This is a genomic window from Variovorax sp. PBL-E5, from assembly GCF_901827185.1.
GTDB lineage: Bacteria > Pseudomonadota > Gammaproteobacteria > Burkholderiales > Burkholderiaceae_C > Variovorax.
The window spans coordinates 4,941,635-4,997,926 of sequence record NZ_LR594671.1 but is presented as its reverse complement, the minus strand read 5'-3'; the positions used below and the strand labels follow the sequence as shown (position 1 = coordinate 4,997,926).

Below are 56,292 nucleotides of genomic sequence, written 5' to 3'. Positions count from 1 at the left end.
GGATATGCACCGCGCATCATCGAGGCCATGTCATTGCCGCACGCATAGAGCCCGGGCACGGGGGTGCCCGCACTGTCGAGCACACGCGCATCTGCATCGGTCGACAGGCCCAAACTCGTCCCCAGATCTGCGACGTGAATGCGCACCGCATACAGCGCGGTTGTATCCAGCGGGCGCAGGCATGGATTGGGCGTATGGAGGGGATCGCCGTTGTGCCGGTTCAGGGCCGACTCGCCACGATTGAAATCAAGATCCACCGCGCTGGCTGCGCTCGTGTTGTACCTGGCCAATGTGCCTTGCAGTACGCCGGGATCGAGGCCCAGTTGCGCGGCCAGGCCTGCAGGGGATGTGGCGTGCGTGAGATAGCCCGATGCAACGAACTTTGAAAGCGACTTCAGCCCCGGCCTGACCATGCCGATACCGTAGCTCTTGATAAATGCTGCGTCTGCGATCAGGTAGAACTGCGCGCTGCCGGTTTGCCGTGCGTTGTCCAGCATCGCTTCGCACAAGTGATGGTAAGAGTCGGCTTCGTTGGCAAACCTCAGTGCCGCGGAGTTCACCGCCAGCAGGCCGGGCTTGGCTCGGTCCAGCATGATGTGCGGGAAGGTCGCAACACTGCCGTCCGCACGCTTCATGGTGGACACGGGCATCCAGAACGCGGGGGACTTGTGCTTGTCTTCCACTGCGCCGCCTAGCGCCATGCCCAGGTCGATGCCGCCGCCGGAATTGCCACCGTGCGCAACGCTGTGCGCAATTGCAGGCGCGGGCAGCCAGCGCTCGCGCATTTGCGCGTTGCCCGAAAACCCGCCGGTTGCCAGCACGAGTGCCTTGCCGATACGAACCGCCCGCTCGCCCTGGGCATGCCCGACGACACACGAGAACCCCGTGCCGTCGCGCTGGACGCGCGTGACTGTGCTCTCAAACGCAATCTCGATGCGTTTGTCCAGGACTGTCGCGAAAAGCTGGGCGACCAGGGCATTGCCCATGACCAACCGCGTGCCCCGCTTGCGGGTCAGTCGGTCCATGGCATGCCGCAACACCAGGCGTGCTGCGCGCAAGAACGAGCGTGGCTCGCGCGTCGCATTGAGCAGGTCGGGGATGTCCGCTTTCGACACCATCATTCCGCCCAGAACCATGAACTCGGCCAAGGGCGGGCGAATGCGCGCGAACGCAGGCCCGAGCAGCCTGCCGTCAAACTCGGCAGGCGCGAACGCGCGGCCGCCCAGAGTCGCACCGGGCAGCGACTGCAGATAATCCGGATGTGCGGCAACGGCCGACAGGCGCACCCGCGTCGCGCTATGGAGAAAGCGCAGGAGTTGCGGACCCGAGTCGAGCAGGGCATCGATCTTGGCGGCCTCGGCGCCCCGGCCGATGCTCGCTTCGAGATACGCGCGAGCCTGGTCGCGGCATGTGCCTTTGGCGTCGTCCTGCGCTGCGCAAGGCAGCCAGAGTGTCCCTGCGGAGGTGGAGCTTGTTCCGCCGACCTGGTTGCTCGACTCCACAAGCAACACCTTCAGGCCGCGTGCATGTGCGGCCAGCGCGGCCGTCATACCGGCTGCGCCGGCGCCAAGCACAAGCACATCGACGTTCTGGCCCTCGCCCATCACGCCTCGCTCTCAAGCAATGCGCCTTGCGCAATCAGCCGCTCCTGCAGCGCGGGGATCGGAGCCGAGCGGACATCACCGGTCCAGCCTGGGTCGCCCGCGCACATCGCAGCCGCCGTTCCCGCTGCCTGGCCCATCGCCATGCAGGTGCCCATCACGCGTGCCGAACTCTGCGCCTCGCGCGTCGCCGACAGGCAGCGCCCGACGACGAAAAGATTGCGCACGTTCTGTGCAATGGCCACGGAGAGCGGAATGTCGTAGGAGCCACCGTCCTTGATGGTCTGGCGGCGGTGCGACGACACCGCAAACAGGTCGATCTCGTGGCCGCCCTTGGCTACCACGTCGGCCCGCTTGCGTGCCTGGAGAACGTCGTCCTCGGTGAGCACATAGTCGCCGACAATGCGGCGCGTCTCGCGCACGCCGATCTTGCCCGCGACGCCGGAGAAGTGCGCGCTTTCAAAGCCAGGCACGCGCGCCTTCAGGAAGCGCATGGAGGTTTGTATCTGCGAAAAGAAAGTCGGGATGGCGGCACTGAGTTGCTTCGTCTCGGTCGCGTCCACATTGCCGATCTGCGTGCAGTTGATGCTGACCTCGCTGCGGGCCACGGACACCGGGATGACCGCGACGATGGAGGTGGGGAACATCTCCTTGTCTTCGATGGCGCGCTTGAGCAGGCCCCGGTCACCCAGCAACACGATCTTGGGTTGGCCCTGCTTGACCAGCGCCTGCGCGCATTGCTCGCGTGTCATTCCCAGTCCCGGAAACTCCGCCAGCCCATAGTCCTCTGGATGTGCCAGCACATTGCCCAGCAGGCGCGGTGTGTCCACGCCGATCATGCGGAAGATGAGCGAGGGCGGCTGGAAGAAGCGGCCGTCCTTGCCCAGTTCGGTCTTGCCGCCCGCCGCGTCCACCAGGTCGGCGTCGCCGCTGGCATCAATCACCACTTTCGCGCGCACCAGGTGGCGACCGGACTTGTTCTGCACAAAGACGCCGCGAACCTGTCCATCGACTGACAGCACGCCAGTGGCCAGCGTGTAGAGCATGAGCTCGACACCGGCTTTGTCGAGCAGGCCGACCACGGCGAACTTCATGAGTTCCGGGTCGTAACACACGAGGTGCAGGGAGCGGTAGTCAAACACCGGACCGATGTAGCCATCCAGTGCTTCTACTTCGCGAAGCAGGTCGCGTGCGATGCCGCCCACGATCCACTCGCCGCGGGTGGACACCATCCCCAGCATGGAGATGCCGCTGACCAGTTCTCCGCCCACCATCGGCGACGCCTCAACGAGGATGGTTTTGGCGCCGTTGCGCGCCGCGCAGGTTGCGGCGGCCACACCTGCGGCGCCGCCGCCAATGACCAGCACGTCGCATTCGATCTCACGCGTGATATCGAGCATGTTGTTTCCTCAGGCAGTAATGTTTCTTGCCGTGACGATGTCGCCCCAGCGTTTGACCTCGGAGCGCAGCAGCGCCATGAAGGCATCGCGCGTGCCGCCGATCGGCGTTGACCCCAGCCCGATGATTCGGGCAATCACCGCCGGATTGCCGAGCGACCTGTTCAGTGCCGCATTGAGCTTGTCGAGAACTGCGGGAGGTGTGCCCGCCGGAGCAAGCAGTCCATACCAGCCTTGCGCGTCAAGCCCGCGCATGGCTCCTTCGGCCAGCGTGGGCACGTCGGGCAACTGCATCGAGCGCTGGCGGCTGCTCACCGCGAGTGCACGCAGCTTGCCGCCCTGGACCTGAGGCAGGGCGGTTTGCACCAGGTCCATCACGAACTCCACCTGGCCGCCCATCAGGTCGATGATGGCGGGGCCAGTGCCGCGGTAGGGGATATGCGTGAAGTTCGCGCCCGTGGTGGATGCGACCAGCTCAGGCAAGAGATGCGTGAGAGTACCGGCGCCGCCAGACCCATAAGGCATGGGCTTGGCCTTGGCCGCGGCGATCAGGTCCGCGATGGTCTTGTAAGGCGAGTCCGCCCTGACCACGACGACCAGCGGGCTTGCGGCAACGCCGCCGACTGCGGCGAAATCCTTGACGGCGTCGAAGGGCAGTTGCTTCATCATCGTGGCGTTGACGGCATGTCCGTTGGACGCCATGAGCAGGGTGTAGCCATCCTTGGGCGCCTTTGCAACCGCCGCCGCGGCGATGGTGCCACCGGCCCCGGCGCGGTTCTCAACGATCACGCTCTGCTTGAGCTGCTCGCTCAGGAGCGTTGCGGCCAGGCGCGCTAGCGAGTCTGCGATACCGCCTGCAGCAAAGCCAACAATGATCGTGATGGGACGCGCGGGGTAAGCAGACTGTGCGCCGGCAAGACCTGTCACGCTCGCCAGTCCGGCCGCGGCCAGGAGCTGCCGCCTGTTTGGCAGCCATTCGGACGCATGCGCAGCCTCGGGGTTCAGATGCTTGTGTGATTTCACGTGATATCTCCAAAGTGTTCAGCGAAAAAATTCGACGAGCTTTTCAAGCTGGCCGGCCAGTACCTGTTTGCCGGGATGCACTTCGCAGCCCAGTCGTTTTGCGGCCAGGAGGAGCGGAGTGAACTCCGGGGTCATGACCACTTCGGCAACGACGTGCGAAGGTTTCAGCAATGCGGGATCGATGGGTGTGCGCGTGTCGCCTGCCATGCCCACGGGACTGGCGTTCACGATCAGGTCAAAACCCTCGGCTGACGAGACGCTGCCGACTTCAAAGCGCGTGCCCGCTGGTCCGTGCTGGGACAGGCGCGCTGCCAGCTGGACTGCGCGCGAGCGGTCAATGTCGAAGAGGGCGACGCTCGCCGCGCCTGCTTCGGCCAGTGCGAGGGCAATGGCAGAGCCAACCCCGCCCGCGCCCATGACAAGCGCTTGGCGCCCCGCAGTGTTGAATCCGCGCGCGGCCAGGCTTGCGGTAAAGCCGTAGCCGTCGAACAGGTCTCCATATGTCTTGCCGTGGCGAAAGCGGATGGCGTTGACCGCGCCGGCAATGCGCGCCGCCAGCGAAAGCTCATCGACCCACTGCGCGAGCGCGATCTTGTGCGGCACCGTGACGATCCAGCCGCGCAAGTTGCCAACCTTGCGTGCGCCGTCGAATGCGCAGCGCAGATCGTCGGGGTGTACCGGCGCGGGCAGGACAAACAGGTTGTCGCCGGCCGCCATGTAGAGCGGGTTCATCACCTGCGGCGCTTTCACCTGCCCGATGGGATGGCCGACGATCCAGACGAACTGGGTCGCGGCGTCAATGGGTGAGACCGGCCCGGCCGATTCGGGATTTGAGATCATTAATCGATGGTAGCATAATCATCGATGATTTAACAATCCATCGGTGAAGCTATGAAAACCATCCTGATCACACTTGCCCGTGTCGAAGACGCCGTGCGCTATGCGCGCTATGCCGGGTTGGCGACCCACGCAGCGGCCGCGCATGGCGCGCGCTTTCTCACCCGCGGCGCGCCGCTGGAAACCCTGGAGGGCCAGATGGGCGTGAACCGCGCCGTGGTGTCCCTCTTTGACTCGCCGGATGCCGCGCGCACCTACTACCGGTCCCAGCAATACCAGGCAGCGCGGCTGGAGCGGCTCGGCGCGGCCCAGTTTGAAATGGTGATGGCTCAGTACACGGAGCCGGAGGCATGAAGACATTCGTGATTACCGGTGGGACAAGCGGCATCGGCCTGGAAACGGCAAATCTGCTACTCGACGAAAACCCGGACTGCGAAGTCTTTTGCATCTCGCGTTCGCAGGACGAGTTCCGCTCGCTGGCCCCCAAGGCGCTGGCCCGCGCGGCCAGGCACAGGTTCATCCAGTGCGACGTTGGCGATGCCGCGCAGTGCGCCCGCGCGGCGGGCGAGGTCTTGGCTTCACGCAAAGGCATCGACGGCCTGGTCAATGCGGCAGGCGTCATCCGCGCAGGAGATATCCAGTCCACCACGCAGCCCGACTGGGACGAAGTCATGCGTGTCAACCTGACAGGCCCATTCAACGTCGCGCGCGCATTTCTGCCTTTGTTGAAGGCTGGAAGCGGCCGCGCGATCGTCAACGTTTCATCAGTGTGTTCCCTGCGTCCCTGCGACACGCTGGCCTATTCGGTCAGCAAGGCGGGCGTCGACATGCTGTCGCGCAGCATGGCGTCCACTCTGGCGCGCGAGGGCATCCGGGTCAACACGGTGAACCCCGGCGTGGTGCGAACCAACCTCCAGCTTGCGGCGGGAATCGTCGTGGACTACGAAGAGTTTCTGCGCTCACGCGCTGCCATGCATCCGCTGGGCCGGGTGGGAGAGCCCATCGACGTGGCGCGCGCCATCCAGTTTCTGCTCGACGGCAAAGCGGGCTGGATTACGGGTGCGCACCTGAGCGTCGATGGCGGGCGTGGCGGCTGCTAGATCAACCAAAGGAGATAGACGATGCAAAGAAGAAGCTTCCTCGGCGCCGGCGCGGTCGGCATCCTTACAGACTGTGCCGGCGGCGCCATCGATGCGCAGTCCAGGCCAGTGATCATCCTTGTTCACGGCGCCTGGCACGGCGCGTGGTGCTGGGAGCGGGTGACGCCATTGCTTGGGCGGGCGGGTTACCGCAGTGTCGCGGTGTCGCTGCCCGGCATGGGTGAACGCAAGAGCGAACTCTCGCTCTCCATCAACCTGGACAGCCACATCGACACAGTGGTGGAAGCTGCACTGGCGCCGGGACAGCCTGCGGCATTGGTCGGCCACAGCTACGCCGGTTTTGTGATCACCGGTGCGGCCGCGCGCCTCGCAAGTTCCGGGCGGCTGCGCTCGCTGGTTTACCTGGACGCATTTGTTCCTGCCGACGGCGAGCAGGTCTCTGACTACATGCCAGCGGATGCCCGCGCGAAGCTGGCCGCGACGCTTGCCGCGGGCAATCCTGCTTATGGTGCGGTACCTGCCAGGTTCTTCGGCATTGAGAAGCCGGAAGATATCGACTGGGCACAGGCACGGCTGACTGCTCAACCAGCTGCGACATACTTTCAGCCGCTGCATCTCGCGGCCGCGCTGCCACCTGCGACACGGCGAAGCTACATTGCGTGCCAGTCACCAAGGTTGCCAGTGTTCGACGCGACAAAGGCGCGCATACGCGGCACTGCATCGTGGACGTACCGCGAGCTTCAAACAGGTCATGACGCAATGGTCACCGCGCCGCAGGACCTGAGCCTTCTAATTGCAGAACTCGCATAAAAAACGCCACGTCCCCCACTCATAGGTCGCCGGCTCAACGGCGGCAGTCAGAACTAAGCCATCAGATCACACATTTCTATGACATCGATCAATTCGTGCAGGGAGTCAGCGAAGGTGACGCTGCCATCATTCCCATTCGATAACGTAGGCGCAGTCTTCGGGATTCTGCGGGCTTGGCCGACTCAAAGTAAATCCGGCAGGCAATGTTTTCAAAAGATCAGCGAGCCAGGCAATCAATGCGGGCTCGGGCGCAGCCGCACTGCAGCGTTGTGGTCCGCTCCGGCTAGGTCGTAGACCGGGGACGTAGATGAGTCGTTGTTCCGTCCGAGCCGCCGTCGACGGCCAATACAGTGCCAGCGACCGCATAAGGAACGTTTCTGTCCGTGCGCACCTTGAGCTCTGCCAAAGAGCCCATAAACACCAGGTCCCCCTTCAAGTGTGTGGAAGTCGGGTGCCAACGGCTAATGGGGCGAACAGACCGAAGAATGTCGACGTCAAGCTTCGCTGGATCTCTTCTCGCAACGTTCCGCTTGCGGCACTGGACTAGACCCTGAGGAGCTCGAATCTGTTCGTAATGCGGTCCACGACATCACGCCCGCCTATGCGTAGAGGTGGTCAGCAAATGGGGATTCAGCAGCAGCGGAGCCCAACGTCTCCGCGACTCACCGAACAAAAGCACGCTAGATGCTCCAGTAACGTTGGAAGGAAGCAATAAGCACTAAGGAGGAAAAAATGAGCCTTATCAAAGCCGCCGACACGACTCACCCTGGCAACTGCCGACATTTTCACCCCGAGTCTCACCAAGCACTGGTCCACAGTTCTTTGGCGAGGATCGAATGATTGAGCTGCGACACCTCCGCCAGTTCATCGCCGTCGCCGAGGAACTCAATTTCCGACAAGCTGCCGATCGCATCCACATTGATCAGACTCCACTGTCGCGGACTGTTCGCGACCTAGAGGATCAACTTGGCGTGCAGTTATTCGTACGAGGGCCGCGAAAACTGAGTCTTACGCCTGCAGGTGCGCGAATGCTGCAGGAGGCACGAAAAGTCTTGATCCGAATAGAACGCGCTCAGCGGGCGGTGCGCGAGACAGATGCCCGGTTCCGCGCACCATTGCGTGTTGGCGTCGCTGACGGATTGGCTCAGCCCAAGCTGTCCGATTGCTTGGTTGGCTGGCGCAGCGTGGCTCCAGAAATCCATCTGGAGCTAACCGAGATGCGTGCACCAGAACTCGCGCAAGCCTTGCGACGCGAGGAGATCGACGCAGGATTCTCCTTTGGCATTGCAGAGTGCGAAACTCTCGCACAGCACCCGGCCTGGAGCTATACGGCGATGGCGCTTGTGCCACTCGGTCACGAACTGGCTTCTCGGCCAGTACTGGATCTAGCCGAGTTGTTTGCCTACCCAGTGCTGACGTATCACTCTGAGAGACAGCCCGGGGCATCGCGGCAGTTAAGAACGATCCTCCAGCGTCATGCGGAAGTGCCCACGATTGCAGGCGAAGCTTGCACTCTGAATGGATACGTCACGCGTGTGGCCGCCGGTATGGGGGTCGGACTGATTGATGCGGGGCACGTTTCGACGTTGCGGCGTTCGGACCTGCTGGCAGTGCCGCTCCGCGAGCAGGAGCAAATCACGACGTTCGTGATTCACAAGCATCACCGGTGCGGCCTGTCCGATGCGGTTCAGCGTTTCGTGACCCACTCCAAAGTTTTGTAGCACTCGTTACAACTGTCGCGCTCGTCGCCCAAGCAAGCAGCGTCATCGGCTTTGGACACGGTCGCAAGGCTTCGCCATGCTAGCGGTCCGCAGATGAGGTCGCGGGCCCGCCTTTCGCCTTGTCCGAGCCGGCGATTCCGTAGGCGTACTCCTCACCGCGCTCCATCACGCCCTGATGGGTGTGTGTTTTGGCGACTCGATTCCAGACTCGGGCAAGCGGTGCCGTTGCGGCACGTGCGCGCTGGAATTGAGACGCAAAGGAGTAGTAGCTCATGTCGAGCCGGGGTGCGACAGGCATTTTGTTCGGACAGATTGTTGTGGTGCTGGGTGTCGCCCTCGGCGGCCTATGGGCCGCCACGCAGTGGACAGCGCATGCGCTGCGCCATCAAGCGCGGCTCGGCCCACCGTGGTTTGACGTTTCGGGCTTGTCGGTCTACGAGCCGTGGAAGCTTTTCGAGTGGTGGTACTTCTATGGTGCCTACGCACCCAAGATATTTGAGCGCGGTGGGATCATCGCCGCTTCGAGTGGGATGCTCGCCACCGGCGCAGCCGTCGGCATGGCGGTGTGGCGTTCGCGGTTGGCCAAGCAGGTCACGACCTACGGTTCCGCTCGATGGGCCGAGCGTGAGGAGATCACCGAGGCCGGCCTGACTCGGCCTGCCGGCGTGTTCCTTGGCAAGACCGCGTGCAAGGACGCCGACTACTTGCGCCACGAAGGTCCGGAGCATGTGATGGCCTTTGCCCCCACGCGCTCCGGCAAGGGCGTGGGCCTGGTTGTGCCGTCGCTGCTGTCCTGGCCGGGCTCGGCGGTGATCCACGACATCAAAGGCGAGAACTGGAACCTCACCGCAGGATGGCGCGCGCGGTTCTCGCATTGCCTGCTGTTCAACCCCACCGACGCGAAGTCAGCCGCGTACAACCCACTGCTCGAAGTGCGACGCGGCATGCACGAAGTGCGGGACGTGCAGAACATCGCCGACATCCTGGTTGATCCCGAAGGGGCGCTGGAGCGGCGCAACCACTGGGAGAAGACCAGCCATGCCCTGCTGGTCGGTGCCATCCTGCACGTGCTCTACGCCGGCGAGGACAAGACGCTGCGCGGCGTTGCTAATTTCCTGTCAGATCCGGCGTGCCCGTTCGAGGTGACGCTGCACCGGATGATGACCACCGGGCATCTCGGCGAAGAGGTCCATCCGGTCGTCGCATCGGCCGCACGCGAAGTGCTCAACAAGAGCGACAACGAACGCTCGGGCGTGCTGTCCACCGCCATGAGCTTCTTGGGCCTGTACCGCGATCCCACGGTAGCCGAAGTCACGTCGCGCTGTGACTGGCGGATCGCCGATCTGATCTCGGCCGCGCACCCGGTGTCGCTCTACCTGGTCGTGCCGCCGTCCGACATCAGCCGCACCAAGCCACTGATCCGCTTGATTCTCAACCAGGTCGGCCGGCGCCTAACCGAATCGCTGGACGGATCGGACGGCATCGCGCGCAAGCACAAGTTGCTGCTGATGCTCGACGAGTTCCCGGCACTCGGCCGACTGGACTTCTTCGAAAGCGCTCTTGCCTTCATGGCGGGCTACGGCCTGCGCGCATTCCTCATCGCCCAGTCGCTCAACCAGATCGACAAGGCCTACGGCCAGAACCATTCCATCCTGGACAACTGCCACGTGCGCATCGCGTTCGCAACAAACGACGAGCGCACAGCCAAGCGGATCTCCGAGGCGCTCGGGACGGCGACGGAGCTGCGCGCCCAGCGCAACTACGCCGGCCACCGGCTTGCGCCGTGGCTCGGTCACGTGATGGTGTCGCGCCAAGAGACGGCCCGCCCGCTGTTGACACCGGGCGAAGTGATGCAGTTGCCGCCCGATGATGCCGTGGTGATGGTCTCGGGCCATCCGCCCATCAAGGCGAAGAAGCTGCGGTACTACCAGGACCGGAACTTCACGTCGCGTGTCCTGCCTGCGCCGGCGCTGGTAGCCGGCGTTTACGCCGACCGTCCTGCAGCGCGCCTCGACGACTGGAGCGGATTGCCACCCCTGGAAGCTCTGCCGCCTTCGTCTGTCGTTGATGGAGGCGGCATGGCCGACGAGGGGGGCCACCAGCTCAAGCCCGAGTTGGACGTCGCCGCCGATGTGCATTCGCTTGCGAACAGCGATGGCCCGCTGGTGCTCGATGACGAAGATGACGTGCCGCTGCGGCCGCAAGACGTGGACCGGCAGCTGACGCGCGCCGCGCGTCTGGCCGCGTTGGACCCTGACGACGGGATCGCACTATGACCCGCGCCCGACTGAACATCTTCATCGAGCCAGAGCACGCGAAGCGGCTGGACCAGGTTGCGGCGCACAAAGGTGTGTCGAAATCGGCCGTGATCGCCGCCGCGCTTGCGTCTTTCCTTTCGCCCGACGGCGAGGACCAGCGCGAGGCAGCTATTGCCAAGCGCCTGGACCGGCTCTCTCGGCAGTTCGACCGCCTGGAGCGTGACCAGAACGTGCTGATCGAGACGACGGCCCTATACATCCGCTACTTCCTGACCGTCTCGCTGCCGGTGCCCGAGGGTCAGCAGGAGGCGGCGCGCGCACAGGGTCGCGCCCGCTATGCGCAGTTCATCGAGCAGCTCGCGCGCCACATCCAGCGCGGGCGCAGCCTGGTGCGCGAGGTCCATGAAGACGTCGCACCAACCGAAGCTGAACCAATGCAGCCAGACGTCCAGGCGGGTCCAGGCTCCCAACCCCAAGAGGTTCATCGTGAATCTGTCTGAGCCGAACGCCATGGACGCCTCGTTGGAGCGGCGCATCCGCATGTTGCGCACGGCCATGGGGCCGGAGATCGCGGCAGCGTTGGAGGACCCCGAAGTCGTCGAAGTCCTTTTGAATCCGGACGGCTCGCTTTGGGTGGATCGGCTGGGTACCGGCCGCGAGGCCACTGACACGGCCCTGCCGCCGGCCGTCGCCGAGCGAATCATCCGGCTGGTGGCAGCGCACGTACGCACCGAGGTGCATGCAGGCGCACCGATCCTGTCGGCCGAACTGCCTGAGACCGGCGAACGCTTCCTGGGCGTGCTGCCGCCCGTCGTGCGAGCGCCATCCTTTGCGATCCGCAAGCGGGCTCTGCGCATCATGACGCTCGCCCAGTACGTGGCTGATGGCGTGATGACCGAGGATCAGGCGGCGTTCCTGCGGCGTGCGGTACGCGAGCGCCTGAACATCGTCATTGCCGGCGGCACCAGCACGGGCAAGACGACGCTGGCCAATGCTTTGCTCGACGATATCGCCGAGACGCGCGACCGGGTGCTGATACTCGAAGACACGGTGGAGCTGCAGTGCCGCAGTGACGACCACGTGAGCATGCGCACCGAGCCGGGCGTGAGCACCATGGCCGACTTGGTGCGCGCCACGCTACGGCTACGACCCGACCGCATTGTGGTCGGCGAGGTGCGCGGTTCGGAAGCACTCGACTTGCTGAAAGCCTGGGGTACCGGACATCCCGGCGGCATCGCAACCGTCCACGCCGGCTCGGCGCACGGCGCGCTCACCCGCCTGGAGCAACTGGTGCAGGAGGTGAGCGTCACCGTCCCGCGCGCCCTGATCGCCGAGGCGGTCAACGTCATCGTCTTCATCGCCGGCCGTGGCCGTGCGCGCCGCGTGCGTGAGATCGTGCGCGTCATCGGCCACGACAGCCACGGCTACCAGCTGGATGCCGAGCTGTCTTCCTTCCCGCCTCTTCCTCCGCCCAACCCTACCTCCATAGGAGATCCTTCATGACGACTTCACGCCTTTCCGTAAAACCGCTTCTGCACGTCGCCGCCGTAGCGGCGCTGCTACTCGCCGTCGCGCTGCCCGCGCATGCAGCAGGCTCGAACATGCCCTGGGAGGCACCGCTGCAGTCGGTGCTCGAGTCGATTCAGGGGCCGGTGGCACGGATCATCGCGGTAATCGTCATCATCGCCACGGGCCTAGCGCTGGCCTTCGGCGACACCAGCGGTGGCTTTCGCAAGCTGATCCAGATCGTGTTCGGCCTGTCGATCGCTTTTGCGGCGTCCAGCTTCTTCCTGACCTTCTTCAGTTTCACGGGCGGGGCGGTGCTGGCATGAACACGGCGCCCGGAACCATCGCGGGCTTCGAGGTGCCGCTGCACCGGTCGCTGACCGAACCAATCCTGCTGGGCGGTGCCCCGCGCACGGTGGCGATTGCCAACGGCACGCTTGCCGCTGCCGTGGGTTTGGGCCTGCAGCTCTGGTTGCCGGGCCTCGTGTTGTGGATCGTCGGGCACTCGCTGGCTGCCTGGGGTGCGCGTCTGGACCCGCAGTTCATGCAGGTCTTCTCGCGACACATCAAGCACCGGCAGCTGCTGGACGTGTGAGGTCGCGATGTTGAACCTCACCGAATACCGCAAGCGCCCGGCGTTGCTGGCCGACTGGCTGCCATGGGCCGGGCTGGTGGCGCCGGGCGTCGTGCTCAACAAGGACGGCTCGTTCCAGCGCACGGCGCGGTTCCGCGGGCCGGACCTGGACAGCGCGACGCAGGGCGAACTGGTCGCCACGTCGGCGCGCCTCAACAACGCGCTGCGGCGTCTTGGCTCAGGCTGGGCCTTGTTCGTCGACGCCGAGCGGCGTGAAGCGGCCGACTATCCGGAGTCCAACTTCCCGGAGCCGCTGTCCTGGCTCATCGACGAAGAACGCCGCGCCGCTTTCGAGGAGGACGCCAGCCACTTCGAAAGCAGCTACCACCTGACGCTGCTGTACCTACCGCCCGAGGAATCGGCGGCCCGTGCAGCCCGGTTGCTGTACGAGAACAATCGCGCGGAAGGGGTGGATTGGCGTGAGCGGCTGGAAGGCTTCGTGTCCGAGACCGAACGCCTCTTCGGCTTGCTCGAAGGCGTGCTACCAGAGATCGACTGGCTCGATGACGCGCAGACGCTCACCTATCTGCATGGCTGCGTCTCCACGCGCCGGCATGCAGTGGCGGTGCCCGAGGTGGCGATGCATCTTGACGCGCTGCTGGCGGACGAACCGTTGGTCGGCGGCCTGGCGCCGATGCTCGGAAATCGGCACTTGCGGGTGCTGTCGGTGCGCGGGTTTCCGACCTCGACGTGGCCGGGCCTGCTCGATGACTTGAACCGCCTAGGCTTCGCCTATCGCTGGAGCACGCGCTTCATGTGCCTGGACAAGGCCGAGGCGGAGAAGGAACTGCGGCGTCTGCGCCGTCAGTGGTTTGCCAAGCGCAAGAACATCGTCGCTCTACTGCGCGAGACGATCTTCCAGCAGGAGAGCCCGCTGGTGGATTCCGATGCCTCGAACAAGGCATCGGACGCCGATGCGGCGCTGCAAGAGCTTGGAAGCGACCAGGTGGCCTTCGGCTACGTCACGGCCACAGTGACCGTACTCGACGCCGAAGCCGCAGTGGCCGACGAGAAGCTGCGTACTGTGGAGCGAGCCATCCAGGGTCGCGGCTTCGTCACCATTCCTGAGACTTTGAATGCGGTTGACGCATGGTTGTCGTCGGTGTCAGGCCATGCTTACGCCAACGTCCGGCAGCCAATCGTCTCGACGCTGAACCTCGCGCACATGATGCCAGTGTCGGCCGTGTGGGCCGGTCCGGAGCGCAATGCGCATCTTGATGGTCCGCCCTTGATCGTTACCCGCACTGATGGTGCGACGCCGTTCCGGCTGGTCACGCACATCGGCGATGTGGGGCACACGTTGATCGTCGGACCGACCGGCATGGGCAAGTCGGTGCTGCTCGCCACGCTCGCGATGCAGTTCCGCCGCTATCCGGGGTCGCGCATTCTCGCCTTCGACATGGGCCGCTCGATGCGAGCGACCATTCTCGGGCTCGGTGGCGAACATTACGACCTCGGCACTGACGGCGCCATTGCGTTCCAGCCGCTGGCACGAATCGACCAGGACGGCTATCGCACCTGGGCGGCCGAGTGGGTCGAGGGGCGCTTACTGCAGGAAGGCATCGCAGTTGGGCCTCCGGAGAAGGACGCCGTCTGGTCCGCGCTCAATAGCCTGGCCAGCGCACCCCTTGAACAACGAACCATGACAGGCCTGTCGGTGCTGCTGCAGTCCAACGCACTCCGGCAAGCCCTCAAGCCTTACGTGCTCGGCGGCGCCCACGGAAAGCTGCTCGATGCCGATAGGGACCGGCTCGGCGTTGCCACTGTGCAGGGTTTCGAGATGGAAGAGCTGATGCACAGCAAGGCCGCCGTGTTGGCGGTGCTGGGCTATCTGTTCGCTCGCTTCGACGAACGATTCGATGGTGCGCCGACTTTGCTGATCCTCGATGAGGCCTGGCTCTTCCTGGACGAGCCAGTGTTCGCATCGCGAATTCGCCAGTGGCTTAAAGCATTGCGCAAGAAGAACGTCTCCGTGATCTTCGCTACGCAGTCGCTTGCGGATATTAAGGATTCGACCATCGCGCCAGCCATCGTGGAGAGCTGCGCGAGCCGCATCTTCCTGCCGAACCCGCAGGCGGCCGAACCGCAGATACGTGTGATCTACGAAGGCTTCGGGCTCAACAGTCGGCAGATTGAGATCGTCGCGACCGCACAGCCTAAGCGCGACTACTACTACCAGTCTCGGCTGGGCAACCGCGTCTTCGACCTCGGGCTCGGGTCGGTGGCGCTGGCCTTCTCCGGTGCGTCCACGCCGGAGGACCAGCGGGCCATCGACAAGGTGTTCGCCGCCGCTACCTCCTCGGACTTCGCAGCAGCTTGGCTGCGCCACTGCAGCCTCGGTTGGGCTGCAGACCTCATCCCATCGTTCCCGTCCTCCCCTTCATCACCTTTGGAGAACTCGTCATGAAGAAGCACTTTCTCGCCGCCGCCGCGGCATCGCTGATCGCCCTTGGGCCTGCCGCGCATGCGCAGTGGATCGTCTTCGATCCCTCGAACTATTCACAGAACATCCTCACCGCTGCGCGCACGCTGGAACAGATCAACAACCAGATCCGGCAACTGCAGAACGAGGCGCAGATGCTGACGAACCAGGCGCGCAACCTCACGAGTCTGGATTTCAATGCGCTGAGCGAGCTGCGCGCCGCCTTGTCGGCGACCAACCAGCTGATCCAGCAGGGCCAGGGTCTAGCCTTCAACGTCGCCCAAATGGAGACGGATTTTCGTCGGCTGTACCCCGATTCGTACTCGGCAGCAATCTCGGGCACGCAGATGGGAGCCGATGCGCGCACGCGGTGGACCCATTCGCTTGAAGCACTACGCACCGCGACCAAGGTGCAGTCACAGGCGGTGCAGAACTTCACGTCGGACGAGCGGACCTTGACCGACCTGGTGAATCGCAGCCAGTCGGCAACAGGCGCATTGCAAGCCATGCAGGCGACAAACCAGTTGCTCGCCTTGCAGTCGCGCCAGGCGATGCAGGCCCAGCAACTGCAGATCGCGCAGGACCGTGCGGCCGCGCTGGAGCAGGCGCGCCAAGTGGCGGTGCAAGAGCGTGCGCGTGAAGTGCGCCGTCGCTTCCAGGGTGATGGCACGCCGTACTCGCCCTATGCCGTGGACTTCTACGGACGGTGAGGTTCACATGCGCAAACCCCTTATCTTGATCCTCGCCGTCATGCAGGCTGGGTGCGGTAAACCCATACCTTTTGAGTCCGCGGAGTCGCTGGCCGCCAATCCCGAGCGCTTGAAGGAGATGCGGGTGAGGTGCAAGGTGGAGCGACACCTGATCGGCGAGGCGCAGTGCCACGAGGTCGCCGAAGCGACGCGCCTGCGCTTCTTCTCCGGCGGTGGCCCCAAGCACACGCCGGTGCCTGCCGCATCACAGCCTTCTGCCTCACAGCCAGGGCAAGGAAGCGGTCGATGAACGACCTGTCGGTCATCGACCGCTTCCTCGACGTCTTCTCGCGCTACATAGACTCTGGCTTCGGCCTGCTGGGCGGCGAGGTTGGCTTCCTGACTGCCACGTTGGTCGTGATCGACATAACGCTGGCTGGCCTCTTCTGGGCGATGAGCAATGCCAGCGGCGGCGGTGGCGACGATGTGATCGGCAAGCTGATCAAGAAGGTGCTGTACGTCGGCGCTTTCGCCTTCATCCTGAACAACTTCAACAGCCTGTCGGGCATCGTGTTCCGGTCCTTCGCCGGGCTTGGACTGATGGCGTCCGGCTCGTCGATGACCCAAGGCCAGTTGCTGCAGCCGGGCCGGCTGGCGCGCGTGGGCGTGGAGGCCGGCGCGCCGATCATGAAACAGATCAGCGACCTGACTGGCTTTCCGGAGGTATTCGCCAACCTCGATGTCATCACCGTGCTGTTTCTGGCATGGCTGGTATTGATCGTGAGTTTCTTCGTGCTCGCGGTGCAGCTTTTCGTCACCCTGATCGAGTTCAAGCTGACCACGCTCGCCGGCTTCGTGCTGGTGCCGTTCGCGCTGTGGAACAAGACGGCGTTCCTGGCCGAACGGGTGCTGGGCAACGTGGTTTCCTCGGGGATCAAGGTGCTGGTGCTGGCCGTGATCGTCGGTATCGGCACAGGCCTGTTCGCCGAGTTCACGGTGCCGCCGGGCACCGAGCCGTCCATCGACCACGCGCTGGTCATCATGTTGGCCGCTCTGGCGATGCTGGGATTGGGCATCTTCGGGCCGGGCATTGCTACAGGGCTGGTGTCTGGTGCGCCGCAGCTTGGCGCAGGGGCGGCGGCGGGGACAGCACTTGGTGCTGCGGGTCTGGCCGTCGCTGGCGGCGCGGCCGTGGCGGGCGCCGGTTCCGCGGTGGCTGCTGGAGCGCGCATGGCGCCTGGTGCCGCGCGTGCTGCCATCGGTGGGGGTGCCGCCGCGGCTCGGTCTGCCAGTTCAATGGCCAACGGCGCGAAGTCGGCTTATCAGGCCGGCGCCGCCGCATCGGGCAGTGGTGGCGTGCGCGCGGCCGGTGCCGGCCTGGCCAACGTTGCGCGCAGCGGTGTCGGTGCCGTGGGCCAGCGTGTGGCGTCCAGCGCCAAAGCGGTCAAGGACGGCGTGGTGAGCTTCGTCGCCGAGGCAGCGGCGCCTGCTGCGGCCAAGGTGGCGGACGCAAGCGAAGCCGGCGCACCAGCGGCTGAACCCGCATGGGCGAAGCAGATGCGCCGCAAGCAGCAGATGACACATGCAGCCACGACGGCCGCGCACGCGTTGCGCTCGGGTGATGCCGGCGGCGGTGGCGCCAGCCCGAGCCTGCGCGATGACTCAAATTCTTAGGAGATCCTGATGCTATTTAAACGTCCCCAGGTGCGGTACTCGGCGACGCCGGAGCCCGTCACCCCCTATCAGGCGGCCGGGCAGGTTTGGGACCAGCGCATCGGCAGTGCGCGCGTCCAGGCCAAGAATTGGCGGCTGATGGCCTTCGGCTGTCTCTCCCTCGCGCTGCTGATGGCCGGCGGCCTCGTGTGGCGCTCGGCTCAGTCCATCGTGACGCCCTTCGTCGTCGAGGTGGACAACGCCGGCCAGGTCCGTGCGGTCGGCGAAGCCGCCTCACCCTACAAGCCCAACGACGCGCAGATCGCGCATCATCTGGCGCGCTTTATCGTCGACGTGCGCTCGCTCTCCATTGACCCGATCGTGGTTCGGCAGAACTGGCTTGAAGCCTATGAATACACAACGGACCGCGGCGCCGCGACGCTGAACGACTACGCCCGGGTGAACGATCCCTTCTCGCGCATCGGGCAGATCTCGGTGGCTGTCGAGGTCACGAGTGTGGTGCGGGCGAGCGACACATCTTTCCAGGTGCGCTGGATCGAACGCAGTTACGCCAATGGCGCGCCCTCCGGGACGGAGCGCTGGACGGCCGTGCTGTCGGTGGTGCTGCAGCCGCCGCGCACCGAGCAGCGCCTGCGCAAGAACCCGCTCGGCATCTACGTCAACGGGCTGTCCTGGAGCCGTGAACTTGAAGCCACCGACGCAATGAAAGGAACAAAGCCATGAATACATTTCTCCGTAAATCCGTACTGCCGTCTATCCTGCTGGCCCTCGCCGGCTGCGCCACGCAGGGCAAGCCCCCGCCGGCGATCTCACTGGACGAGCCCGTTGCCGTTGCCGTTGCCGCGCAGCCGTTGCCTCAACCGCCGAAGCCCATCGAAGTAGTTGAAGTGCCAACGCCTTTGCCGTTGCCCGAACAGATGAAGGCGCTGCCGAACGAGTCTGACGCGAAGCTGGCACCTGAGCCCGCGGACGAGAAGTTGCGCGTGTTTCGCGCCAACGCTGAGGCCCGCATCGCACCGACACGAGAGGGATATGTCAACGCGATTCAGGTCTGGCCCTACGCCGATGGCGCGCTGTATCAGGTCTACACCAGCCCCGGGCGCGTCACTGTGATTGCCCTGCAGCAGGGCGAAGAGTTGGTGACCGTCTCGGCCGGCGACACGGTGCGCTGGATCGTCGGCGATACGGCCAGCGGTGCGGGAGCGACGCTGCGGGTGAACATCCTGGTCAAGCCCACGCGCATCGGCTTGAAGACCAACCTGGTGGTGACGACAAACCGGCGCACCTACCTGCTCGAACTCTCTTCCACGCCGCAGGCCTGGATGGCATCCGTGTCCTGGGACTACCCGAAGGACCGCATGTTGGCCCTGCAGAAGCAGGCGCTGCAGGCTCAGGCCAGCGCGCCGGTGGAAACCGGCATGACGCTGGAGCAGATCAAGTTCCGATATGCCGTCAGCGGTGACAATCCGCCCTGGAAGCCGCTACGCGCCTTCGACGACGGCGAGCGCGTCTATATCCAGTTCCCCGGCGGTATCGCGCAGGGCGAGTTGCCTCCGTTATTCGTGATCGGCGCGCGGGGCGATGGGCAACTGGTGAACTACCGCTTCCGATCACCGTACTACGTGGTGGACCGGCTTTTCGGTGCGGCCGAACTGCGGCTGGGCGGCGACAAGGCGCAGGTGGTGCGCATTGAACGCACCGATGGTGTCAGTGCGGGCGCTACGCGGAGGAACTGAGCATGAGCACGTCCCCCGAGGCAACACCCGCTGCGGCGCCGAAGGTCGAGCCCGAATCCGTGGCCTTGCGCGCTTCGCCGCGTCCGGTCACCCGCCTGAACCGCCGCATGCTGATGGTTGGTGCCGGCGCCCTGGCCGCTGCCGTACTTGGCGGCACCTTGTGGTCGTTGCAGTCAATCAAGCGCCAGCGCAATCCAGCCACCGAGCTGTACAACGTCGATCGCGTCGCGCGCGCTGAAAACCTGGACCAGCTGCCGAAGGACTATGCCGGTCTCGCTCCGGTCCCGAAGCACGCACCACCCGTGCTGGGCGAGCCGTTGCCCGGAGACCTGGGGCCGGCGATAGTCAAGTCGCAGCAGCCGATGGAGGCGCGCTCGCCGAGCGGCGGCGTCGATCCGGCGCAGGCTGAGCGCCTTGCTGCTGAAGAGGCGGCGCGGTCTTCAGTGTTTTTCCGAAGCGGTCCAAGCAGCGGCGGAGCAAAGCCGAGCGCCGCGCCGGCCGCTGTTGACTCTTCGGCATCGACTTCGGGCAATCAGTCATTCAATCCGATGGGAACCGCTGCCGCCGCAGCTCAGCCCTCCGATCCGACGGCCGCGCAAAATCGGCAGGATCAGAAGGAGGCGTTCATCGCGAAGGCAGGCGACACCTCGACGCGCAATCTCGGTAGCTTGCAGTTGCCGGCGTCGCCGTATCAGGTGATGGCAGGCACTATCATCCCTGCGGCGCTGGTGACGGGGATTAACTCCGACCTGCCTGGGCAAGTGATCGCCAACGTGTCCGAAGCGGTCTACGACACCGCCACGGGCCGCCATCTGCTGATTCCGCAGGGCACACGATTGATTGGGCGGTATGACAGCCAAGTGGCGTTTGGTCAGAGGCGAATTCTGCTGGTCTGGACGCGCTTGATCCTGCCGGACGCTTCTTCGATAGCCCTTGACAAACTGCCTGGTGTGGATCCCGCAGGCTATGCGGGGCTGGAGGACGGTGTGGATTGGCACTGGGGCCGAATCCTTGCAGGTGCGGCGCTCTCCACGCTGCTTGGCGTGGGCGCTGAGCTGGCCGCACCGCAGACCCGGACAGACGGAAATCAAGTGATCATTGCTGCGCGCGAAAGCGCGCAAGACACGGTGAACCAGATCGGCCAGGAGCTCACGAAGCGGAACCTGAACGTCCAGCCGACGCTGACGGCGCGCCCCGGGTTTCCGGTCCGGGTCATGGTGAGCAAGGACCTAATCCTGCGTCCCTATCAGCCACTTTTCTTCGTGCGGGGGTCGAGTCAATGAGTAGCAGTCCACACAGGCTGAGGCTGGGGCCGCTGCCTCGCAACGAGAGCATCAAGCTGACCGTCAGCCTGCCTTCGGAACTTAAGACCTGCCTTGATGACTATGCGGCCGCGCACAGTCGCGTGCATGGCGAAGCGGTGGACGCTGCGACTCTGATTCCTCACATGTTGCAGTCGTTCATGGCCCGTGATCGCGGCTTCAAGGCCCTCCGTTCCCGGAAGGCTCCCAAACCCGCAGCGCCTGTCGCGGTCGTCCCCTAGCGGTGTTCGTCGCGGATCAGGCTCCGGCGAGCCGAGCGTGTGCTTCACGGGCTCCCAGCTTGCGGACCTCTGCGATCGCGGGAAGTTGTGCCGCCCGCGGGCGGGTGCTGCCGCTCTCCCATTTATAGATGCTCAATGCACTGACTCCCACCAAGGTGGCGTAGTCCTTTGCCGAGAGGTCAAGCTTGGCCCTGTGTGCAGCCAGACGTTGCGGGCTGAAGCGAATCTGCCTTTTTGATTCCCCGACTGGCGACGCGTTCTGGGTGCGTTGGGCTCGCGAGGACTGCTTCAGTCGCTTCTCAAGTTCAACGACCTGGCGTTTCAGTGCGGCGATCGCAGACCGATGCTGCGCTGTCGCCTTGCGGAGGGAATCCAGCTCGCTACGCGATTCCCTGCGGGAGATGCGAGCAATTTCAGTCTTGAGAACGGATGCAATATTCGGCATGCCGCGATTGTGCCCGGACGCGCGGCGAAGGGGCAGGTCCGCCGAGCGCTTCCAGGCCGCAGGAGCTTAGGTTCCGGGGAGGATGTCGAACTGTCCGTCCGGCAAAGCCTTGAAGTGCTTCACCTTGGACGAGGAGGTCAGCGCCAATCCTTCGCTGTGTCGCCGCATTTGCGCGCGAACGATGGAGGCTGGATTGTCAGTGTGAAATTCGTACAGACGCGCGCTTGCGATTGCCGCATAGGCCTCAGGAGCGGTCATAGGCGCGCCCTTGGCGCGCATTACTGTCTTTATCGCTTCAACGATCGTCATCTTGAGCTCCAGTGGGGCGTCTAGCCGCACTTGCAGAGAATGTAGCGCAACTCACGAAACCCCAATACCAGGCAGCGCGTTTGCGCGACCCGCAGGCCTTCAAGAACCTGCGGTCCGGTGACTGATGCTATGGGCGTCTGTACTGCAAGGTCACTTCCACCCTCGAGAACTGGAAGTTATAATTTAACTTCCATAATGGGGCAAAAATGGACGATCAAGGGTACTTCCACAGCTTCCCGGCCGTGCAGGGCTTTCAGGGGAAGCGCCCCTTTTTCATCGCCATGTGCCCGCTTCGCATGATCCCGAAGCTATTCATGTTCGATGAGGAGGAGGTGCCAGCGGAGCTGCGCGCCCAACGCTCGCTCAACAAGAATCGCATCCCCGCGATCGCCCAATACCTGGTTGCGAACCCTGAAACGTATATTCTTTCAGCGTTGACCGCCTCGGTAGACGGGCAAGTGAGATTCGCTCCACTCGACGCCGGCCGAAATCTTTCGATCGGTGTCCTGGAGATTCCGATGGACGCGCGAATCCTGATCAACGATGGACAACATCGGCGCGCGGCCATCGAGGAAGCGCTCAAGGAGAGTCCGGCACTAGGCCAGGACAACGTCCCCGTCTTGTTCTTTGGCGATGATGGGTTGCTCCGCAGTCAGCAGATGTTCGCGGATCTCAACAAATACGCCGTTCGTCCGAGCTATTCGTTATCAACTCTGTATGACCATCGCGATCCCAGTTCGGAGCTTGCTCGATACCTCGCGTCCGAATGCAGGGCATTCAGAGGCTTGACGGAGATGGAGAAATCGACGATTTCCAACCGCTCCGTCAAGCTATTCACCCTGAGCAGCATCAAGCACGCGAGCCGGGCACTGCTCCGAAAGCATCCGAGGGACGAGTTCAGCTCGACGGACCGCATGGTCGCGAAAGAGTATTGGGATGAGGTCAGCGATCAAATACCGGACTGGCAGCGGGCTCGCACAAAAGACGTTGCCACGGCGGAACTTCGCCAAGAGTATGTTCACGCGCATGGTGTCGCCTTGCAGGCTCTCGCATATGCCGGCGCAGAACTCCTATCAAGGCGACCGAAGCAATGGAAAACTGACCTGCGTTATCTGCGCAAGATCGACTGGTCGCGATCCAATATCGGGATTTGGGAGGGGCGCGCCATGGTGCACGGAAGGATTAGCAAAGCTGCGACCAACGTCCATCTGGCGGCAAACTACGTGAAGTCCGTTCTGGGGCTACCACTGTCGCCAGAAGATCTCGAGCTCGAAGCCCTCTTGCCTGCAAAGAAGCGGCTCACATCTAAAAGGTAATCGATGGAATGCGTGATAACAAGTAAGGAAGATATCCTTACCATCTACAAGGCGGACAACCGCCCATGGGTGATCGGCTTCAGTGGTGGAAAGGACTCCACAGCTGTCTGTCGACTGGTGTTCGAGGCGTTGCTGGAGCTCCCACTTTTGGAGAGAACCAAGCCGGTATTTATTGTCTCTTCAGACACATTGGTCGAAACGCCGCTGGTGGTCAACTTGATCCATGATGCATTGGACAAGATGCGACTCGCGGCGAGTGAATTGGCGCTTCCGATCGAAGTTGCCAGTCCGGTGACACCCCAAATCGACGAGACATTCTGGGTCAACTTGATTGGCAAGGGCTATCCCGCTCCGACCCGCCAATTCCGTTGGTGCACCGAACGGATGAAAATTGATCCGACTAGCGAGTTCATTCGGGAGAAGGTTGCAGCGTTTGGTGAGGTGGTCGTAGTTCTCGGGTCCCGCCTCCAGGAGAGCTCGTCACGTGCCCAGGTGATGCGTAAGCATCGAATCGACGGCTCGCGGCTTGGCAAACACACGAGTCTGCCCCACGCCTTGGTGTTCACCCCTATCGATGAGTGGAGCGCTGACGACGTGTGGGAATATCTCTTCTCCGGGCCGGCACCCTGGGGCGGTGATCACCAAGCCCTGTTTGATTTGTATAAGGGGTCGAACGGGGGGGAGTGCCCATTGGTTCTCGACACGTCCACGCCATCCTGCGGAAACTCAAGGTTCGGATGCTGGGTATGCACGGTCGTGACCAAGGACCGCGCAATGGACGGATTGATCGAAACTGGCAATACCTGGTTGACGCCATTGCGTGATTTCCGGAACGAGCTCTACCGAACGACCGATCCCGCTCGAAAGCACGAATTCCGCAGCGCAAGGCGACGCGATGGTTCGGTGACGATTTCCATCAAGAAGGACGAGCAAGGCAAGACGGTGCAGGAAAAGCACGTACTGGGGCCCTATCGAATGGAGTATCGCAAGCATCTGCTGAAAGAGCTGCTGGCCACTCAGAAAGCCATTTACGACTTGAATCCCGAGGATGCTGAACAGCTCATTAGCCTGGCGGAACTTGAGCAGATTCGCAAGGAATGGCGACTCGACCCGAACGAGCCGGACTGGGAAGACTCGGTGCCGGCCATCTATCGGCAGGTGTTTTCGAATGACGTTGCATGGAAAACCGACGACGACTTTGTCTTTGACGGGAACGACGCGAATGTAGTGGCTGAACTCTGCTCGGAAAGGCGACTGCCCAAGGAGCTGCTGATGAAGCTGCTTGAGCTTGAGGTCTCCTACCAAGGGCACGCACGAAGGTCGGGCTTGCAGAAGGAGCTGCAGGACCTGCTCTCACGAGACTGGGCGGACGACAAGCAAGCCATCGCCTCACAAACGGATTGGATCAATCGGGTCAGCAGCTACGATGACCAGGAGAGAGACTTACAGAAGCGTTACGCCGACATTGGGAAGGTGATCGGCGATGCTAATTGAGCGGCTCATCCTCAACGACTTCGGCACTTATAGAGGTAGTCATTCCTTCGACCTTGCCCCGCGCACGAAGTACGGTTCCAAACGGACCATCGTACTCTTTGGTGGGTTGAATGGCGCGGGGAAAACAACGATTCTGAAGGCTGTCCGCCTAGCCTTGTATGGCCGACAAGGTTTCGACCTGCCCCTGACAGAGAAGGAGTACGCGGCCATCCTGGCGCAGTTGATTCATGCGTCGCCAACGCAGCTGGTCGCCGCGGATCGCGCGTCGGTCGAGCTTGTTTTCAGCTACGCACGATTGGGCGAGACTCTTCGATACAGGGTTCAGCGCGTTTGGGTGGGCAAGGGAAGTTCGGTTCAAGAGTCCTTGCGCCTATTCAAGAACGAAGTCGATGAGCCTTGGTTGGTAGACGACCAAGCTCAAGGCTTTCTCTCGCAACTGATTCCATCCGGCATTTCGCAATTCTTCTTCTTTGACGGCGAGCAGATTGCCGATCTAGCTCGAGACGATGCTGACGAAGTGCTCAGCGACGCCATTCGGCGCCTGCTCGGACTTGACATAGCGGACCGACTGGCAGCCGACTTGACCTCGTTCGTCCGGGCCCGACGAGCGGCCAGTACCCCCGACGATGTGCGGACAAAGTTGCGTTCACTTCACGAGGCCTACGACCAACTGATATCCGAGATCGACAAGGCCCAAGCGGAAATGCAGCAGGCCTTGCAGCCTCAGCTCGACCAGGCAATTGCCGCCAAGGAGCGGATGCGGTCAAAGCTGTCCGATCGGGGAGGCGCTTGGGCTATCAATCGAACTCAGGTGGAGGCGAGGCTCAAAGGCATTCAGGAAGACCGCGCCAGCCGGGACGAGCAAATCCGCGAACTCCTTTCGGGTCCGGGCGTTTTCATGTTTGCCGGGGAGCTGCGGCAACATTTGGTCAGCACCGTCCTGTCAGAGCGGAAGGCGCTGGAAGCCAAGGCTATTTCCGGCTCCATCAAGTCGTCGGTGGACCAGTTGAAGAAGCGGTTGGTCGCGGTCAAAGGATCAAGTGGATGGCGCCCAGTGGTGAACCGATCAATCGACGAATGGGTGCGAGAAGTGTGTGCGCCACCAGAAGCGCCTTCGAAGATCATTCACGGGCTCACTGGAAGCGAAGCGGACAAATTGCTGAACACGCTTACGGCGACTGTTCCCATGGTGGAGCACCAGCTCGCCGAGTTGCAGAAGGGCCTCAAACAGTTGTCAGAGCAGGAGGCCCAAGAACAGGACAGGTTGGCGCATGCGCCGTCTGATGAATCCATTCAGGAAGCGTTCCGAGCGTTGGAAGAATCCATGGAGGTCGTCAATCGGCTGGAAGCCAGAAAGCAGGAGGTGTTGCAGGAGATCCGGCGTAAGCTCTGGCAAGCGATTGATATCACGAGGAAGAAGAGGAAGCTTGAAAAGGATTCGCAGGTGGACGGGATCACACTGCGGGCGGACTACTTGGCTGAGAGTGTTCAGGAAGTCCTCGGCGAATTCAAGCAGCGAGCTGGACATCGTAAGTGCCAGGAGCTTCGTCGGCATTTCCTGGCCGCCTTTCAAAGGCTCTCCCGCAAGGACGACATGATCGCGGACGCAGCGATCGACGAGTCGACGTTTGTGGTGAGGTTGCTTGATCAGCAGGGCAATGAGATTCCCAAAGCGCGCCTCTCGGCCGGGGAAAAGCAAATCTTCGCGATTTCAATGCTGGAGGCTTTGGGAAAGGCGTCGGGACGAAGCCTGCCGATCATCATCGACACACCGCTCGGCCGGCTCGATAGCAAGCATCGGGAGAAGCTTGTGGAGGCCTATTTCCCTCGGGCGAGTCACCAGGTCATCGTGCTTTCGACGGACACTGAAGTGGACCAGCGGTTCTATGACGGCCTCAAGTCAAGCGTTTCACACGCATTCCATTTGAACTTTGACTCCGTCGAGAGGAGCACGACGATGGAAGAGGGCTACTTCTGGAAGAGCAAGGAGGTCGCGAATGTTGCCTAAGCGCATGCATATCTCGCAGGCCGCGACTGACAAGCTAAAGATCTTGAAGGGGCGCACCGGGCTGACGCCCAACATCGTTTGTCGCATCGCGCTGATTCGCTCCCTTCGGGAGGGTCCCCGCGCAGGCAAGAAGAAGGTGGAACAGAATGGAAGCGAGTTCATTGGCACCACCCTGTTCGGAGAGCACGCCAACGTTTTCGAAGCGCTACTTGTTCAAGTTCACGGCCCACTAGACGGAAAGACTTTGAGTCAAGTGATCGCGAGCCACATTGACGACGGTCTAACAGGGCTCATGAAGGCCAAATCCGTTGTGGAGCTGGTGGATCACGCGGTGTAGCTCAGGCGGCCGCATTTCACATGCTAGATCGCTTCGGGCATAAGCAATGCGCGTCGACAGGTGGAAATTGCGGGGAGTCCGCCTATGACACGCCTTTGATCTCCCTGGCATACCACTGCAAGAAGTCGGCTGCTACCCAAGGCGCTTCCGGATACGAAGCGACGATCGCATTAAATCCGCCATTTGCGTAGTCATTCATCCGATCGAAGCCTTGGGGAGTCAGCGCCACCGAGGCTTCGGGGCTCAGGTACAAGGTCAATAGCTTCTTGATCGCCGCCCGGTTGCTTAGATCAATTCCCTGCACCTCTGCCTCTGCAACAACCAGCAGACCCAAGATCAGGTTTTGGACGGGTTTGTAGTCGGCGATGAAGTAAGGAATGAACTCAATCCCTCCCGAGAGGCTTGCCGCCTTTCGCTTGGTAAGTCCGAACATCAGGCACAGATAGTAGTAGTCAAACTTGTTGGGCAAAGGCGTATCTTTGACCTTGTGGATCTTCGCGAACCACTCGTCGACCTCGGAACGCATTTTGAAAGCCATCAGCTGCCCCCCGCTTCGTCATTCTCGTTTTCGAGGGCGAATCGCACGAAGTAATCGCGCCCGCCGACGACGAATGACTGCCCATTGTCCGTATGGTCCGCGGGCAGGTCGTTGACTAGCGATGCATTGCCTGGTGTATTCCGGAAGACGGTGATGTACTTGACGTCACCGCCCGCGCTTGCTTCGAGCGGCTCAAGAAATGCCTCTCGCTCGGTCGAGATGGTGAATGCGACGAACTGGGTACACAGAGCAGGGACCATCGTCGCAATCTGGCGCCGCACGCCATGGTCAAGGGGGCCCGCTGGGCTGTCGACGACCAGTGGGAAGTCGTGGCTGCCCTTGCTTAATGCTTCGGCAAGAAAGGTATAGCCGACGGCCAGGTTCTGTCCTGCACTGCCCGACTCCCGGTCCTTCAAGACAAGTGACCTGTCAATGCGTTGGATCTCGAGCGGATCACCCTTGAGAATGCGACGCAGTCGTTGATTGCATTTGTCGAGTAGCCCGTCCTTGATCCGCTGCTTCGCAAGGCCTCGTGCGTCCGTGCAGACCTGTTTGAGCAGGTCGAGGCGCATTCGTAGTTCAAGCGTTCCGTTGATCCGATTGATCTCGTCGTTGGCCATGCGAAGCTGCTTCTCGGCGACAGCAAGCTTCGTTATTTTGATGGCATCAGTCGGGGAAGTAATGAGCTCGCTGCTTTCGCCTGGCTCAATAGGCGCTCTTAAAAGGTCAAGTTCCCGTTCAAGATTCGCCTTCTCGACATTGAGCGGCTCGAGCTGGCGCCTGAACTCTTCGGGATCTCCGCCAGCGGCACTAACGCTGGACTTCTCCAGAACCGCCATTTCAGCCTCGAGATCGGCAATCCGGAGGCGAATTTGCTCGATCGCTGTGAGCAACGCATCGAGCACTCTCTGGCGCTCATCGGAGTCGATGATGTCTACTTCCTGCTTGAAAGCATTCAGAACGCCGGCAAGCTCCTCGCCCAAGAAGTCCTCTGCACTGGAGAGAATATGGAGCCGCTCTTTCTCTCCGACCGGCCTGCCGCAAATGCATTCGGGTTTCAGAGCCAGTTCCTGAAAGAACTGCCTTGACGTGCTGTCTGGCAACTTGGCGACGTCCAGATTGGCCTTCAGGGTCTTAAGTGCCTGCCCGAACGCAGGAGCCAACGACTCTGGACGCCTCATCTTGTCCATCAACTCTCGGACCGCGCCCGAGAGAGCCTGCTCTGCTTCTGCCTTCGAAGCCTTCTTCTGGTAATAGGTCTCCCGGTTTTTCCCGTCCTGGTCGACGAGCTTCTGGATTTCGGTGTTCAATCGCTCCACTTCGGCGTTCACCTGACCAAGTTTGGTCTCACGCTGGTCAATGTTCTTGCGAAGAATCTGGATGCGTTCGTTCAGCCGTCCAGCGATCGTTGTGTATCGCGCTAGACCCGTTTGATGGCGGGCGCCGGCCTTCGCAGTGTTGAGCCGCCAGAACTGCTCGCAGTCGTTCGCCAACGAATCAAGCAGATCAAGCTGACAAAGCGTTTCGATAGCCTCCTCGGCCTTGGTGGCATGAGGGTCGAGAAGCGTGTTTGCGAGTTCACCGTCAAACACAAACAAATCAACGAAGCGTGGAGCAAGGAATCGGCGCACGGCCGGAGGGGGCGTCCATCCCCGGTTGAAGCCACCGACTTCCGGTGATGTCGTGTTGAACGAAACCTCACCCAGCTCAAAGTCGCAGGTCATTTCAAGCTTCAACGGTCGCCCATCCACGGTGAGAGACACCGAGAAGGCGCCGCTGTCCGGCTTGCTTGTACTGCGAAGACCCGCAATGTACTTGGACGTCCAATTCCGCGCTTCGCCAGTCAACGTTCCCTTCAAGAGAACTAGAGTGGTGGTCTTGCCTGTTCCATTCGGCATCTGGACCAACGCAACTCGCGGCACGGCGCTGCCCTTGCGAAGGTCGACCTCCATGTCTGGGCAGCGGAATCCCTCGCAGGTCCAGCCAAGCAGTTTGATCTCCATGCTATTGCCCGAGCGCTTTTGCGATGCTGATCTCCGACTGCAAGATGCTAATCCGCTGCATCCGACGATCGTCAGTCACATCCTGTTCGCTTAGTTCCGTGAGGAGCGCTATCAGCTGGCGCTCCACCTCGAGCGGTTGCTGGTGTTGGATGACGGCTTGGTGGACTGCCTCACGCAGCTCAGTATCAATTGGCATTTTTCTCCCTCCTAACCTGTGATAACTCAGTGAGCCAATCGCGCCGCTGCTCGTCAGCCGATGGCCCGCGCCTCGGATTTTCTTCTTCAGCTTCAAGGACGAAATCAACTACGGTGGCTCGCTTATCGGGGTTGGCAGGATCGCTCCGCAGACAGCGTCCCACGCGTTGGATTGTCTCAAGCCGAGCCTTCGCAGAAGCGAACAGCACGACAGCCATGAGACTCTTGATGTCGATGCCCTGGGAAATCTTATGGCATGTCAACACACAGTCGATTTCCCCGCGACCGAACATCACCAAGTTCTCTCGATCGTCATCCGCATAGTACGTGCGATACCGGACCCCGGTAGCGTGAAGGATGGGAAGAATTCGCTCCCCGTACTCGCGCTCCTCGACAAACAAAATGCATCCGAGGACTATGCCGGAATGGGTCGCCAGATAGTCGGCAAAGATGCCGGGCTTCTGCTCGGCGGTCTTATAGACCTTTGAGAGCTCAGTCCAAAGCTCCTCATTGGACATCGGCTGGCCAGAGTGTGCGCGAGCAGACTGCCGCGCGTAGACAGCCTTCAGCCTTTCCCGGTCATTCGCCGTCAGCTCATACGGCAACGGCACATAGTCGAACTCGACCAAGATGCCGCGCTTGATCGCATCCTCGAGTCCAAACGAAAAGACTGTTGGGCCAATCTCCGCATCAATGAACGCCGTCCCTTCCGCATCGTACTCGCGCTCGGGAGTCGCGGAGAGACCTAGAACATAGCGGTGCCGCTGGTGCTTCCCGCCCAAGCTAGTCCGATTGGAGGGCGCTCCTAGCCCATGAACTTCATCCTGAATGACGAGCGTTCGTGCGGCTTGCGCGTCCTTCAGCATGGGAAGAAATTTCCCCAACTGCCCGCGAGACACGACGAGGGCAGATGATGCGCAGTTCAGCGCAAATGTCATGCCCTGATGGTCGCTCGCGAAATGGCGGTATACGCGCAACGGTCTCTCCAGCGACGCGCGCCAGTCGAGAATCTCTTCATACCACTGCTGCAGCAGGTCCGTGCCCTCTGTGCACACGATGATCGAATCAATCTCGCCTCGCGCAAAAAGTTCCTTTGCGATTCGAAGAGCAGTCTTGGTCTTCCCGGTGCCCGTCGCCATCTCTAGGACGCCTCTCCTGGCGGCGATGAATGCTCGGGCAGCGTCGCCCTGGTGCCGCCACTTGGGATCTTCCGCGGGCACGCGAGCCGGCGGCGGGTTGTCGAAGTCGAGATCGGCGGAGCGCTCCTTGATTAGGCGGAGTGATTCGCTGGATAGCGGAACGACGGTCAGGTACTCGTCCTGCTGGTTCCACTGCTCGTCGAAGTCAGCCTCGACAGAGACAAGCCGACTCACGTCCTCGGGGATCCAGCTACGGAACACATGAATCTTCTCGTAGTTGCGGATATAGCCTGATGCCGTTTCATTGGCCGAACCTTCGAAGGCGACTCTTGCGCCGTCCGGGAAAACGAACACGCCGCTCTTTTGGTGGTACATGCCCGGTTCGTCCACATGCTGCGGAAGTGCAAACCGAATCTCAAGCTTTCCAGTGGCAAGTAACCACAGTAGGTAGTTGCCTCTCGTCTTGCCGCAAGCGGGATCATTGAGGAGTTCGTGAACAAGGGAATCCCCGCACCGGGTAAGGATGTCGGCGCGAGCAGCCGGGTCGGTGGCCCTCTCAAAGGTTGCCTTGTCGCCGGACGACAGGGTCGGAGAAATAAGCAGACTGATTGCGACGGATTTTGTACCGTTCGCCAGGAGTGCGTCGGCCCAAGACACCAGGGCTGTTGAAGAAAAAAAACCGGCTGCTCGCTTGTAGTGAGTGCACAGCCCCAGGCACGGGGCGAAGAATGAAGCCCCAATCGACCCATCGCGGGTCTTGTAGATGGCCTTGAGCGAACGCAGCTGTTCGTTAGTCACATCACGACTCGGCAATTCGCAAAAGGGTTTGTTCTAACAACGCCCGTTCGAGTTGTCGAGACAGCGCGACGTCGGGATCTACTGCGGGCAGCTCTGCCTCACTGTCGGTTTCGGATGGAACTGTGAGGTGACTGACCAATTCGCCGCGAAGTTCACTTCCCTTCTCGACCAGCACCGCGGCGGCAAGTCGCCAGACGCGATCTTCGTCGTGGGAAAGCTCGGGGCCCAATATCAGCTTGCAGTCCTCGATGATGCGTCTCCATTCGGTTGGTGCAAGCGCCGAAACGGCAGGCCTTTGCTTGATCTCGACTAGATGAAACCTGGGGCCTAGGAAGAGTTCGATGCAAGTCGCCAGTCCATGCGTCAGCCACGCGTCATCGCCAAACCAAGGATCTTCAGCTGGCAATCGATCCATCCAGAGTGGCGTCTCGCGTGAATCTAACAAGCCGTCAACGTGCTGCGAAAAGGTCACCCAAACGCCTGCGCCTCGCAACCGCTCGGCGGTCTTCACCTCGATCTGCCGGATTCTTTCGCGCGTCAACCCATGCTTTTCTGCCAGCTGCTGCAGCGTACTTCGCTCGCCGAGAAGGCCCCAACGTTCCAAGAGAACGACTTCGGCGATGCCACCATACCCGCGTAACTCGTCGCGAAGCATTTCAATGAAGGAGCCATCAGCATGCGGGAGCGGAATCTCAATCGCCAAGCCATTGAGCGCACCGATCGTAGATGATCCAATGGCCGGCTCGCGCAGCATGAGCTCGTAGATTGTTACGCCAAGCTCTCTCACGGACTTGAGTCCAAGGTTTGGAAGCTTAAGAAGTCCTGAATTCCCGAATCGTGACACTTCGCCGACCGTTCTTAGCGAGTAGGCGCGCAACACGTTCGCCTGGCGAACGGAGAGTGGCAGATCTTTCAATCGGGCTCCAACCACCCAGGGAGGACATGCGTTCAGGTTGTCCAGGATTTCAACCGGATCCGGCGGGGCGCCGGCGAGCTGCATATAACGCGTCCTCGCGGCTGCGACTCGAAGGTGCGGGGGAAGTAGATGCTCATTCGCCTGATAAGACCGTTCGTCGCCAATGCCCACGGCTACCAGCTGCCTTTGCAGCTCTCGGTCGGAAACGGACAGGGACGCCAGCCAGCCAGTCCCACTTTCGCGGCCGTTGAGTGAGCGACCTTCTCGAGACTGTGGTGCAGGAAAGGCTGCATAGAACTTGACGTGGCCGACCAGGCCGGCCTCCGACGTATCCGAAACGATGCTTTCTGCGAGAAGTGGAATGACCCGTTCGGACGCACATACCCGGCATTCGGCGTTACCTAGAAGGCCGCTGATGACATTTGAGGGTAGGGGGTCGAATGCCAGATCGATGGCGACGCGACCACCAGGCCGCGCGAACAGGCGGTCAAGCGCCTGCGACACATCGTCCACCTTCGTGAAGCGATCCAGTCGCAGCTCGCCCTCAAACAATGAATAAATGACGACGCACAGCGACATAGCAGCGCATGGCCTCCTCTCGCGCCTGTCAGCAGATGTTAACTTGCGCCACAGAATATGTCGAGAAAACCCTGCGAGGATCCTTTGACACGTACGACTTTTCTGCAGCCGCTTAGCGGCGCACGGCGCAGTCGTAACCCGTGTGCTGAGTCGCTAACGCGCCCGGGCTTTCAATCTGCGTACCGCGTCTTTCACATCCTCATCGGGCGTTTGCTCCAAGCCGACCAGGACCCGAAGAACTTTCCGTATCCGAACCCGGCCCGCGCCTGACGCGTGGAAAAAGTCGTCCGCAAAATTGATCTTCGCGGCGCCTTGCAGGAACAGCCGTGCCGACGCCTCCATGTCGCTCGGATTGAGTCTCCCCTCAATGAGTCCTTCCCGCAGAACGTCGAACAACGCCAACACGCCGACGGTTCGCCATGCAAAGCTGGCGGAGGGTTGCTTCGCCCAAATCAGGTCGTCGACAACAGCGAAGTATTCGCTTATCGCGCTGAGAAGGCGCTTGTCTTGCTGCTTACGATACAGCTCGCGAAGAGGTGCCCTGTCAGCTAGAAGCTCGCGCCTTGTTTTCGCTTTCCCGCTTGCCAGCGCGCTGCGGTCGGCTATTGGCCTCTCGGAAATGAGCTTTGTCACGCCTTCGACAATGCAAGCCACAGAGACAGACCAAGGATGTCCTTCCGGGACGGGCGCTGCATCTTCGTCCTCGTCCAACAGAGCGAGCTTAATATGGCCCTGGAACGGGGAATCTGGTCGCCCTTCCAGCACGCGCGCAAAATAAACACCGAGCATGTCTGGCGGCCACTTATTCGCGTCGGACTCGTTCAGGTCGTAGCCGAACAACTCGTACGCAAGGCTCTTATCTACCTTCTTTTGGTTGATATTGATCGTCGCGAAGATTCTCGCCTGATAAGGCCGGGGTAAGTTGACGAAGACTGCGCATGGCAAGTCCATTTCCTGCCGGCCGTCTTTCGTCGCAAATCCGAAGCCTTCGAGGCGGTGTTGACCATCAATGATGGAAGCAAGGCGTCGAGAAGTGGGGATCGTTAACCGCAAGCAGCCATCCTTCGCGCTCGTTGCGTGCCATCGCGCCAGAGGGTCCTCCACGTAGTTACCGTCCTCGTCAAAGTTAGCACTAAGGATGATGGTGTTCGGGAAGGTCGAACCTTCCTCGTCAATGTATGCCCCGATCTGCTTCGCGCGCGGAATCGAGCGAACGCGCTGATTGCCTAGCATCTTCGAAAACATACCTTGCTCTCGCCGCATGCTCGCGGGAATCGAGTACGAAATCTCGCGAAGGGCCCCCGCGGGGATTGAACACAAGTAGAACTCTCCCACGGGCTGCCGAACAACGACTGCGGGGAGTGAAAGAAATGGTTTGACGTCAGGCATTTCCGTCCTCCACCGCGTTTAAAGAGCGGTCAAGCGGGCCTACCGCAGGAGGGCCCGCCTCAAAGCCTGCCAACACGAGCGCCATCAAGACTGAAAGGACAAAACTAGCGCACAGGACTGGGTAGGAACATGCTTTCCAGATCGGCTCCCCACCTGGAGCTGTGGGCGGACTCTTGTTTGCGGAGAAATAGCTCACTACGACAATCAATAACAAGGATACGCACATGCAAAGAACGGCGATGGCATGCCCGTACTTGTTGTCCCCCCCCTTCGATTTCCAGGTGAGCATGCCGTCGAGGAGCACAGTCACCAGAATGCCGATCACATAGACGCCCACGGTTTCCGGGCTGGTGTGGCTGCTGTTGATCTTAGGAATTGCCAATGTCGCCCAGCCCACGCCGACCAACGTGAATACGACATAAAGGAAGGCGTCGGGCGATCGCACGCCGTCGCGAAACTTCGCGCTTAGCTCGTAAAAAAAGAGCTTGACTTCCTCGTGTGTGAAGATTGGTTGCCTCTGCGCCATAAGGCCATCCCCTCAGCATGTTTTGCGCAAGTGTCTCACACGCGGAGTTCAATGTCCCAATGTGCAGGGCTCGGCTGCGTCCACTGATGTTGCTTGGCTGTTGACGATGATCCCCGGGTCGTCGGGGCGGGGAGATTTGCCTTACGCGAATGGACTGGGTCCCGAACACCTTGTGGCACGACCTGACGCAAGTTGCAGCCAGGTTTTGGTGTTGGCGCGATTCCACCGAATCGGCAGCAAGCTCGCGTCATGCCTGCAATGCCGGTTCAGCCTCTTTCAGCCATTTGAAGAACTCCTCGGGCATTGCTGCCTCTACGCTCTCCATGCTTCGAAGATTCACAGTGGACTGGCAGCCGATCAGCGGCACTTCGATCACTCGCTCCTGAGGCGACCACTGCATTTCAAGGTAGCGTCGTCCGTCATTACCCTCCTTCGCAGCCTTGACACGACCATGGCCATAGAGGCGCATCGTTTTGCCGAACTTTTCGACCTTCTTGAGGACGAGGAGGTCGCCTGCGCAGATGTTCCGAAACGTCTCCATCTGGACGACGCTTTCATCGAAGTCGAACGTACACACTCCATGAGTCTTCCACGCCGTGTCCAACCGGTTAGCAATCTCGGCGTTAGGGCAGAAGCCCATGAAGATCATGCTCGCGTCCTGGGCGACGGCATGATCGATCGCCTGCAGCACTTCATGAGAATCTGAGTCGCCCGTTTTCTTCTTGGCGAGCGCCTTCTCGCGCACGTCTCTGAGTTCGGTGCGGGTCATCCGGCCATCCCTGATCTTTTTGATGGTGTTCTCATACTTCATCTGGGGTTCCTTAAAGTGATACGCCGCCAGTCAGCCGCGAATGGTGATCTCGACGCATTCTTCCGCGACCCCGTAGTGGGTCGCTAGTGCGAGCTTCGCCTGCGCGATCGTGAGACTGAGCGGTGCGTTATCAGCGTGAGTCCTTCTTGGCGAGCTTGATGACGTCGGTTGATCAACCACCGGCATTGGTTGAAACATCAGCGTTGAGAAATCGATTCCCAGTTCCTCTAGGGTGGTGTACTTCACGGGATTACGCCAACCTCTCCAAGCGCCGGGCACATCGACTTCTGCGTACTCGCTCATGAGAATGAGAAAGCGCTCTGGCGCATCGGGGTCTGTTGCTTTAATGATCCCGCCAATGCGACCGACCAGGAATGCGGTACCTCTAGCTTCAGGTCCTTCGGCCCAACTTATGCCCGACCGGCAGCAGACGACGTATTCATGCTTGGCGGCGTGGCGTGGAACCAGGCGCCAGGACTGCGTCCCCCCGTCAGCGAGGATGTGCTGCTTCGACTTGCCCGAGAAGACTGCCACGGCAGGGTGGATGTGCGTTCCGATCAATGGTATTGATATTATATTGCAATACTATTGGAAATGCCCAGCCAAGCACCGTCTCGCGCGTATCCAGGTCGATCGCTTAGATTAATTTACAGGTGTAGAATATGCACCTATGAAATTCAATTCTATCGACCGCATTGGGTTCGGGGTGAAATACCGCAATTTCGCGCCGCTTAGCCTGTCGCGCGAAGGTGCTCCCATCTTCGACTTACTGAACACGGCCGCTGCTTTCGAACGGATGGTGATGGCTACGGAGGAACTCGATTTGCCAGCCGTCGCCGGCATCGCTCGGGCGTGTGGTCCGCATATCGAAGCCGCGGCTCCGGAAAGGCAGGACTACTTGAAAAAGTACGTCGGTGCCGTCGTCTGTTGCGTGCTCGAGGCAAACGGATTTGCAAAAGCCGGTCGAAAGCGCGCTGTGCCGCCATGCCCGACCCGGCTGTTCAGGACCGCCGAAACCTACGTGCGAAAAGAGGGTAGCCGGGCTGCGCAATGGTCGGAAAGCTTCGTGCTTGATCAGAACTCGCTCCAAAGCGAACCCTTGCAGCGGATCATTTCCTCTCGCGCGGAAGTACGGTTCGTTCTTCCCGACGCCTCGTTCAAGGAGATGTCGAAGCATGAGAACTTTGAGTACACGTTTGAGCGGGCACTAGAGCCACTGTCGCAAGCTGGAGCAAGAGTGTTTCACGCAGTCGCCGTTGATGAATGTGTGGCAGAGGAGCTTCGGACGCTAGTGCCTGTGACTGCAGTCGGTCTCCTCGATGTTGAGTTCACTCAGTACTCGCGTCAGCTTCTCGAAGAGATCCGCCAGAAGCAGGTCGGCCCAGCCAGGGCCGCGCTCAACGAGCGATTCGAAGGCATCAGACGCGAGCTGCTTGAAGAAGAGCTGAATGCGGAACACGCAAAACAGAGGGCACAGAAGCTTAGCGGGCCCTTCCTACGCGGTGTGAAGCCCCCCGTTTTGAAGGCACTGCGGAACGGAAAGCTCGGAGATGATTTCCGACTGGCATTCATCAAACTCAATTCTGACTTGATGATGGAAGAGATGTTGGCGAGGCTTGGTCATGCCGAGGAGGCATCGGCCGCATTCCTCGCGGAGCGCCCCATGTTCCTACGCTGGTTCAATCTCACCGTGCGCCACAGCTTGATGTGGGCGGTCCGTGGCAATCCACAGCAAGTCGCTGCTCACCGAGAACTGAACAACCAAATCGACCTTGAGTACGCGCTCGTCGCTTCGTACTTTGATGCCTTGTTGACGAACGATGCTCTTGCGCGCGAGGCACACGCTGACCTAATGCACCTGCTGCGGCTTTCTAGTGACGACGCAACGAGCATGGTCCGAGACGGGCTCAGGCAACTGGGTCTGCTCTAGGGAGGCAGGGTATGCTACGCAAGAGTCGGCCGAACCCGCTGCAGGCGATCAAACGTGAACCGGCCGCCGCATAGACCCGTTAAGCTTTATTCAATCCATGTGAGAAATGGGGATGCAAGCGCTTAGGTCCGAGGATGACGTTCGCACAAAGGTCGTGGTGCCTTGGTTGCTTGCGCACGGGTTCTCGCTTGCAACTCTTTCCATCGAATTCTCGTTTCGAATTCGACTGGGCCGATCCATCATTCGGGTCGGTGGAGGCACAACCTCTCGTGATGAAACGCATTCGACATACTCTCCTCGTGCCGACGTTTTGGTTCGCAATGAGCGACGCGACAATTTGTTGGTTATCGAAGTCAAGGCGCCAGGCGAGGTGCTTGACGACCAAGCGCGGGATCAAGCCATCTCGTATGCCAGATGCGTCGCGGAAGGGAACATTGCGCCCTACGTGGTGTTGACCAATGGGGAGGGTGTCCGCGTCTTCGACTCCCTCTCCCGATTGGAAATTGGGCGGGACGTGCGACTTAGCGGCGTTTGCAGTTCTAGATCCTTCTTCGTCACCCCCGATGAACTATCGCTCCGAGCAGAGGCTCTCGATGCGCTCATCTCGTTCTCGCCGGAAAACCTAATGGCCTTCTGCGAGGCTCAGGCGCGTTTTCGCATGAAGCCACTGTTGGGCGAGTCGCTCGAATCCGACAAGAAGTTTATCCCCGAACTGTTTGTGGAAAGAGCGGAAGTTGGCTCTCTTCTGGCAGATTACCTCGACGGCAAATCCCATCGGGTGACATTGCTAATTGGGCACCCGCAAGTCGGCAAGACGAACGTCATCTGTCATACCGTCCTCCAACGGCTCGCGCGCGCGCAGCCGTGCCTTTTTTATCCTGCCATTGGCCTTCAGAAGTCGCTCCTGGCCGAGATCGCGAACGACTTCGAGTGGGAATTTTCTGGGGCGTCGGACACTTTCAGCCAGTTGGCGAGCAAGTTGAACAAAGTATTGCAGCGAGCAAACAAGAACCTGACCATTTTTATTGATGGCTTGAACGAGACGAGCATTCAGCTGGCACGCGCTATCGACGCTGACTGCAGCCGGCTGTCTAGCGATCGCATTCAGATCGTGATTTCATTCACGCACAGCTCAGCGACCAGAATCCTAAGGGACGCCGGAGGGGATTCCTCCTTTCTTGCCGAAGAAGCTGGCATCTCCCGTCAAGGCACAAGCCTTATCGAACTCGACCCCGAGGCCGCCGCCAAGACAAGCGGTTGGAATTGCATCTACGTGAACCGCTACTCGCCCGCGGAACGCGATCGCGCGTATAAGGTCTACGCGTCCGCATATGGCGTCTCCGTCCCGGGATCCCATGAGAAAACACGCGATCCATATGTGCTGGGCATCGCAATGCGCCAATATCGTGGGGAGCGCCTCCCGGATTCATTAGATGAGCCCAGTCTTCTCAACAGCTTCATCGTGAACAAGATGGGGCGGGCCGTCGGGCTAGAAGACTACAACGTTCCTCTTTGCCTGAGAGAGCTTGGAAGGGAGATGATTCGCAGCGGCGCGCCGGTTCCGCTTGAAGCGGTCTGCAAGATTTGGTCGCATCCAATAGCTCAAAAGATTCCGCGCGGCTTCTTTGAGTCGGCCTTGTTGACGACCGAGTTCGGGGCGAACAGCCAGCAGTCAGTAGACTTTTACTACGGACGGGAGAGGGACTACGTCATCGCATGCTGGGCGCAAGAATGGCCGCAGAAACTACGGGCTCAAGAAGACATGGACGTGGAGTTCTCCGCATCGGTTGCAACTGGCGCGGGAAGCGACGCCCTAGCGTGGTTCCTGCGACAGCCGACTCACGTGGATTTGTTGAGAGCGCGACCTGGTGGAATTCCGACCTACTCGAGCCCTCGCGTGAGGCAAACCCTATTGTCGTCACTGTGCGAATACGTGTCGACGGCAGGCATGGAAGACCGGGAGGTGCTTCGCTTTGCCGCAACTAGCGCGATGAACGATCCAGACAATCTTGTGCGTATTGCAGCTATAAAGCTCGTGGCGCTGGGTTCCGACGATTCCGACGAGCTGGCGTCGGTGCTTGGAAATGACTCGTCACTCAGCGATTTCATAGAGGCGATTCTCGGCATCGGCGAAGAATTTCCGTTCCAATCGGAGGATGCGGGACAGGTCGTGCTGAGTGCGCTCCGATCCTTGCATTGGGACTCTGGTGAATCAGGCGATGATGGGACATCGTCGATAAGTGACATCTTGGTTCGCCTAAGTGAGCACCCGGCCGCCAACATTCGCAAGGAAGCCAATACCTGTCTTGGCTACGCCGCCCCTTTTGCATTCGTGCAGAGTCTTTCCGAAAAACTTGCACGTCAGTCAGGACCTATATTCCAAGGGAGCCGTGGGGAATTCGCAGAAGGAATCAGGCATGCCGCTGGCGAGTTGCAAGAGTCCTACTACGGAAGCATGTGTCGGGGGGCTATGGAAGCCATTCTGGACGATCCGGACTACCAAGCCGCCGAATACCTCAAGATGAGTCAGAGCCTCGGCCCGATCATTCGTGTATTTGAGGGAATAGGCGGCACGGACACCTTCAAGTCAATCTTGGAAGACCTCGGTCGCGGCTTGGCAGAGACAAGGGAAACCACAGGACATAGCCCCTATGTCGATACACACACCATTCCCTTGCCCTTCGAAGACGATGGCAAGTAGGACTGTCCGAATTGGACGAGCTCTGGCAAACCACGGAGGGAGTGAGATAATTGCAGTCGGCAACTAGGATGTCTGCGGTTCGAAGTACGGATTTCCGATTTGCCGCTGGTCAGTTTGATGTACCCCAGCGTGTACCCCAGAAGTAGGACGAATTGGCGAAAGTGAGTGCTGGCACGGGCTGCGGACGATATTTGGATTCCGCCCCAGGCCACCAAATTCCTGTCCGCGTGTGTTTCTCGTGGTCTCAAGCCCTAAGCCCTAAGCCCTGTCCATGGCTTAGGGCTTTTTTGTGCATCCGGGCGTCTCTCACTCTCCCGGCAGGGAAGCGGCTGCTGGATGATTTTGATGCAGAGGACAAGCAGGGCATTCCTGTGCGTGCCGCCACGTTTTTGGAGGCTTTCCGGATTGGCGCTGGGGCAGGTCACCTCGCTCGACCCCTGCGAGGCTTATATATTGACCAGGACGAATCCGAATGCCAACGCGATCTCGGATGCGTCCTCGCATATTGAATGCATCTATCGAACCCGGGCCCGATGCAGCAGTTGCACTTCCTTTACCCGCCGTCGGTCGTCGATCAAACGGGCGCGGCGGGGGCGCTGCTGTAGCACTCCCCCAGCGCTGCTCATCTGCCCACACCTGTGGAAATCCCATCGGCTCGTGCGGTGAAATCTGCGAGGAGATGAAGTCCGCGGGTTCGTCGTTCGCGAGCTTTGCGAGCGAGCGTTCCATGCTGCCGATCGACGGGAACGACATGACGCCGGGGAAGATCGCGATGGCGAAGCCCATGTTCGCGAGCGCGGCCACCGATACTTCCGGCGTCATGAAGTGGCGATAGGGAACGATGTTGATCATCGACTGCCGCGGGAAGGCCGCAGCGACCGCCCGCATCGGCTCCACCGTGGTGGGCGCGTCCATGAAGACGATGTCGGCACCGGCCTCGCGGTAGGCTTGTAAGCGGGCCATGGCGCGCTCGAAGCCTTCCGAAGCCAGACTGTCGGTGCGGGCGATGATCAAGAACTCCTCGCTGCGGCGCGAGGACGCCGCCACTTCCACCTTTGCGACCATATCCGCGACGGGAACGACGCGCTTGCCTTTGGTATGACCGCACTTCTTGGGCATCTCCTGGTCCTCGATGTGCAATGCCGAGGCGCCGGCGGATTCGTAGCCGCGAACGGTGTGCTGCACATTGACGAGGCCACCGTAGCCGGTGTCCGCGTCGCAGATGATGGGTTTGGTCGTGCAGCCGCGGATCGTGCGCAGCGCGTCGACCATGTCGTTCATGCCGATGATGCCGGCATCGGGAAGGCCGTAGCGCGACGCGGCCACCATGTAGCCGGACATGTACATCGCCCTGAACGGCGAGCGCTCCGCCATGCGGGCGGAGATGCCGTCGTACACGCCGGGCGCGACGACCATTCCTTCGGAAGCGCCACGGTCGCCTACATCAGGAACAAGAACGGCGCCAATCTCACCGTGGGCGGCCCGGCGTTTGTCACCGGCGTGTTCACTCCAACGCGTTCGAGCGGCTACGACTTCGCCATCAGCCACGCCTTCTGAGCGCTGCGCGGCGGCAAAGTCGTCAGTAGAGGTTGACCAGCGAGGCCTTCAGGAATCCGCCGTCGACCACGATGTCCTGCCCGTTGATGTACGTGGACGCGTCGCTCGCCAGGAAGCACACGGCATCCGCGATGTCCGCGGGGCGGCCGATGCGCCGCGCGGGAATCTTGGACATGCGGCTTTGCAACTTGGCCTCATCGCGGTAGTGCACTTCCGACAACGGCGTGCGGATCATGCCGGGGCTGATGGCGTTCGCGCGGATGCCGCGCGGCCCCCATTCCACCGCCATCTGGTGAGTCAAGGCCCGCATGGCGGCTTTGGTCGGCCCGTATGCGCCGACCCGCGTCGCCACCTGCGCGGCGATCGACGCCACATTGATGATGCTGCCCGCTTGCTGGTCGAACATCATCGGCACCAGTGCCTGCGCGCACAGCAAGGCGCCGCGCAGATTCACGTGGAAGATGCGGTCCCACAACTCGATCGGGAATGTCTCGAGGCCCACTGGCGACGAAGTGATGGCTGCGTTGTTCACCAGCACATCGCAACGACCGAAACGCGTACGCACCCGATCTGCCATCGCGATGATCGATGCGGGGTCTGCAATGTCGCAGTGCACCGCCAGCATGCCATCGGCCTCGGTGGGGGCCGCCGGATAGCTGATGTCGACCTGCACCACCTGCGCGCCCATCGACTGGAGATGCTGGCAGATGGCGAGGCCGAGCCCACCGGATGCGCCGGTGACCACGGCCGCCTTGCCCTGTAGCGCGTTGCGATCGAATGTGGTGGAAGAGGGCATGGGTTGCAGAGTGAAAGTGTGGAAAGGTCAGTGCGTCTGCACCGGCACCAGGCTGTGCGTCGCCGCATTGAAATGCACCACCGGATTCGCGGAGGAACACGCCGTCTTGCGGATCTTGCCCACGATGAGATCATGCGTGCCCAACGGATGCGTGCACACGATGTCGCACTCCATGCTGGCGAGCGCATCGGTCAGCACGGGGACCTGGTGATCACCTTCTGCCCAGCTGCCATTGGCGAAGCGGGCGAGGCCTTGAGGCGCGCTCAGAAAGGTGGAGATCACGTCGTGATGCTCTTCGCCCAGCACGTTGGCTGCAAAGCGGCCGCTCTCCAGCAACTTCGCGCGGATGGAGGAGTTCTGGTGCGCAAAGAAACCCACCATCGGCGGATCTGCCGAGATCGACGTCAGGCTGGACACGATCATGCCCACCATCTCGTCGCCGCTGCCGCAGGTCACGGCGCTGATGCCGGCGGGCAGCGCGCGCATGGCGGACTTGAAGTCGGACTCCGACACCACTTCGTCGGCTTCGCGGAACGTCAGATGCGCACGCACCCGACCCTGATCGTCCAGCCAGCCCTTGCTGGCGGCGTAGCCGATCATCGCGTTGAAGTCGGCTTCCCATTCGGCGGCTCCGGCATGGTCCGACAGGAAGCGCAGCACGGACGGCGACAGCCGCACATGGCCTGCGCCGTCACGGCTGCCTATGCGGGCGATCGCCTGCTCCAGCCGCGCCGGCGATTGGGGATCGACCAGCACATCGAGTCGGTCGAAGACCGAGGACTCACACAAGGTGATGGCTCCGGCATTGGTGAGGTGCACACGCATAGCGATCCTTTCTGCCTGTCGATCCGCGCTTCAGGCGGACACTGCGTTCATCGATTCGACTTCCTTGCGAATCGCCGGGATGATCCTTTCGCCCCACAGCTCGATCTGGCGCAGCATGGTGGCCTGGTCGCAATCGCCCAGCTGCGTCTGCAGCGCGATGTGCTTGGGGCGCAGGATGCTGATTTCTTCCAGCATCCTGTCGATGACCTGATTGACCGAGCCCACGGGCAGGTTCTTGCGCAGTTGCTCGAACGTAGGGTCCGTGGCCGATGGCACCTCCTTGACCATGTAGCCATCGTCGGACTGCGCACGGCGGAACTTGAGACTCTCCGAGATGCGGCGCTGAAAGCGCGCGTTGTCCAGGTAAGCATCGATCTCGGACTGCTTGTCCGACGCGAATGCGCAGCGCAGAAAGCCGAACTTCACGTCGTCATCGAGATCCGCGCCGTTGTCCTGCGCCACCTTCTCCAGGCGTTCGCGCAAGGCCACGATCGCTTCCGTGCCGTTGAGCAGCGCCGTCACGAACAGGTTGTGGCCTTCGCGAACGCCCCGACCCAGGGTGACGGGATTGCCCGAGGTGATCCAGAGCGGCGGCATCGGATCCTGCACGGGACGCACGGCGATGGAGCTGGGCGGCAGCTGGAGGTATTTGCCGTCGTATTCAACGATCTTCTGGGTCAAGCCCTTGGGCAGGAGGTCCAGAAACTCGTTGTAGATTGCGCCCGAGTCTTCGATCTTCACGCCGAAGCGCTGAAACTCGAACTCCTGGTAGCCTGAGCCGATGCCGAGCTCCAGGCGGCCATTGGACACCGTGTCCACAAAGCCCACCTCGGCCAGGAAGCGTGCGGGGTGATACAGCGGAAGAATGCACACGGCAGAGCCCAGACGAATGCGCCGGGTCTTGGCCGCCATGTGCGCAATCATCATCAGCGGCGAAGGCGAGAGCGAGTAGTTGTTGAAGTGATGCTCTGCATACCAGGCCGTGTTGAAGCCTGCCTGCTCCGCCACCACCGTCTGCTCGATCGAGTTCTGGATGACTTGCTGCGAAGTCTGGTGATAGCCACGCTGCTGGGCCAGAATGAATACGCCGAATTCCATGTTTTTCCACCTCGAAGGAGTGATGCGATGAAGGGAATTCTCTCGTTGGACTCGGCGATCCGGAATAGGGAAGGAGCGTGATTCAGTACTGCAAAAAAGTGAGGGATGCACCGCGACATCCCGGCGATCGGCTGTCGCCTATTTGTCTTTCAGATCGGTCGTCTTCGCCAGGCTCTGCCAAATGGCGGCATCTTTCTTGATGGACGCTGCGAACTCCTTGGCAGTGCGACTCGGCGGCACGATCATGTTCTGCGCTTCGATCTTCTGCCGTATCTCATCGGTCTTCTGGAAGCGGTTGATCTCGTCGTTGAGCCGATCGATGATTTCAACGGGCGTTCCCGAAGGGGCAAACACGCCGTACCAGCCATCGGCCTCGAACTTGTAGCCTTGTTCCGAAAGGGTCGGCAGCTCTTTCGTCGCAGGCCAGCGTTGCGAGCCCGTCTGGCCCAGCCCCACCAGTCGGCCGGTGTGCATGTGCGGAATGGGGGATTGGATGTCCGTGAAGCCCACGCTGATGTTGTTGGCGATCAGGTCGGTCACTTCGGAGACGAGCGTCTTGTAGGGCACGTGAGGCATGTCGAGGCCGTAGCGCGCCTTGATGCCTTCCATGGCCAGGTGGCCGGACGAACCGGTGCCCCATGAGCCGTACGCGAGCTTGCCGGGATGGGCCTTGGCGTAGGCCACCATGTCCGCCAGATTCTTGAAGCCGGTGCTCGGATTGGCGATCAGCAAGATACCCGCGGCGCCCACCTGTGTGATGGGCGTCAGATCCTTGTCCGTGTCGTAAGGGAGCTTCGGGTGAATCATCGGATTGAGGAGGATGGACGACGACGGTGCAAACAGCAGGGTGTAGCCGTCGCCCGCCGCCTTGGCCACCGTGTCGCACGCAATCAGGCCATTGGCACCCGGCTTGTCGTCCACCACCACCGGCTGTTTCAGCGCTTGCGACAAGGGCACGGCGATCAAACGGGCAAAGATATCGCCCCCCGCGCCCGATGAACCGGCAACCACCAGACGGATGGGGCGCGAAGGCCAGTTGTCCGTGCTGGCAAAGGCCTTGACGCCGGCGCCCAACAGCAAGCTGCCGAGCAATAGGGTGCGTCGTTGGATGGGTGTGTGGGTCATGCTTGTCTCCTGCTTCGACTGCGCGAAAATTGTGGGGGTAGAGAAAGACCAGGGGCCGGCTGATCGGCCCCGCTTGCTTCGGTGCGCTTGTTCAGGGATGACGGCAAGAGCGCCATCGCGCCCGTGCCGCCTGGATTCAGGCTCTTTACGCGGCCAGCGCGTGGGCCATCGGCTGGTTGCGTCCCAGCTCTTTCTGGATGGCGGGAATGATTCTTTCACCCCAGAGCTCGATCTGCCTGAGCATGGTCTTCTGATCGAAGTCGCCCAACTGGGTCTGCAATGCGATGTGCTTGGGGCGCAGGATGCTGATCTCTTCCAGCATCTTGTCGATGACTTCGTTGACCGAGCCCACCGGAAGATTCTTGCGCAACTGTTCGATCGTGGGGTCCGTCTCGGACGGCACTTCCTTGATCATGTATCCATCGTCGGATTGCGAGCGGCGGAATTTCAGGCTCTCGGAAATGCGGCGCTGAAAGCGCGCGCAATCCAGATAGGCATCGATCTCGGCGTTGTTGTCGGAAGCATAGGCGCAGCGCAGGAAGCCGAACTTCACGTCACGGTCCAGATCCTTGCCGTTGTCGCTGGCCACTTTCACCAGGCGTTCACGCAGGCCCTGAATGGCCTCTCTGCCATTGAGCAGTGCGGTCACGAAGAGGTTGTAGTTCTCGCGCACGCCGCGGCCCAGCGTGACCGGATTGCCCGATGTGATCCACACCGGCGGCATGGGGCTTTGTACGCAGCGCACTGCAATGGAACTGGGGGGCATCTTGAGGAACTGGCCTTCGTACTCGAAGATCTTCTGGGTCAGGCCCTTGGGAAGGATGTCCAGGAACTCGTTGTAGATCGCGCCCGAGTTGGCAATCTTCACGCCGAAACGCTCGAACTCGAACTCCTGATAGCCCGAGCCCACTCCCAGGTCCAGCCGGCCGTTGGAGACGGTGTCCACGAAACCTACCTCCGCCAGGAAACGCGCGGGCTGGTAGAGTGGCAGGATGCAGACGGCAGTGCCCAGACGTATGCGCTGCGTCCTGGCCGCCATGTGGGCCACCATCATCAGCGGAGACGGAGAGAGCGAGTAGTTGTTGAAGTGGTGCTCGGCATACCAGGCGTTGTGAAATCCCGCCTGCTCCGCCGCGACGGTTTGCTGGATGGAGTTGTTGATGACCTGCTGCGAAGTCTGGTGGTAGCCCCGCTGCTGGGCCAGAATGAATACTCCGAATTCCATGTCTTGTCTCCGCAAAAATGACGCCCCCAAGGGCTGTCAAATTCTAGAGAGGCGAACTGAATTGGTTACGCCAAAAACTGCAGATCTGAACTGCGAAAACCGGAGGATTCATGGATAGATTGCGCGCCATGGAGTTGTTTCTGTCGATCTCCCAGACCCGGAATTTTTCCGAGACGGCGCGTCGCTTCGGCATATCCGCCACGGGGGTCTCACGCATGATCACCGACATCGAAGACGAGTTGAAGGTCAAGCTTCTGCTGCGCTCCACGCGCCAGGTCGCGCTGACCGAATCGGGGCAGGAGTATGCGCGTCAACTGGAGGGCATCCTCTGGCGCATCAACGAACTGCAAGGCAACATCACCGCCATCAGCAGCGCACCGCAGGGCTTGCTGCGCGTGCACTCGCGCATGATGTTCGGCCTGGGCGTGTTGCCACCGCTGATCGCCGCATTCCGCAAACTCTATCCCGAGATTCACATTGAACTCACTTTGGCCGAGGCGCCTGTGGACCTGCGGCGCAGCCAGATCGATATCGACTTTCGCATCTCGCCACCCGTGGAGGCCGGCGTGAAGCGCCGCATGCTTTTCCAGAGTGACCGTCATCTCGTGGCAGCGCCCGCGTACCTGGCCAGCAAACCCGGTTTGCAGGCGCCCGAAAGCATCCTCGCGCATGAATGCCTGGCCTACCAGTTGCCCGGCGATGAATACACGTGGCTGTTCAAGCAACAGGCGCAGATCAGCGAAATCGCCTTCAAGCCCCGCCATGTGAGCAACAGCGGCATTGCCCTGCTGGAACTCGCCCGTCTGGGTGAGGGCCTGGCACTGCTGGATGACTACACCGTGCACAACGACATCCGTCAGGGCCGGCTTGTCAGGGTGTTGAGCGACTATCGCATCACCAACAAGGGCTTTGACGAGGGCATGTACGCCACCATTCTGGACACCCCCATCATCCCCGCCAAGATCCGCTTGTTTCTGGATTTTGTGGGTGAGCGCGTGGCCGGACCCGAGTTGCGGTTTGCTGCCCATGGCAAGACCGCCGGACTCGATGCCCCGCCGGCGTCATAACCCGGCGCGGCCTATACGGGCATGCGGCACACGGGGCGAGCAGCCCCCCGAAAACCCGAGCCGGTCAGCTTGAGCACCGCACCATCCAAAGGGCCGGATGCGCTCAGGCGACCGCTGTCGCTGATGGTCGTGACGAACAGATCGGCCATCTCCGGCCCGCCAAAGCACAAGGCGCTCGGATGGGCCACCGGCAGGTCGATCCTGTGGGTGAGCCGACCCTGCATGTCGAAGCGGGCCAGCGCGCCCGTGCGCACCAGCGCGGTCCACAACCCACCTTCATCGTCGAAACAGCAGCCGTCCGGCCCGGAGTCATGGTCATCGGTCCGGACGAACACCTGCTTGTCGGCCAGCGTTCCGTCTGCTGCGATCTCGTAGGAATAGATAACCCTCGCGGCGCTGTCGGCGACGTGCAGGCGCCGGCTGACCGGATTCACGCAGGGGCCGTTGGTGATGCCCAGTCCATCGTCGAGCTTGTGCAGATGCAGGCGGGCGTCCAGCCGGTACAGGCCGCCCAGCGGGGCCTCGCCGGGCTCACGAAACACATGCATGGTGCCGACCACGAAGCTGCCGTCGGCGAGGGATGTGCCGTCGTTCAGCCGCAGGTGAGGATGGCTGGCTTCGATCCGTGCCAGCGTGCGCAGTTGCCCATTGCGCAGGTTCAGCGCCGCGATTTCCTCTTTCAGCGACAGCACGATGCAGTCGCCGTCGTCGCCGTTGAACGCGAAGGAGCCCAGGGGCGGAGGAACTTCATGGCGCGCCGTCACCGCCCCGGTGCCCGGGTTCAGCGCAAGGATCAGGCCCAGGCGGCAGTCCATCAGCCACAGTTGCTGCCCATGCCACACCGGGCACTCGCCCAATGCTGTTTTCAAGTCGCCGAGGCGCTGGATTTCCATTTTCTCGATCGTCAATCCGCCAATTGAAGCATCATTAATTCAAGATAATCCGATGGAACCAGTCTGCTCCAATAGATTGGATTCCGACGCATGGTAGCAACCCTGTGTCCGCCCGTCCGCCGGCGAATGCTTCATTTTCTGCAGAACTCTCTCTCGAATTGATCGGAAATCAATTCGAATGCCACTTCTACAATCGATCGAGCATATCGACACTGAGACAAACCAGCGCAAGCTTGCTCCGCCTGCGGAGCCACAACAGCACTTCCTGCGAGCAGCGGGCTGTTTGTCGAGCCAGTGCCTTTTTCTGATCTGTGCCGCAGCCAGCTGGCTTCTTATAGAGGTGGTGTATGAGCGATGAATGGGTTCGTCTGGAAGTCTCCGACGGAGTGGGGCTGGTCACCATGGATCGCAAGCCGGTCAATGCACTGAACCGGGACATGCGCCGCCAGATGGTGGCCACGTTCGACGCCATCTCCGAGCGCGAGGACATCCGCTGCGCTGTCTTGACCGGCTCCGGCAGCGTGTTCTGCGCGGGTGCCGACCTGAAGGATCGCCCCAGCACCGAGATCGCCGGCGACTTTCTCGAGCACAACCGCATCACCCGCGAAACCGGCAACGCCATCCGCGAATGTGCCAAGCCCGTGATTGCCGCCATCAATGGCGCGGCGCTGGGTGCCGGCTTCGGTCTGGCCGCGGCCTGCGACATCCTGTATGCCTCCGAGAACACCACCGTGGGCATGCCCGAGATCAACGTCGGCCTCGCGGGCGGCGCTTCCATGCTCAAGACCCTGTTCGGCCGCTCCACCTTGCGCCGCATGTTCTTTACTGGCCAGCGCCTGACCGCGCACGACCTGCTCAAGCGCAATGTGATCGAGGATGTGCTGTCTGAAAAGGACCTGCTGCCCGTGACGATAGCGCTCGCCCGCGAGATCGCCGCCAAGGCGCCGCTGGCCATCGCCTATGCCAAGCGTGCAGCCAACATGGTGGATGTGATGCCGCAGCGCGACGCCTATCGCTTCGAGCAGGAGTTCACCGTGGCCCTGTCCAGGACCGAGGACGCCCGCGAAGCCCGCATGGCCTTCCTCGAGAAGCGCGCGCCGGTTTTCAAAGGGCGTTGAGCACATGCTGACCCAGGCTCAGGCAGCCCCGGGCGTCGGGCTGGACGCATTCTTCAAGGCCGATGGCGTCGCGGTCATCGGCGCCTCCGACGACATCACCAAGATCGGCGGCCGCCCCGTCCAGTTGCTGCGCAAGTACGGCTATGCCGGCGCCATTTATCCCGTCAACCCCAAGGGCGGCACCATCCAGGGCCTGCAGGCCTACGCTTCGATCCTGGATACGCCCACGGCACCGGAGATGGCGATCCTGGCGGTGCCCGTGGAAGCTACGCTGCAGGCCGTTCGCGACTGTGCCAGCCGCGGTGTGCGCGGCGTGATCGTGCTGTCGGCCGGCTTTGCCGAGGCCGGCCCCGAGGGCGCGGCCCTGCAGGCCGAGCTGGTTCGCGTGGTGCGCAACCATGGCATGCGGCTGCTGGGCCCGAACTGTCTGGGCACCGTCAATGTGGTGGACAAGCTGGTGGGCTCGTTCTCCATCGCGCTGGAACAAAGCCTGCCGCCTGCCGGGCAGGTGGGCATCGTCTCGCAGTCGGGCAACATCGGCAGCTTCACGATGCGGAACATGGCCGCGCGCGGTCTGGGTGTGAGTCGCTTCATTGCCACCGGCAACGAAGCCGATGTGGACGTGGCCGACGGCATTGCCGCGCTGGCGCAGGACCCCGACACCCGCATCATCCTGTGCTGCATGGAAACCTGCCGCCATGCCGGTCGATTGATCGAGGCGCTGGACATGGCGCGCCAGCAGCAAAAGCCGGTGATCGTTCTCAAGATCGGCGCCACCGAGCAAGGCCAGGCCGCAGCGGCCTCGCACACCGGCGCGTTGATGGGTTCCGACGCGGTGTTCGACGCCGTCTTTCGCCGCTATGGCGTGCTGCGCGTGCGCTCGTTCGAAGAGCTGCTCGACGTGGGCCATGCCGCTGCGCTGCTGCGCGCAGAGCGTCTGCCCACCACCGACGCCGTGACGCTGGTGGCGGCTTCCGGCGGGTTCGGCATCATGATGGCGGATGCGATGGTGCAGGCCGGCATGACGCTGCCGCAGCTCGCTGACGCGACCCAGGCACTGATCCGCGAGGCCGTCCCGACCGCCGGCACCCACAACCCCGTGGATGCGTCGGCCCAGATGTCGGCGCGGCCCGACATTCTGCTGAAGATGCTGACGGCACTGCAGGACGATTCCAACGGCAGCACGCTCGTGCTGCTGCTGGCCCTGTCGCTGTACAACCCGCGCCTGCGCGGCGTGTACCTGGAGGCGCTGTCCAGGATCCGCGCCAGCCACCCCGACCGTCTGCTGGTCATCATCAGCCAGGGCCCGGCCGATGCGGTGGCCGAGATCAATGCGCTGGGCATTCCGGTGTTCCCCACCATTCCAGCGGCAGCCAGTGGACTGGCAGGTCTGGTCAGGCTCGGCCAGCTCACCACCTTGCCCACGGCCGCCGCCTATGGCGGTCCGGTGGACAGCGTGGATGCCGCCGTGTTCCGCAACGAGTTCCACGCCAAGAAGGCGCTGGCGGCGGCCGGCATCAGCGTGCCGCGCGAGGAGGTGGTGACGTCGGCCGACGATGCCGTGCGCAGCGCCCGGGCCACGGGCTACCCGGTGGTCCTCAAGATCGCGTCGGAAGACATCGCCCACAAGACCGAGATCGGCGGTGTGGCGCTGGACCTGCAAGACGACGATGCCGTGCGGCAGGCGTACGACCGTCTCATGGCCAATGCCCGAAAGCATGCACCGCAGGCGCGTCTGGACGGCGTGCTGGTGGCCCCGATGGTCCGCGGCGGCGTGGAGCTGATCGCGGGTGTCTCGCGCGACCCCGTGTTCGGTCCGGTGGTCATGGTCGGGCTGGGCGGCATCCATGCCGAGATCCTCAAGGATGTCGCGCTGCAGGTGGCGCCCGTCTCCGAAGAGGAAGCCCTGCGGATGATCCGCAGCCTCCGGATGTTTGCGCTGCTGGACGGCGCCCGCGGTCAGGCCAGGGCGGACGTGGCCGCTGCTGCCCGCACGGTGGCCAGGCTCTCGGAGTTCGCGTGCCGCCATGCCGCCGATGTGGCCGAGATCGACATGAACCCCATTCTGGTCAGACCGGAAGGCGAGGGCGTCCTCGTTCTGGACGCGCTGATGGTGCCGACCTCCGGCCATCGCCCTGCACATTGAAGGCTCTCATGCACATGGAAAAGAACCCGGCCATTCCGGACGCAGCGGCAGGCCCGGCCGTCTATCGCCAGTACGCACGCCAATGGCTTCGCGCCCATCTGCCCGAGCACATGCGTGCGGACAGCGTCGACTACCGCACGCCCACGCTGGATGAGTGCCGTGACTGGGAGGCGTCCATGTACGACGCGGGCCTGGCGGGCATGACATGGCCCAAGGCCTATGGCGGCCTGGGCCTGACTCTGCGAGAGCATCTGGTCGTCAACAAGGAAGTGGGCGCGCTGGCCATGCCCGAGAGCGTGAGCTCGATCGGCAAGGAATTGGTGGGCCCCATCATCCAGACCGTGGGCACGGAAGAACAGAAGCAGTTGTTCCTGCCGCGCATCCTTTCCATGCGCGACTACTGGTGCCAGGGATTTTCCGAGCCCGACGCGGGCTCCGACCTCGCGCGCCTGCGTACCAAGGCCGTGCCGGAGGGCGACGCGTGGCGCATCAACGGCCAGAAGATCTGGACCAGCGGTGCGGCCAAGGCGCGCTACTGCCTGCTGCTGACCCGCACCGGCACGGTGGCCGACAAACACCGGGGCCTGCTGATGTTTGCCGTGCCCATGGACACGCCCGGCATCCGGGTGGTGCCCATCAAGTCGATCGACGGCAAGGACTCGTTTGCCGAAGTCTTTTTCGACAATGTGGTGGTGCCCGACAGTGCGCGCCTCGGCGCACCGGACGAGGGATGGAATGCGGCCATCCGCGTGCTGTCCATCGAACGCGCGACCAACCGCATGTACCGTGCATGGCGCTTCGAATGCGAGCTGCGTCAGCTCATCGCCGCGTGCAAGTCCGACCCACAGCTGGTCAAGCTGCTGGACGACGGCTACTACCAGCGCCGTATCGGCGACGTGGTGGGCGAGATCGACGCCCTCAAGGGCCTGGTCGAGCGCACGGTGAGCCTGATGATGGCGGGCGAGAAGATCGGCGCCCGCGGCTCGCTGACCAAGCTCCATTGGTCCGAGTGCCATCAGGCCTTCATGGGGCTGGCGCTGGCCATCGTGTCGCATGTGAACCCGCGCTCCAGTGCGCTGGCACAACGCGCCCGCAAGGCCTTCACCACGGCCTACCTCTACGCCCGCGCCGAGACCATCTATGCCGGCACCACCGAAGTGCAGCTGGACATCATTGCGCAACGCATCATGAACTTGCCGAAGGACCTCTGAGATGAGCACGCCGGACAACGATCTCAAGCCCGAAGAGTTTGCCAAGGCTGCCGCCGAGGCGATCACGGATGCGCAGACCCGCAACTTCCGTGACGCCGCCGGGGTTCTGGCCAACGCCGGCCTGTGCGGTGTGTGCGCGCGCGAAGACGCCGGCGGTCTGGCATTGGGCATCGAGTTCGCCGTGCCCATCGTGGCCGAAGCGGGCAGGCTGCGGCTGCAATGGCCGCTGCTCGAAACCATTCTGATCGCCAAGGCGCTGGGCGATTCGCCTCTGGCAGCAGAACTGGTCGGCGGCGAACGCGTGGCCACCTGGGCGCTGCAAGGCAACCTGCAGGACAAGCTGGCGGGTCACGCCCGCCACGCCGGGCACTGCGACTGGGTGCTGGTCGCGGACGGCCGGGGCGGCGGTGCCCTGCTGGACCTGGGCTCGGTCGAGATTCAGAACGACGAAGCGCTGGACCCGGAGCATCCTCAGTCGTGGCTGAAGCTGGACGGCGCCAAGGTGCTGGCCGCGCTGGATGCCGCCACGTTCGCGGCATTGCAGCGCGACAGCGACATCCTGATTGCCAGCCTCGTCAACGGTGCCGCCGAAGGCGCCTTGACCACCACGGCCGAGTACATGTCGACCCGCGTGCAGTTCGGCCGTCCCCTGTCGGCCAAACAAGCCGTGCGCCACCTGCTGGCGCGCATGCGCCTGTTGCAGGAAGCCTCCAACGCGGGCATCCAGCGCGTGCTTCGCACCGATGAAGACGACAGGGTGCGCGATACGCGGCCGGTGCTGGCCAACGCCCTGGCCGGCGCGGCGTTCGTGCTGGAGAAATCCATCCACCTGCATGGCGGCATGGGCTTCACCTGGGAGGTTCCCCTGCACTACGCCTTGCGCGAAGTGCGCAAGTTCGACGCCGCATGGGGCTCAGGCGCGCTCGCCCGGCAAGTCGGCCGGGACTTCATCCAGTCTGTGTGAACCAAGGAATACGAATGAACCAGGATCTGCTCGGCCGCGTGGCCCTCATCACCGGCGCGGGCGCCGGCATCGGCCGCGAAACCGCTTTGCAGATGGCCGCTCGTGGCGCCATCGTCTGCGTGAACGACCTCAAGGAAGAACTGGTGACCCCCGTGGTGGAGGACATCGAATCCAAGGGCGGGCAAGCCTTTGGCATCGTGCAGAACATTGCCAGCCGCGAAGGCATTCGCGATGCCATCCAGCGCGCGTTCGCGCACGGCAAGCGCTTCGACATCCTGGTCAACAACGCGGCGTGGGTGCGCTACCAGGCCATCCCCGACATCCTGTCGGAGACCGTGGAGCGCATGCTGGATGTGGGCTTCAAGTCCGTGATCTGGGGCCTGCAGGAAGCCGTGGCCGTGATGGACGCGGAGCGCGGTGGCTCGATCGTGAACGTGGCCTCGGTGGCCGCCTTGCGCTCGGCCGCCAACTCGGTGGTCTATTCCGGCATCAAGGCGGGCATTCTGGGCATCACCCGCGCTGCGGCCGCAGAGCTGGGTGCGCGCAACATCCGCGTCAATGCCGTGTGCCCGTCGGCCGTTCCCACCGAAGGCACACAGCGCAACCGCAACGCCGAGCGCGACGCCAACCGCATTGCCCGCACGCCGCTGGGGCGCCTGGGCACCGTGCAAGACATCGCCCGCAGCATCTGCTTCCTGGCCGGCGATGACGCGGGCTTCATCACAGCGCAGGCGCTGACGGTGGATGGCGGCATCACGCTGACCAACATCTGATTCCTGCGGGACGCGCAGATGCAGACGGTTCTGATCACCGGTGCAGCTTCCGGCATCGGGCGAGACACCACTCGACTGTTTGCCGGCGCAGGCTGGCAATGCGTGCTGGTCGACCACAACGAGCAGGCCTTGCACACCTTGGGGCAAAGCCTGCCCGCTCCTGCTTCGGCCGCGCATGTGCTGCGTACCATCGACCTGACCGACCCGCAGCAGATCGCTTCCCTGGGCGATGGCACACCCGCACTGGACGCCATCCTCAACAACGCCGGCATGTCCGATGCGTCCAATACGCCGCTGGCTGAACAAAGCCCGGCGCAGATGGGCCGTCTGCTCGCGCTCAATCTGGCCGCGCCGGCGGCGGTGGTCGATGCGTGTACGCACCTGCTCAAGCCCGGCGCACGCGTTGTGAACGTGGCGTCCGGTGCCGGGCTGCATGCCATTCCATGGCGTGGCGCCTACAGTCCGAGCAAGGCGGGACTCATCGCCCAGACGCTGGCCTTGGCGCAAGCGCGACCCGACTGGTGCGTGACGGTGCTCGCCCCGGGATTCGTGCGTACCGAACTGGTCGATGGACTGATCCAGGCCGGTCGACTCAAGCCCGAGCGTGCGTTGGCCAAGATTCCGCTCGGCCGCATGGCCGCGCCCGAAGAAATGGCGCAGGCGCTGTACTTTCTGGCGAGCCCCGGCGCGCAACCCTTGAGTGGGCAGATGCTGCCAGTGGATGGCGGCTCGTCCATCTACGGCGGCAGTCAGGCGCTGGCGCCCGCCACATGGGCTGCGCAGCCCCTGGACATGCCGATGCAACTCGAGGTCTGCGGCGGCGACGCTGCACCGTGGCAAGACGTGGCGCAGCCGGCCATCGGACGGCCGCACTATGCAGCCTGCCTCGACCTGTCGCCGCTGTCCTGCGAATCGGCAGGCCTGTTGCAGGCGGTGCATGCGGCCACCGCGCGCTTTGCCGCCCGCTGCGCGCAGCAGGCCAGCCTGACCGTGCTGCTGCCCTCACGGAAGGTCGATCGCTGGCAGCACGCCGGCGATGGCGCTGCGGCACGCATGCTGGTCTCGACCCTCGCCTGTGAGTGGGGCCCTCGTGCCCTGCGCGTCAATGC

At 62.1% G+C, this 56,292-nt stretch carries 52 protein-coding genes and 1 pseudogene (2 of these 53 only partly in view); 31 read left to right on the top strand and 22 right to left on the bottom strand.

The window, feature by feature from the left end; translation table 11 throughout:
* The 4 genes in view from WDLP6_RS24385 to WDLP6_RS24370 are tightly spaced (at most 18 nt apart) and all read right to left on the bottom strand, a layout consistent with a single transcriptional unit that may run on beyond the window.
* Positions 1 to 1,604 carry the 5' portion of an FAD-dependent oxidoreductase gene (locus WDLP6_RS24385; RefSeq protein ID WP_162594439.1) on the bottom strand. Its footprint begins 73 nt before the window's first position, so the window shows 1,604 of its 1,677 coding nt (coding positions 1-1,604); its start codon is at positions 1,602 to 1,604; its stop codon lies off the left edge, out of view.
* Positions 1,604 to 3,001 (bottom strand): FAD-dependent oxidoreductase, encoded by a 1,398-nt coding sequence (locus WDLP6_RS24380; protein ID WP_162594438.1) that lies wholly within the window; start codon positions 2,999 to 3,001, stop codon positions 1,604 to 1,606. Before WDLP6_RS24380 ends, WDLP6_RS24385 begins: the two co-directional genes overlap by 1 nt.
* 9 nt (positions 3,002 to 3,010) lie before the next feature.
* Positions 3,011 to 4,021, bottom strand: a complete 1,011-nt coding sequence (locus WDLP6_RS24375) for a Bug family tripartite tricarboxylate transporter substrate binding protein (RefSeq protein ID WP_162594437.1) — start codon at positions 4,019 to 4,021, stop codon at positions 3,011 to 3,013.
* An 18-nt stretch (positions 4,022 to 4,039) separates the two neighbouring features.
* Positions 4,040 to 4,861: a shikimate dehydrogenase family protein gene (locus WDLP6_RS24370; RefSeq protein WP_162594436.1), complete on the bottom strand. Its 822-nt coding sequence runs from the start codon at positions 4,859 to 4,861 to the stop codon at positions 4,040 to 4,042.
* Positions 4,862 to 4,912: 51 nt separating this feature from the next.
* Between WDLP6_RS24370 and WDLP6_RS24365 the strand changes: the two genes are divergently transcribed.
* From WDLP6_RS24365 to WDLP6_RS24285, 17 genes are all read left to right on the top strand, one after another.
* Positions 4,913 to 5,212 (top strand): DUF1330 domain-containing protein, encoded by a 300-nt coding sequence (locus tag WDLP6_RS24365; protein WP_162594435.1) that lies wholly within the window; start codon positions 4,913 to 4,915, stop codon positions 5,210 to 5,212.
* Positions 5,209 to 5,958 carry an SDR family NAD(P)-dependent oxidoreductase gene (locus WDLP6_RS24360; protein ID WP_162594434.1) on the top strand — a complete coding sequence of 250 codons (750 nt, stop codon included), beginning with the start codon at positions 5,209 to 5,211 and terminating at the stop codon, positions 5,956 to 5,958. Before WDLP6_RS24365 ends, WDLP6_RS24360 begins: the two co-directional genes overlap by 4 nt.
* A 21-nt stretch (positions 5,959 to 5,979) precedes the next feature.
* The gene (locus WDLP6_RS24355) at positions 5,980 to 6,768 is read left to right on the top strand and encodes an alpha/beta hydrolase (protein ID WP_162594433.1); all 789 of its coding nucleotides are present in this window, start codon (positions 5,980 to 5,982) and stop codon (positions 6,766 to 6,768) included.
* A gap of 836 nt (positions 6,769 to 7,604) precedes the next feature.
* Complete coding sequence (locus WDLP6_RS24350) at positions 7,605 to 8,489, top strand: LysR family transcriptional regulator (protein ID WP_162594432.1); 885 nt, start codon at positions 7,605 to 7,607, stop codon at positions 8,487 to 8,489.
* Positions 8,490 to 8,761: 272 nt separating this feature from the next.
* Positions 8,762 to 10,765, top strand: coding sequence for a conjugal transfer protein TraG (locus WDLP6_RS24345; RefSeq protein WP_162594431.1), 2,004 nt, complete (start codon positions 8,762 to 8,764; stop codon positions 10,763 to 10,765).
* Complete coding sequence (locus WDLP6_RS24340; RefSeq protein ID WP_162594430.1) at positions 10,762 to 11,247, top strand: CopG family transcriptional regulator; 486 nt, start codon at positions 10,762 to 10,764, stop codon at positions 11,245 to 11,247. Before WDLP6_RS24345 ends, WDLP6_RS24340 begins: the two co-directional genes overlap by 4 nt.
* A 40-nt stretch (positions 11,248 to 11,287) precedes the next feature.
* A complete protein-coding gene (gene trbB, locus WDLP6_RS24335; protein ID WP_443083463.1) occupies positions 11,288 to 12,250 on the top strand; it encodes a P-type conjugative transfer ATPase TrbB in 963 nt (320 codons plus the stop codon).
* The gene (locus tag WDLP6_RS24330) at positions 12,247 to 12,579 is read left to right on the top strand and encodes a TrbC/VirB2 family protein (protein WP_162594429.1); all 333 of its coding nucleotides are present in this window, start codon (positions 12,247 to 12,249) and stop codon (positions 12,577 to 12,579) included. The genes trbB and WDLP6_RS24330 overlap by 4 nt, the downstream gene beginning before the upstream one ends.
* On the top strand, positions 12,576 to 12,848 hold the full coding sequence (locus WDLP6_RS24325) for a VirB3 family type IV secretion system protein (RefSeq protein ID WP_162594428.1): 273 nt from the start codon (positions 12,576 to 12,578) through the stop codon (positions 12,846 to 12,848). Before WDLP6_RS24330 ends, WDLP6_RS24325 begins: the two co-directional genes overlap by 4 nt.
* 7 nt (positions 12,849 to 12,855) lie before the next feature.
* Complete coding sequence (gene trbE, locus WDLP6_RS24320; RefSeq protein WP_162594427.1) at positions 12,856 to 15,294, top strand: conjugal transfer protein TrbE; 2,439 nt, start codon at positions 12,856 to 12,858, stop codon at positions 15,292 to 15,294.
* Positions 15,291 to 16,019: a P-type conjugative transfer protein TrbJ gene (gene trbJ, locus WDLP6_RS24315; protein WP_162594426.1), complete on the top strand. Its 729-nt coding sequence runs from the start codon at positions 15,291 to 15,293 to the stop codon at positions 16,017 to 16,019. The genes trbE and trbJ overlap by 4 nt, the downstream gene beginning before the upstream one ends.
* 7 nt (positions 16,020 to 16,026) lie before the next feature.
* The gene (locus WDLP6_RS24310; RefSeq protein ID WP_232077280.1) at positions 16,027 to 16,308 is read left to right on the top strand and encodes an entry exclusion lipoprotein TrbK; all 282 of its coding nucleotides are present in this window, start codon (positions 16,027 to 16,029) and stop codon (positions 16,306 to 16,308) included.
* Positions 16,305 to 17,672 (top strand): P-type conjugative transfer protein TrbL, encoded by a 1,368-nt coding sequence (gene trbL, locus WDLP6_RS24305; protein ID WP_162594425.1) that lies wholly within the window; start codon positions 16,305 to 16,307, stop codon positions 17,670 to 17,672. The genes WDLP6_RS24310 and trbL overlap by 4 nt, the downstream gene beginning before the upstream one ends.
* Positions 17,673 to 17,681: 9 nt before the next feature.
* Positions 17,682 to 18,395 (top strand): conjugal transfer protein TrbF, encoded by a 714-nt coding sequence (trbF, locus tag WDLP6_RS24300; protein WP_162594424.1) that lies wholly within the window; start codon positions 17,682 to 17,684, stop codon positions 18,393 to 18,395.
* Complete coding sequence (gene trbG, locus WDLP6_RS24295) at positions 18,392 to 19,408, top strand: P-type conjugative transfer protein TrbG (protein ID WP_162594423.1); 1,017 nt, start codon at positions 18,392 to 18,394, stop codon at positions 19,406 to 19,408. Before trbF ends, trbG begins: the two co-directional genes overlap by 4 nt.
* A complete protein-coding gene (locus WDLP6_RS24290; protein WP_443083462.1) occupies positions 19,405 to 20,691 on the top strand; it encodes a TrbI/VirB10 family protein in 1,287 nt (428 codons plus the stop codon). Before trbG ends, WDLP6_RS24290 begins: the two co-directional genes overlap by 4 nt.
* Positions 20,688 to 20,951, top strand: a complete 264-nt coding sequence (locus WDLP6_RS24285; RefSeq protein ID WP_162594421.1) for a DUF2274 domain-containing protein — start codon at positions 20,688 to 20,690, stop codon at positions 20,949 to 20,951. Before WDLP6_RS24290 ends, WDLP6_RS24285 begins: the two co-directional genes overlap by 4 nt.
* 16 nt (positions 20,952 to 20,967) lie before the next feature.
* Here the strand turns inward: WDLP6_RS24285 and WDLP6_RS24280 are convergent, their stop codons facing one another.
* Both WDLP6_RS24280 and WDLP6_RS24275 read right to left on the bottom strand, forming a co-directional pair.
* Complete coding sequence (locus WDLP6_RS24280) at positions 20,968 to 21,396, bottom strand: helix-turn-helix domain-containing protein (protein WP_162594420.1); 429 nt, start codon at positions 21,394 to 21,396, stop codon at positions 20,968 to 20,970.
* 66 nt (positions 21,397 to 21,462) lie between these two features.
* Entirely contained in the window at positions 21,463 to 21,705 is a 243-nt protein-coding gene (locus tag WDLP6_RS24275; protein ID WP_162594419.1) for a hypothetical protein, read from the bottom strand.
* Between the two features lie 206 nt (positions 21,706 to 21,911).
* Here WDLP6_RS24275 and dndB point away from each other — a divergent pair, with 206 nt between their 5' ends.
* From dndB to dndE, 4 genes are read left to right on the top strand one after another with little or no spacing between them, the layout of a single operon-like run.
* Positions 21,912 to 23,021, top strand: a complete 1,110-nt coding sequence (gene dndB / locus WDLP6_RS24270) for a DNA sulfur modification protein DndB (protein ID WP_162594418.1) — start codon at positions 21,912 to 21,914, stop codon at positions 23,019 to 23,021.
* A 3-nt stretch (positions 23,022 to 23,024) separates the two neighbouring features.
* On the top strand, positions 23,025 to 24,515 hold the full coding sequence (gene dndC / locus WDLP6_RS24265; RefSeq protein ID WP_162594417.1) for a DNA phosphorothioation system sulfurtransferase DndC: 1,491 nt from the start codon (positions 23,025 to 23,027) through the stop codon (positions 24,513 to 24,515).
* The gene (gene dndD / locus WDLP6_RS24260) at positions 24,505 to 26,523 is read left to right on the top strand and encodes a DNA sulfur modification protein DndD (RefSeq protein WP_162594416.1); all 2,019 of its coding nucleotides are present in this window, start codon (positions 24,505 to 24,507) and stop codon (positions 26,521 to 26,523) included. The genes dndC and dndD overlap by 11 nt, the downstream gene beginning before the upstream one ends.
* A complete protein-coding gene (dndE, locus tag WDLP6_RS24255; protein WP_162594415.1) occupies positions 26,513 to 26,860 on the top strand; it encodes a DNA sulfur modification protein DndE in 348 nt (115 codons plus the stop codon). The genes dndD and dndE overlap by 11 nt, the downstream gene beginning before the upstream one ends.
* A gap of 82 nt (positions 26,861 to 26,942) precedes the next feature.
* Here dndE and WDLP6_RS24250 read toward each other — a convergent pair whose 3' ends face one another.
* The 9 genes from WDLP6_RS24250 to WDLP6_RS24210 all read right to left on the bottom strand — a co-directional run bounded on the left by WDLP6_RS24250 (position 26,943) and on the right by WDLP6_RS24210 (position 36,288).
* The gene (locus WDLP6_RS24250; RefSeq protein WP_162594414.1) at positions 26,943 to 27,386 is read right to left on the bottom strand and encodes a hypothetical protein; all 444 of its coding nucleotides are present in this window, start codon (positions 27,384 to 27,386) and stop codon (positions 26,943 to 26,945) included.
* Positions 27,387 to 27,397: 11 nt separating this feature from the next.
* On the bottom strand, positions 27,398 to 29,401 hold the full coding sequence (locus tag WDLP6_RS24245) for a hypothetical protein (protein ID WP_162594413.1): 2,004 nt from the start codon (positions 29,399 to 29,401) through the stop codon (positions 27,398 to 27,400).
* A gap of 1 nt (position 29,402) precedes the next feature.
* Positions 29,403 to 29,597: a hypothetical protein gene (locus WDLP6_RS24240; RefSeq protein WP_162594412.1), complete on the bottom strand. Its 195-nt coding sequence runs from the start codon at positions 29,595 to 29,597 to the stop codon at positions 29,403 to 29,405.
* A complete protein-coding gene (locus tag WDLP6_RS24235; protein ID WP_197910197.1) occupies positions 29,587 to 31,533 on the bottom strand; it encodes a DEAD/DEAH box helicase family protein in 1,947 nt (648 codons plus the stop codon). Before WDLP6_RS24235 ends, WDLP6_RS24240 begins: the two co-directional genes overlap by 11 nt.
* 1 nt (position 31,534) lies before the next feature.
* Positions 31,535 to 33,028 carry a DNA-directed RNA polymerase subunit alpha C-terminal domain-containing protein gene (locus tag WDLP6_RS24230; RefSeq protein WP_162594411.1) on the bottom strand — a complete coding sequence of 498 codons (1,494 nt, stop codon included), beginning with the start codon at positions 33,026 to 33,028 and terminating at the stop codon, positions 31,535 to 31,537.
* A 153-nt stretch (positions 33,029 to 33,181) separates the two neighbouring features.
* Entirely contained in the window at positions 33,182 to 34,417 is a 1,236-nt protein-coding gene (locus WDLP6_RS24225) for a DGQHR domain-containing protein (protein WP_162594410.1), read from the bottom strand.
* Positions 34,410 to 34,943 carry a hypothetical protein gene (locus WDLP6_RS24220; protein ID WP_162594409.1) on the bottom strand — a complete coding sequence of 178 codons (534 nt, stop codon included), beginning with the start codon at positions 34,941 to 34,943 and terminating at the stop codon, positions 34,410 to 34,412. The genes WDLP6_RS24225 and WDLP6_RS24220 overlap by 8 nt, the downstream gene beginning before the upstream one ends.
* Positions 34,944 to 35,190: 247 nt before the next feature.
* On the bottom strand, positions 35,191 to 35,754 hold the full coding sequence (locus WDLP6_RS24215; protein WP_162594408.1) for a hypothetical protein: 564 nt from the start codon (positions 35,752 to 35,754) through the stop codon (positions 35,191 to 35,193).
* A 30-nt stretch (positions 35,755 to 35,784) separates the two neighbouring features.
* Positions 35,785 to 36,288 carry a hypothetical protein gene (locus WDLP6_RS24210; protein ID WP_162594407.1) on the bottom strand — a complete coding sequence of 168 codons (504 nt, stop codon included), beginning with the start codon at positions 36,286 to 36,288 and terminating at the stop codon, positions 35,785 to 35,787.
* A gap of 136 nt (positions 36,289 to 36,424) precedes the next feature.
* Between WDLP6_RS24210 and WDLP6_RS24205 the strand changes: the two genes are divergently transcribed.
* Together WDLP6_RS24205 and WDLP6_RS24200 are read left to right on the top strand one after the other, a co-directional pair.
* Entirely contained in the window at positions 36,425 to 37,684 is a 1,260-nt protein-coding gene (locus WDLP6_RS24205; protein WP_162594406.1) for a hypothetical protein, read from the top strand.
* A 157-nt stretch (positions 37,685 to 37,841) separates the two neighbouring features.
* Complete coding sequence (locus tag WDLP6_RS24200; RefSeq protein WP_162594405.1) at positions 37,842 to 40,385, top strand: type I restriction enzyme HsdR N-terminal domain-containing protein; 2,544 nt, start codon at positions 37,842 to 37,844, stop codon at positions 40,383 to 40,385.
* A gap of 306 nt (positions 40,386 to 40,691) precedes the next feature.
* Here WDLP6_RS24200 and WDLP6_RS24195 read toward each other — a convergent pair whose 3' ends face one another.
* A complete protein-coding gene (locus WDLP6_RS24195) occupies positions 40,692 to 41,801 on the bottom strand; it encodes an isocitrate lyase/PEP mutase family protein (RefSeq protein ID WP_162594404.1) in 1,110 nt (369 codons plus the stop codon).
* A gap of 12 nt (positions 41,802 to 41,813) precedes the next feature.
* Here WDLP6_RS24195 and WDLP6_RS35190 point away from each other — a divergent pair.
* Positions 41,814 to 41,942, top strand: a pseudogene (locus WDLP6_RS35190) (porin); the annotation flags it as partial.
* A 22-nt stretch (positions 41,943 to 41,964) separates the two neighbouring features.
* On the opposite strand, the gene WDLP6_RS24190 reads toward WDLP6_RS35190, so the two are convergent.
* From WDLP6_RS24190 to WDLP6_RS24170, 5 genes are all read right to left on the bottom strand, one after another.
* Positions 41,965 to 42,738, bottom strand: coding sequence for an SDR family NAD(P)-dependent oxidoreductase (locus tag WDLP6_RS24190; protein WP_162594403.1), 774 nt, complete (start codon positions 42,736 to 42,738; stop codon positions 41,965 to 41,967).
* Positions 42,739 to 42,765: 27 nt separating this feature from the next.
* Positions 42,766 to 43,494: a flavin reductase family protein gene (locus WDLP6_RS24185; RefSeq protein WP_232077278.1), complete on the bottom strand. Its 729-nt coding sequence runs from the start codon at positions 43,492 to 43,494 to the stop codon at positions 42,766 to 42,768.
* A 99-nt stretch (positions 43,495 to 43,593) separates the two neighbouring features.
* Positions 43,594 to 44,661, bottom strand: coding sequence for an LLM class flavin-dependent oxidoreductase (locus WDLP6_RS24180; RefSeq protein ID WP_162594401.1), 1,068 nt, complete (start codon positions 44,659 to 44,661; stop codon positions 43,594 to 43,596).
* A 138-nt stretch (positions 44,662 to 44,799) separates the two neighbouring features.
* On the bottom strand, positions 44,800 to 45,786 hold the full coding sequence (locus WDLP6_RS24175; protein ID WP_162594400.1) for a Bug family tripartite tricarboxylate transporter substrate binding protein: 987 nt from the start codon (positions 45,784 to 45,786) through the stop codon (positions 44,800 to 44,802).
* A 145-nt stretch (positions 45,787 to 45,931) separates the two neighbouring features.
* Positions 45,932 to 47,011, bottom strand: a complete 1,080-nt coding sequence (locus WDLP6_RS24170) for an LLM class flavin-dependent oxidoreductase (RefSeq protein WP_162594399.1) — start codon at positions 47,009 to 47,011, stop codon at positions 45,932 to 45,934.
* A 110-nt stretch (positions 47,012 to 47,121) separates the two neighbouring features.
* Between WDLP6_RS24170 and WDLP6_RS24165 the strand changes: the two genes are divergently transcribed.
* A complete protein-coding gene (locus WDLP6_RS24165; protein ID WP_162594398.1) occupies positions 47,122 to 48,078 on the top strand; it encodes a LysR family transcriptional regulator in 957 nt (318 codons plus the stop codon).
* An 11-nt stretch (positions 48,079 to 48,089) separates the two neighbouring features.
* Here WDLP6_RS24165 and WDLP6_RS24160 read toward each other — a convergent pair whose 3' ends face one another.
* On the bottom strand, positions 48,090 to 48,986 hold the full coding sequence (locus WDLP6_RS24160; RefSeq protein ID WP_232077276.1) for an SMP-30/gluconolactonase/LRE family protein: 897 nt from the start codon (positions 48,984 to 48,986) through the stop codon (positions 48,090 to 48,092).
* A 332-nt stretch (positions 48,987 to 49,318) separates the two neighbouring features.
* Here WDLP6_RS24160 and WDLP6_RS24155 point away from each other — a divergent pair, with 332 nt between their 5' ends.
* The 6 genes in view from WDLP6_RS24155 to WDLP6_RS24130 are tightly spaced (at most 18 nt apart) and all read left to right on the top strand, a layout consistent with a single transcriptional unit that may run on beyond the window.
* Positions 49,319 to 50,089 carry an enoyl-CoA hydratase/isomerase family protein gene (locus tag WDLP6_RS24155; protein WP_162594397.1) on the top strand — a complete coding sequence of 257 codons (771 nt, stop codon included), beginning with the start codon at positions 49,319 to 49,321 and terminating at the stop codon, positions 50,087 to 50,089.
* 4 nt (positions 50,090 to 50,093) lie between these two features.
* Positions 50,094 to 52,235 (top strand): acetate--CoA ligase family protein, encoded by a 2,142-nt coding sequence (locus WDLP6_RS24150; RefSeq protein ID WP_162594396.1) that lies wholly within the window; start codon positions 50,094 to 50,096, stop codon positions 52,233 to 52,235.
* A gap of 14 nt (positions 52,236 to 52,249) precedes the next feature.
* Positions 52,250 to 53,446: an acyl-CoA dehydrogenase family protein gene (locus tag WDLP6_RS24145; protein WP_232077274.1), complete on the top strand. Its 1,197-nt coding sequence runs from the start codon at positions 52,250 to 52,252 to the stop codon at positions 53,444 to 53,446.
* A 1-nt stretch (position 53,447) separates the two neighbouring features.
* Positions 53,448 to 54,410, top strand: coding sequence for an acyl-CoA dehydrogenase family protein (locus tag WDLP6_RS24140; RefSeq protein WP_162594394.1), 963 nt, complete (start codon positions 53,448 to 53,450; stop codon positions 54,408 to 54,410).
* Between the two features lie 14 nt (positions 54,411 to 54,424).
* Complete coding sequence (locus WDLP6_RS24135) at positions 54,425 to 55,183, top strand: SDR family NAD(P)-dependent oxidoreductase (protein ID WP_162594393.1); 759 nt, start codon at positions 54,425 to 54,427, stop codon at positions 55,181 to 55,183.
* 18 nt (positions 55,184 to 55,201) lie between these two features.
* Positions 55,202 to 56,292, top strand: the 5' portion of a protein-coding gene (locus tag WDLP6_RS24130; RefSeq protein ID WP_162594392.1) for an SDR family oxidoreductase. The gene runs 133 nt beyond the window's last position; only the first 1,091 of its 1,224 coding nucleotides appear in the window; its start codon is at positions 55,202 to 55,204; its stop codon lies off the right edge, out of view.

What these genes read in the sequence shown, in the direction of transcription:
- WDLP6_RS24365 (WP_162594435.1), top strand. Translation starts at nt 4,913, where the DNA reads ATGAAAACCATCCTGATCACACTTGCCCGTGTCGAAGACGCCGTGCGC.
- trbL (WP_162594425.1), top strand. Translation starts at nt 16,305, where the DNA reads ATGAACGACCTGTCGGTCATCGACCGCTTCCTCGACGTCTTCTCGCGC.
- trbG (WP_162594423.1), top strand. Translation starts at nt 18,392, where the DNA reads ATGAATACATTTCTCCGTAAATCCGTACTGCCGTCTATCCTGCTGGCC.
- dndC (WP_162594417.1), top strand. Translation starts at nt 23,025, where the DNA reads ATGGAATGCGTGATAACAAGTAAGGAAGATATCCTTACCATCTACAAG.
- WDLP6_RS24370 (WP_162594436.1), bottom strand. Translation starts at nt 4,861, where the DNA reads ATGATCTCAAATCCCGAATCGGCCGGGCCGGTCTCACCCATTGACGCC.
- WDLP6_RS24165 (WP_162594398.1), top strand. Translation starts at nt 47,122, where the DNA reads ATGGATAGATTGCGCGCCATGGAGTTGTTTCTGTCGATCTCCCAGACC.
- WDLP6_RS24140 (WP_162594394.1), top strand. Translation starts at nt 53,448, where the DNA reads ATGAGCACGCCGGACAACGATCTCAAGCCCGAAGAGTTTGCCAAGGCT.
- WDLP6_RS24340 (WP_162594430.1), top strand. Translation starts at nt 10,762, where the DNA reads ATGACCCGCGCCCGACTGAACATCTTCATCGAGCCAGAGCACGCGAAG.
- WDLP6_RS24310 (WP_232077280.1), top strand. Translation starts at nt 16,027, where the DNA reads ATGCGCAAACCCCTTATCTTGATCCTCGCCGTCATGCAGGCTGGGTGC.
- WDLP6_RS24280 (WP_162594420.1), bottom strand. Translation starts at nt 21,396, where the DNA reads ATGCCGAATATTGCATCCGTTCTCAAGACTGAAATTGCTCGCATCTCC.
- WDLP6_RS24180 (WP_162594401.1), bottom strand. Translation starts at nt 44,661, where the DNA reads ATGGAATTCGGCGTATTCATTCTGGCCCAGCAGCGTGGCTATCACCAG.
- WDLP6_RS24150 (WP_162594396.1), top strand. Translation starts at nt 50,094, where the DNA reads ATGCTGACCCAGGCTCAGGCAGCCCCGGGCGTCGGGCTGGACGCATTC.
- WDLP6_RS24245 (WP_162594413.1), bottom strand. Translation starts at nt 29,401, where the DNA reads ATGGAGATCAAACTGCTTGGCTGGACCTGCGAGGGATTCCGCTGCCCA.
- trbE (WP_162594427.1), top strand. Translation starts at nt 12,856, where the DNA reads ATGTTGAACCTCACCGAATACCGCAAGCGCCCGGCGTTGCTGGCCGAC.
- WDLP6_RS24355 (WP_162594433.1), top strand. Translation starts at nt 5,980, where the DNA reads ATGCAAAGAAGAAGCTTCCTCGGCGCCGGCGCGGTCGGCATCCTTACA.
- WDLP6_RS24325 (WP_162594428.1), top strand. Translation starts at nt 12,576, where the DNA reads ATGAACACGGCGCCCGGAACCATCGCGGGCTTCGAGGTGCCGCTGCAC.
- WDLP6_RS24195 (WP_162594404.1), bottom strand. Translation starts at nt 41,801, where the DNA reads ATGGTCGTCGCGCCCGGCGTGTACGACGGCATCTCCGCCCGCATGGCG.
- WDLP6_RS24175 (WP_162594400.1), bottom strand. Translation starts at nt 45,786, where the DNA reads ATGACCCACACACCCATCCAACGACGCACCCTATTGCTCGGCAGCTTG.
- WDLP6_RS24330 (WP_162594429.1), top strand. Translation starts at nt 12,247, where the DNA reads ATGACGACTTCACGCCTTTCCGTAAAACCGCTTCTGCACGTCGCCGCC.
- WDLP6_RS24155 (WP_162594397.1), top strand. Translation starts at nt 49,319, where the DNA reads ATGAGCGATGAATGGGTTCGTCTGGAAGTCTCCGACGGAGTGGGGCTG.
- dndB (WP_162594418.1), top strand. Translation starts at nt 21,912, where the DNA reads ATGGACGATCAAGGGTACTTCCACAGCTTCCCGGCCGTGCAGGGCTTT.
- WDLP6_RS24275 (WP_162594419.1), bottom strand. Translation starts at nt 21,705, where the DNA reads ATGACGATCGTTGAAGCGATAAAGACAGTAATGCGCGCCAAGGGCGCG.
- WDLP6_RS24220 (WP_162594409.1), bottom strand. Translation starts at nt 34,943, where the DNA reads ATGGCGCAGAGGCAACCAATCTTCACACACGAGGAAGTCAAGCTCTTT.
- WDLP6_RS24230 (WP_162594411.1), bottom strand. Translation starts at nt 33,028, where the DNA reads ATGTCGCTGTGCGTCGTCATTTATTCATTGTTTGAGGGCGAGCTGCGA.
- dndE (WP_162594415.1), top strand. Translation starts at nt 26,513, where the DNA reads ATGTTGCCTAAGCGCATGCATATCTCGCAGGCCGCGACTGACAAGCTA.
- WDLP6_RS24240 (WP_162594412.1), bottom strand. Translation starts at nt 29,597, where the DNA reads ATGCCAATTGATACTGAGCTGCGTGAGGCAGTCCACCAAGCCGTCATC.
- WDLP6_RS24250 (WP_162594414.1), bottom strand. Translation starts at nt 27,386, where the DNA reads ATGCGTTCCGAGGTCGACGAGTGGTTCGCGAAGATCCACAAGGTCAAA.
- WDLP6_RS24225 (WP_162594410.1), bottom strand. Translation starts at nt 34,417, where the DNA reads ATGCCTGACGTCAAACCATTTCTTTCACTCCCCGCAGTCGTTGTTCGG.
- WDLP6_RS24380 (WP_162594438.1), bottom strand. Translation starts at nt 3,001, where the DNA reads ATGCTCGATATCACGCGTGAGATCGAATGCGACGTGCTGGTCATTGGC.
- WDLP6_RS24360 (WP_162594434.1), top strand. Translation starts at nt 5,209, where the DNA reads ATGAAGACATTCGTGATTACCGGTGGGACAAGCGGCATCGGCCTGGAA.
- WDLP6_RS24135 (WP_162594393.1), top strand. Translation starts at nt 54,425, where the DNA reads ATGAACCAGGATCTGCTCGGCCGCGTGGCCCTCATCACCGGCGCGGGC.
- trbF (WP_162594424.1), top strand. Translation starts at nt 17,682, where the DNA reads ATGCTATTTAAACGTCCCCAGGTGCGGTACTCGGCGACGCCGGAGCCC.
- WDLP6_RS24285 (WP_162594421.1), top strand. Translation starts at nt 20,688, where the DNA reads ATGAGTAGCAGTCCACACAGGCTGAGGCTGGGGCCGCTGCCTCGCAAC.
- WDLP6_RS24205 (WP_162594406.1), top strand. Translation starts at nt 36,425, where the DNA reads ATGAAATTCAATTCTATCGACCGCATTGGGTTCGGGGTGAAATACCGC.
- WDLP6_RS24145 (WP_232077274.1), top strand. Translation starts at nt 52,250, where the DNA reads ATGGAAAAGAACCCGGCCATTCCGGACGCAGCGGCAGGCCCGGCCGTC.
- WDLP6_RS24345 (WP_162594431.1), top strand. Translation starts at nt 8,762, where the DNA reads ATGTCGAGCCGGGGTGCGACAGGCATTTTGTTCGGACAGATTGTTGTG.
- dndD (WP_162594416.1), top strand. Translation starts at nt 24,505, where the DNA reads ATGCTAATTGAGCGGCTCATCCTCAACGACTTCGGCACTTATAGAGGT.
- trbB (WP_443083463.1), top strand. Translation starts at nt 11,288, where the DNA reads ATGTTGCGCACGGCCATGGGGCCGGAGATCGCGGCAGCGTTGGAGGAC.
- WDLP6_RS24350 (WP_162594432.1), top strand. Translation starts at nt 7,605, where the DNA reads ATGATTGAGCTGCGACACCTCCGCCAGTTCATCGCCGTCGCCGAGGAA.
- WDLP6_RS24170 (WP_162594399.1), bottom strand. Translation starts at nt 47,011, where the DNA reads ATGGAATTCGGAGTATTCATTCTGGCCCAGCAGCGGGGCTACCACCAG.
- WDLP6_RS24215 (WP_162594408.1), bottom strand. Translation starts at nt 35,754, where the DNA reads ATGAAGTATGAGAACACCATCAAAAAGATCAGGGATGGCCGGATGACC.
- trbJ (WP_162594426.1), top strand. Translation starts at nt 15,291, where the DNA reads ATGAAGAAGCACTTTCTCGCCGCCGCCGCGGCATCGCTGATCGCCCTT.
- WDLP6_RS24190 (WP_162594403.1), bottom strand. Translation starts at nt 42,738, where the DNA reads ATGCCCTCTTCCACCACATTCGATCGCAACGCGCTACAGGGCAAGGCG.